Source organism: Sedimentitalea arenosa (genome assembly GCF_016428585.1).
Lineage (GTDB): Bacteria > Pseudomonadota > Alphaproteobacteria > Rhodobacterales > Rhodobacteraceae > Sedimentitalea > Sedimentitalea arenosa.
In genome coordinates, this window is record NZ_JAELVR010000013.1 from 114,114 (window position 1) to 171,585 (window position 57,472).

The 57,472-nt window shown below is 62.3% G+C and carries 47 protein-coding genes and 4 pseudogenes (1 of these 51 running past the window's edge); 29 read left to right on the plus strand and 22 right to left on the minus strand.

The window, feature by feature from the left end:
* Positions 1–717: the 3' portion of a helix-turn-helix transcriptional regulator gene (locus JF290_RS18000; protein ID WP_233155524.1), read on the plus strand. The gene continues 186 nt to the left of window position 1, outside the view; only the last 717 of its 903 coding nucleotides appear in the window; the start codon falls outside the window, past its left edge; its stop codon occupies positions 715–717.
* Between the two features lie 43 nt (positions 718–760).
* Here the strand turns inward: JF290_RS18000 and JF290_RS18005 are convergent, their stop codons facing one another.
* From JF290_RS18005 to JF290_RS18020, 4 genes are all read right to left on the minus strand, one after another.
* Complete coding sequence (locus JF290_RS18005; protein WP_328701291.1) at positions 761–1,519, minus strand: ABC transporter substrate-binding protein; 759 nt, start codon at positions 1,517–1,519, stop codon at positions 761–763.
* Between the two features lie 86 nt (positions 1,520–1,605).
* Positions 1,606–2,379: an ATP-binding cassette domain-containing protein gene (locus JF290_RS18010; protein WP_199026292.1), complete on the minus strand. Its 774-nt coding sequence runs from the start codon at positions 2,377–2,379 to the stop codon at positions 1,606–1,608.
* A 13-nt stretch (positions 2,380–2,392) separates the two neighbouring features.
* Positions 2,393–3,100, minus strand: a complete 708-nt coding sequence (locus JF290_RS18015; RefSeq protein WP_199026293.1) for an ABC transporter permease — start codon at positions 3,098–3,100, stop codon at positions 2,393–2,395.
* Positions 3,076–3,279 carry a hypothetical protein gene (locus tag JF290_RS18020; RefSeq protein ID WP_199026294.1) on the minus strand — a complete coding sequence of 68 codons (204 nt, stop codon included), beginning with the start codon at positions 3,277–3,279 and terminating at the stop codon, positions 3,076–3,078. Before JF290_RS18020 ends, JF290_RS18015 begins: the two co-directional genes overlap by 25 nt.
* A 273-nt stretch (positions 3,280–3,552) precedes the next feature.
* On the opposite strand from JF290_RS18020, the gene JF290_RS18025 reads away from it, so the two are divergent.
* Entirely contained in the window at positions 3,553–4,053 is a 501-nt protein-coding gene (locus JF290_RS18025; protein WP_199026295.1) for a twin-arginine translocation pathway signal, read from the plus strand.
* Positions 4,054–4,055: 2 nt separating this feature from the next.
* Positions 4,056–4,670 (plus strand): ferric reductase-like transmembrane domain-containing protein, encoded by a 615-nt coding sequence (locus tag JF290_RS18030; protein ID WP_233155528.1) that lies wholly within the window; start codon positions 4,056–4,058, stop codon positions 4,668–4,670.
* Positions 4,671–4,903: 233 nt separating this feature from the next.
* Here JF290_RS18030 and JF290_RS18035 read toward each other — a convergent pair whose 3' ends face one another.
* Together JF290_RS18035 and JF290_RS19755 are read right to left on the minus strand one after the other, a co-directional pair.
* The gene (locus JF290_RS18035) at positions 4,904–6,430 is read right to left on the minus strand and encodes a phospholipase D family protein (protein ID WP_199026296.1); all 1,527 of its coding nucleotides are present in this window, start codon (positions 6,428–6,430) and stop codon (positions 4,904–4,906) included.
* A 63-nt stretch (positions 6,431–6,493) separates the two neighbouring features.
* Complete coding sequence (locus JF290_RS19755; protein WP_255625702.1) at positions 6,494–6,619, minus strand: hypothetical protein; 126 nt, start codon at positions 6,617–6,619, stop codon at positions 6,494–6,496.
* Between the two features lie 26 nt (positions 6,620–6,645).
* On the opposite strand from JF290_RS19755, the gene JF290_RS18040 reads away from it, so the two are divergent.
* The 4 genes from JF290_RS18040 to JF290_RS18055 all read left to right on the plus strand — a co-directional run bounded on the left by JF290_RS18040 (position 6,646) and on the right by JF290_RS18055 (position 9,380).
* Positions 6,646–6,987, plus strand: coding sequence for a TraR/DksA family transcriptional regulator (locus tag JF290_RS18040; RefSeq protein ID WP_199026297.1), 342 nt, complete (start codon positions 6,646–6,648; stop codon positions 6,985–6,987).
* 8 nt (positions 6,988–6,995) lie between these two features.
* A complete protein-coding gene (locus tag JF290_RS18045) occupies positions 6,996–7,475 on the plus strand; it encodes a flavodoxin family protein (protein ID WP_199026298.1) in 480 nt (159 codons plus the stop codon).
* Positions 7,476–7,519: 44 nt separating this feature from the next.
* Positions 7,520–8,296: a transglutaminase-like domain-containing protein gene (locus JF290_RS18050; RefSeq protein ID WP_199026299.1), complete on the plus strand. Its 777-nt coding sequence runs from the start codon at positions 7,520–7,522 to the stop codon at positions 8,294–8,296.
* Between the two features lie 97 nt (positions 8,297–8,393).
* Positions 8,394–9,380: a serine hydrolase domain-containing protein gene (locus tag JF290_RS18055; RefSeq protein WP_199026300.1), complete on the plus strand. Its 987-nt coding sequence runs from the start codon at positions 8,394–8,396 to the stop codon at positions 9,378–9,380.
* A 33-nt stretch (positions 9,381–9,413) separates the two neighbouring features.
* Here the strand turns inward: JF290_RS18055 and JF290_RS18060 are convergent, their stop codons facing one another.
* Together JF290_RS18060 and JF290_RS18065 are read right to left on the minus strand one after the other, a co-directional pair.
* Positions 9,414–12,527, minus strand: coding sequence for an efflux RND transporter permease subunit (locus JF290_RS18060; protein WP_199026301.1), 3,114 nt, complete (start codon positions 12,525–12,527; stop codon positions 9,414–9,416).
* A 22-nt stretch (positions 12,528–12,549) separates the two neighbouring features.
* On the minus strand, positions 12,550–13,659 hold the full coding sequence (locus tag JF290_RS18065) for an efflux RND transporter periplasmic adaptor subunit (protein WP_199026341.1): 1,110 nt from the start codon (positions 13,657–13,659) through the stop codon (positions 12,550–12,552).
* A gap of 165 nt (positions 13,660–13,824) precedes the next feature.
* Between JF290_RS18065 and JF290_RS18070 the strand changes: the two genes are divergently transcribed.
* A complete protein-coding gene (locus JF290_RS18070) occupies positions 13,825–14,520 on the plus strand; it encodes a TetR/AcrR family transcriptional regulator (RefSeq protein ID WP_199026302.1) in 696 nt (231 codons plus the stop codon).
* A 142-nt stretch (positions 14,521–14,662) separates the two neighbouring features.
* Here the strand turns inward: JF290_RS18070 and JF290_RS18075 are convergent, their stop codons facing one another.
* Positions 14,663–15,379 (minus strand): response regulator transcription factor, encoded by a 717-nt coding sequence (locus JF290_RS18075; RefSeq protein ID WP_199026303.1) that lies wholly within the window; start codon positions 15,377–15,379, stop codon positions 14,663–14,665.
* The gene (locus JF290_RS18080; RefSeq protein ID WP_199026304.1) at positions 15,376–16,554 is read right to left on the minus strand and encodes a sensor histidine kinase; all 1,179 of its coding nucleotides are present in this window, start codon (positions 16,552–16,554) and stop codon (positions 15,376–15,378) included. Before JF290_RS18080 ends, JF290_RS18075 begins: the two co-directional genes overlap by 4 nt.
* Before the next feature lie 215 nt (positions 16,555–16,769).
* On the opposite strand from JF290_RS18080, the gene JF290_RS18085 reads away from it, so the two are divergent.
* The 14 genes from JF290_RS18085 to JF290_RS18150 all read left to right on the plus strand — a co-directional run bounded on the left by JF290_RS18085 (position 16,770) and on the right by JF290_RS18150 (position 36,330).
* Complete coding sequence (locus tag JF290_RS18085) at positions 16,770–17,795, plus strand: ABC transporter substrate-binding protein (protein WP_199026305.1); 1,026 nt, start codon at positions 16,770–16,772, stop codon at positions 17,793–17,795.
* 75 nt (positions 17,796–17,870) lie between these two features.
* Positions 17,871–19,295, plus strand: a complete 1,425-nt coding sequence (locus JF290_RS18090; protein WP_199026306.1) for a sugar ABC transporter ATP-binding protein — start codon at positions 17,871–17,873, stop codon at positions 19,293–19,295.
* Entirely contained in the window at positions 19,292–20,221 is a 930-nt protein-coding gene (locus JF290_RS18095) for an ABC transporter permease (protein WP_199026307.1), read from the plus strand. The genes JF290_RS18090 and JF290_RS18095 overlap by 4 nt, the downstream gene beginning before the upstream one ends.
* The gene (locus tag JF290_RS18100) at positions 20,218–21,153 is read left to right on the plus strand and encodes an ABC transporter permease (RefSeq protein ID WP_199026308.1); all 936 of its coding nucleotides are present in this window, start codon (positions 20,218–20,220) and stop codon (positions 21,151–21,153) included. The genes JF290_RS18095 and JF290_RS18100 overlap by 4 nt, the downstream gene beginning before the upstream one ends.
* Positions 21,150–22,136, plus strand: coding sequence for an SMP-30/gluconolactonase/LRE family protein (locus JF290_RS18105; RefSeq protein ID WP_199026309.1), 987 nt, complete (start codon positions 21,150–21,152; stop codon positions 22,134–22,136). Before JF290_RS18100 ends, JF290_RS18105 begins: the two co-directional genes overlap by 4 nt.
* Before the next feature lie 137 nt (positions 22,137–22,273).
* The gene (locus tag JF290_RS18110) at positions 22,274–22,981 is read left to right on the plus strand and encodes an ABC transporter ATP-binding protein (protein ID WP_199026310.1); all 708 of its coding nucleotides are present in this window, start codon (positions 22,274–22,276) and stop codon (positions 22,979–22,981) included.
* On the plus strand, positions 22,978–25,341 hold the full coding sequence (locus JF290_RS18115) for an ABC transporter permease (RefSeq protein WP_199026311.1): 2,364 nt from the start codon (positions 22,978–22,980) through the stop codon (positions 25,339–25,341). The genes JF290_RS18110 and JF290_RS18115 overlap by 4 nt, the downstream gene beginning before the upstream one ends.
* 3 nt (positions 25,342–25,344) lie before the next feature.
* Entirely contained in the window at positions 25,345–26,580 is a 1,236-nt protein-coding gene (locus JF290_RS18120; RefSeq protein WP_199026312.1) for an efflux RND transporter periplasmic adaptor subunit, read from the plus strand.
* 173 nt (positions 26,581–26,753) lie between these two features.
* Positions 26,754–27,896, plus strand: a complete 1,143-nt coding sequence (locus JF290_RS18125) for a BamA/TamA family outer membrane protein (protein ID WP_199026313.1) — start codon at positions 26,754–26,756, stop codon at positions 27,894–27,896.
* Positions 27,897–28,276: 380 nt separating this feature from the next.
* On the plus strand, positions 28,277–29,401 hold the full coding sequence (locus JF290_RS18130) for an ABC transporter permease (RefSeq protein WP_199026314.1): 1,125 nt from the start codon (positions 28,277–28,279) through the stop codon (positions 29,399–29,401).
* The gene (locus JF290_RS18135) at positions 29,401–30,198 is read left to right on the plus strand and encodes an ABC transporter ATP-binding protein (protein WP_199026315.1); all 798 of its coding nucleotides are present in this window, start codon (positions 29,401–29,403) and stop codon (positions 30,196–30,198) included. Before JF290_RS18130 ends, JF290_RS18135 begins: the two co-directional genes overlap by 1 nt.
* Positions 30,198–31,913, plus strand: coding sequence for an MlaD family protein (locus JF290_RS18140; protein WP_199026316.1), 1,716 nt, complete (start codon positions 30,198–30,200; stop codon positions 31,911–31,913). The genes JF290_RS18135 and JF290_RS18140 overlap by 1 nt, the downstream gene beginning before the upstream one ends.
* A 4-nt stretch (positions 31,914–31,917) precedes the next feature.
* Positions 31,918–32,529: an ABC-type transport auxiliary lipoprotein family protein gene (locus JF290_RS18145; protein WP_199026317.1), complete on the plus strand. Its 612-nt coding sequence runs from the start codon at positions 31,918–31,920 to the stop codon at positions 32,527–32,529.
* Positions 32,530–33,825: 1,296 nt separating this feature from the next.
* Entirely contained in the window at positions 33,826–36,330 is a 2,505-nt protein-coding gene (locus JF290_RS18150) for an arylsulfatase (RefSeq protein WP_199026318.1), read from the plus strand.
* A 384-nt stretch (positions 36,331–36,714) separates the two neighbouring features.
* Here JF290_RS18150 and JF290_RS18155 read toward each other — a convergent pair whose 3' ends face one another.
* Together JF290_RS18155 and JF290_RS18160 are read right to left on the minus strand one after the other, a co-directional pair.
* Entirely contained in the window at positions 36,715–38,139 is a 1,425-nt protein-coding gene (locus tag JF290_RS18155) for an inorganic phosphate transporter (protein ID WP_199026319.1), read from the minus strand.
* A gap of 186 nt (positions 38,140–38,325) precedes the next feature.
* Positions 38,326–39,252, minus strand: a complete 927-nt coding sequence (locus tag JF290_RS18160) for a hypothetical protein (RefSeq protein WP_199026320.1) — start codon at positions 39,250–39,252, stop codon at positions 38,326–38,328.
* 450 nt (positions 39,253–39,702) lie between these two features.
* On the opposite strand from JF290_RS18160, the gene JF290_RS18165 reads away from it, so the two are divergent.
* Positions 39,703–40,785 (plus strand): AI-2E family transporter, encoded by a 1,083-nt coding sequence (locus JF290_RS18165; protein ID WP_268912035.1) that lies wholly within the window; start codon positions 39,703–39,705, stop codon positions 40,783–40,785.
* A 233-nt stretch (positions 40,786–41,018) separates the two neighbouring features.
* The gene (locus tag JF290_RS18170) at positions 41,019–41,642 is read left to right on the plus strand and encodes a hypothetical protein (RefSeq protein WP_199026322.1); all 624 of its coding nucleotides are present in this window, start codon (positions 41,019–41,021) and stop codon (positions 41,640–41,642) included.
* 69 nt (positions 41,643–41,711) lie between these two features.
* Here the strand turns inward: JF290_RS18170 and JF290_RS18175 are convergent, their stop codons facing one another.
* The 4 genes from JF290_RS18175 to JF290_RS18190 all read right to left on the minus strand — a co-directional run bounded on the left by JF290_RS18175 (position 41,712) and on the right by JF290_RS18190 (position 47,924).
* Entirely contained in the window at positions 41,712–44,846 is a 3,135-nt protein-coding gene (locus JF290_RS18175; RefSeq protein WP_199026323.1) for an efflux RND transporter permease subunit, read from the minus strand.
* A 23-nt stretch (positions 44,847–44,869) separates the two neighbouring features.
* A complete protein-coding gene (locus JF290_RS18180; protein ID WP_199026324.1) occupies positions 44,870–46,009 on the minus strand; it encodes an efflux RND transporter periplasmic adaptor subunit in 1,140 nt (379 codons plus the stop codon).
* Positions 46,010–46,547: 538 nt separating this feature from the next.
* Positions 46,548–47,678 (minus strand): mechanosensitive ion channel family protein, encoded by a 1,131-nt coding sequence (locus JF290_RS18185; RefSeq protein ID WP_199026325.1) that lies wholly within the window; start codon positions 47,676–47,678, stop codon positions 46,548–46,550.
* Between the two features lie 57 nt (positions 47,679–47,735).
* Positions 47,736–47,924, minus strand: a complete 189-nt coding sequence (locus JF290_RS18190) for a hypothetical protein (RefSeq protein ID WP_199026326.1) — start codon at positions 47,922–47,924, stop codon at positions 47,736–47,738.
* A 397-nt stretch (positions 47,925–48,321) separates the two neighbouring features.
* Between JF290_RS18190 and JF290_RS18195 the strand changes: the two genes are divergently transcribed.
* Positions 48,322–50,472 (plus strand): DUF3141 domain-containing protein, encoded by a 2,151-nt coding sequence (locus JF290_RS18195; RefSeq protein ID WP_199026327.1) that lies wholly within the window; start codon positions 48,322–48,324, stop codon positions 50,470–50,472.
* Between the two features lie 37 nt (positions 50,473–50,509).
* On the opposite strand, the pseudogene JF290_RS19630 reads toward JF290_RS18195, so the two are convergent.
* A pseudogene (locus JF290_RS19630) lies at positions 50,510–50,772 on the minus strand (DDE-type integrase/transposase/recombinase); the annotation flags it as partial.
* Between JF290_RS19630 and JF290_RS18200 the strand changes: the two are divergent.
* A pseudogene (locus JF290_RS18200) lies at positions 50,768–51,003 on the plus strand (integrase core domain-containing protein); the annotation flags it as partial. The pseudogenes JF290_RS19630 and JF290_RS18200 overlap by 5 nt on opposite strands.
* Before the next feature lie 37 nt (positions 51,004–51,040).
* Here the strand turns inward: JF290_RS18200 and JF290_RS19635 are convergent.
* From JF290_RS19635 to JF290_RS18215, 4 genes and pseudogenes are all read right to left on the minus strand, one after another.
* Positions 51,041–51,170: pseudogene (locus JF290_RS19635) on the minus strand (IS6 family transposase); the annotation flags it as partial.
* A 141-nt stretch (positions 51,171–51,311) separates the two neighbouring features.
* A complete protein-coding gene (locus JF290_RS18205) occupies positions 51,312–52,295 on the minus strand; it encodes a SphA family protein (protein WP_199026328.1) in 984 nt (327 codons plus the stop codon).
* Between the two features lie 12 nt (positions 52,296–52,307).
* The gene (locus tag JF290_RS18210) at positions 52,308–54,095 is read right to left on the minus strand and encodes a DUF3604 domain-containing protein (protein WP_199026329.1); all 1,788 of its coding nucleotides are present in this window, start codon (positions 54,093–54,095) and stop codon (positions 52,308–52,310) included.
* Positions 54,096–54,100: 5 nt separating this feature from the next.
* The gene (locus JF290_RS18215) at positions 54,101–55,945 is read right to left on the minus strand and encodes a DUF3604 domain-containing protein (RefSeq protein ID WP_199026330.1); all 1,845 of its coding nucleotides are present in this window, start codon (positions 55,943–55,945) and stop codon (positions 54,101–54,103) included.
* On the opposite strand from JF290_RS18215, the gene JF290_RS18220 reads away from it, so the two are divergent.
* The 3 genes from JF290_RS18220 (at position 55,944) to JF290_RS19850 (ending at position 57,193) form a co-directional block, all read left to right on the plus strand.
* A complete protein-coding gene (locus JF290_RS18220) occupies positions 55,944–56,270 on the plus strand; it encodes a hypothetical protein (RefSeq protein WP_199026331.1) in 327 nt (108 codons plus the stop codon). The genes JF290_RS18215 and JF290_RS18220 overlap by 2 nt on opposite strands.
* An 84-nt stretch (positions 56,271–56,354) precedes the next feature.
* On the plus strand, positions 56,355–57,032 hold the full coding sequence (locus tag JF290_RS18225; protein ID WP_199026332.1) for a Crp/Fnr family transcriptional regulator: 678 nt from the start codon (positions 56,355–56,357) through the stop codon (positions 57,030–57,032).
* A 38-nt stretch (positions 57,033–57,070) separates the two neighbouring features.
* A complete protein-coding gene (locus JF290_RS19850; protein WP_425503970.1) occupies positions 57,071–57,193 on the plus strand; it encodes a YgjP-like metallopeptidase domain-containing protein in 123 nt (40 codons plus the stop codon).
* Positions 57,194–57,370: 177 nt separating this feature from the next.
* Here the strand turns inward: JF290_RS19850 and JF290_RS18235 are convergent.
* A pseudogene (locus tag JF290_RS18235) lies at positions 57,371–57,472 on the minus strand (IS5/IS1182 family transposase); the annotation flags it as partial.

Below are 57,472 nucleotides of genomic sequence, written 5' to 3' on the forward strand. Positions count from 1 at the left end.
GCCTGGATCGAGGGCAACAGCGACGCGGCAACCGGCGAGCGCCCCGCGGTGCTGACCGGCTCGCACGACCCGCTTCTGGATTGGGCGATCCGCGAGTCGGGCGCAGGGCTCGCGACGCTTTGGAACGGGAGCATCGACGGGTTGAACGTCTATGCCGAAGGTCGAGCCGCGCTCACCGGGCTGCACTTGCCGGAAGAGGACGGCTGGAACCTGCGCACCGTCGCGTCACGGGCGCTTCGGGACTGCGTCCTGATCGGCTGGTCCAAGCGGGCGCGCGGCTTGATCGTCGCGCCCGAACTGGATGGGAAAATTTCGACGTTCGCCGACACCAGTGGGCGACGACTGGTCCGACGCCAACCCGGCGCGGGGGCTGCGGCGCTTCTCGATCGGTTGATGACGGATGCCGGTATGACCGAAGCCGATCTCGCTCCGGTCGCGGGCTTCGCGCGCACCGAAACGGAAGCCGCCGCCGCGATTTCGGCGGGCGATGCGGACGCCGCGCTCGGCATCGAGGCGATGGCGCAGCAATTCCACCTTGGTTTCGTGCACCTGTGCGAGGAACGCTTCGACCTCCTGATCGACCGGCGAAGCTACTTCACCGAGCCCGTACAGCAGTTGCTGAGTTTCTCCCGGTCAAAGGCGTTCCACGACAAGGCCGCGGCAATGGGAGGCTATGATGTGGAAGATTGCGGCGCCGTCCGCTGGCTCTCACCCTAGGACGTGCGCGGGCGCATCATGCGCCCGCCTTTTTGGGCGACGATCAGTCGCCCGCGTTCGGGAAAAACAACTGCTGCCCGTCGATCTTGTAGGATGCGATGGCCGCCTGCCCTTCTTCCGAGATGATCCAGTCCACGAATTGCTGGCCAAGCTCGGCCTTGACGTTCGGATGCTTCTCCTGGCTCACGAGGATCACACCGTACTGATTGAACATCTTGGGGTCTCCCTCGACCGCGACCGTGTAGTCGCCCTTGTTGCCGAAAGAGATCCACGTGGCCCTGTCCGTCATGACGTACGCCCCCATCGCCGTGCCGGTGTTCAGCGTCGCGCCCATGCCGGAACCGGTCTCGCGATACCAGTTGCCCGATGCCGCGGCGACGTCCACTCCAGTCTGCTCCCAGAGGCGGAGTTCCGCCTTGTGCGTGCCGCTGTCATCCCCGCGCGAAGCGAAAGGCGCTTCCGTGTCGGCAATCTTGGCCAGAGCCGTAACCACGTCGCTCGTGCCCGCGACCCCGGCCGGATCGCTCGCCGGACCGACGATCACGAAGTCGTTGTACATCACGTCGAAACGCGCAACTCCGTGGCCATCCGCGACGAACTTCTCCTCGGACGGTTTCGCGTGGACCAGCAGCACATCCCCGTCGCCGTTGGCCGCGTTCTTGATCGCTTGCCCGGTGCCGACGGCAACCACGCGGACCTCGATCCCGCTCTGTTCCTCGAACATCGGCAGGATGTGTTCGAAGAGTCCCGAGTTCTGCGTCGAGGTGGTGGACTGGACGACGATGAAGTCGTCCTGTGCCATCGCCGGTCCCGACAGGCCAAGCGCCAATCCGAGAGCGGCGGACCACCCGAGAAAATTCCGTCTTTCCAAATTCGTGCTCCTTGTCTTCATTTTGTCTCTGACGCCCCCGGTTCAAAATGGAGCCGTCCTTCCAGCCAGGCCCGCGCCACTTCGGATTGCGGGTTCTGAAGAACTTTTTCTACCGGCCCCGTTTCGGCGATCCGTCCGCCGGCCATGAAGATCACGTCGTCGCCCAGCCGCAAAGCCTGCGCGCGATCATGCGTGACCAAGACAGTGGTGACTCCCGCAGCATGGGCGTCGCCAATCAGCATCTCGACCGCGTGAGTGGAGGCCGGGTCGAGGCTGACGGTCGGCTCGTCCAGGAACAACAGGTCCGGTGCGCAGGCCAGTGCACGCGCGATGGCCAGACGCTGCTGTTCCCCCCCGGAGAGCGTGCGGGCCGGTGACGCCGCCAGATCCTCGAGCCGCGCCATCGCCAGGGCGGCGCGTTCGCGATCCCTTCGGGCAGGGCCATGGACGCCGTGGACTCGCAGGGCGAAATCGAGATTGGCCAGAACAGAGCGCCGCAGCATGACCGGCCGCTGGAATACCATCGCTTGCCTGCGGCGGGCCGCCTTGTCCAGCGGGCGACCATTCCACAGGATCTCGCCCGAACTGGGGGCGATGAGGCCGTGCAACAGGCGCAGCAACAGGCTCTTGCCCGCGCCATTGGACCCCATGATGACGGTGCGGCGCCCCGCTTTTATGTCGAGATCGACGTCCCTGATCAGAACGCGCCCCTCCACGGCGAAGCCCAGCCCCCGCGCGGATATGACCGATGGCGCGACTTTTTCGGCCACATCGGCCCTGAAGGTTTTCATCAATGAAGCGGAATCAAGCATATGCGGCCCTCACGGCAGAGGCACGGACGGCCATCACCGCCGCGTTCACGAACAATGCAATGGCAAGAAGGACGACCCCAAGCGCCAAGGCGAGTTCCAGATTTCCCTTGGATGTTTCCAGTGCGATGGTCGTGGTCATGACGCGGGTCACGTGATTGATGTTGCCCCCGACGATGATCACGGCACCGACCTCGGCCACCGCCCGGCCGAAGCCCGCCAGCGCGACGGTCAAAAGGCTGTAGCGCGCGTCCCACAACAGCGCACCAACGCGGTCAAGCGGCCCCACGCCAAGCGACGCGAACTGTTCGACATACTCGCGGTGCAGATCCTCGACGACCTGTTTGGTCAGCGCCGCGATGATGGGCGTGACCAGAATGGTCTGGGCTATGATCATGGCCATCGGGGTGTAAAGCAGCTGTAGCGGACCGAGCGGGCCCGAGGCCGAGAGCATGAGGTACACCATCAGTCCTACCACGACCGGCGGCAGGCCCATCAACGCGTTCAACACCACGGCCACGATGGTTCTACCCGGAAAGCGGAAAGCGCCGACCGCAGCGCCAAGGGGCAAGCCGATCACGCAGGCGACGATCACCGCCGTCAGGGTCACTCGCAGCGACAGCCCGATAATCTCTATGAGATCGGGATCCCAGATCAAGATCAGGCCGAACGCCTCGGTCAGAATGCTGCCAAAACTGTCCAAACGTGTGGTTCCCCCTCCGTCACGGGAAATAAAACATGAAAACGCAGGGCAATCCAGCCCTCAACCGAAGGTTTTGGCACCGGATGCAAAGCTGCGCGCACGACAGCCGGGACTTCGATCACCGTGATGCTTCCGGCTGAAAGCAGTGATACGCGGACTGCGTCGAAGGTTAGGCTCATGACACACCAGTCCCTTAGCGTGATGTTCTTGCAGGTGTTGCCGACTTCGCCATTGCCCCGGCGATCAGCAACGGACCAAGCCGCAAGTCCACTTCAAGGCGCGCACCGACCATGGAGCACCTACGGAGGTCACGAACGTGTGCGCTGCATTTCAAGTGTCCACCCTTGATCGAACACGCGGCCGAACGAGATACTGCATAGGTCAGCGAAAATGAGCCAAAACCCCTTGTGCCGCCGAGCTTCGGCGGAGCGAGACCGAAAGGAGAGATCGAAATGCCTCCATTCCAAGCCAATCGTCGCAAACTGATCATCGCAGGCACTGCTGTCGCGGGAACCGCCCTGGCAACAGGCGTGTCGGGCCTGTTCACCCCCGCAAGCGCGCAAGACCTTGCTCCGACGCGCTCGATGCGCGGCGGCAGCAACAACTACCTGCCCGGCGCGCCGATCGTCGATCGCATCGGCGGCGGCGGCTTCTGGATGACCGGCACCGTTCGCCGTGCGGGCGATGGAGTTCCGCTGCAAGGTGTCCGAATTCAGATCTGGGCTCACACAACCGAGGGCCACGAGCGTGATCCGCAAAGCCACGGCGCCACCCTCACCGGGGCCGATGGCACCTTTCGCCTAGAAATGCCGCAGATCGTGCCCGCCTTCGGCCAGCCACACGGGCATCTCGCCTATGACAGCGGCGATTTCCAGACGGTGTTCCTGCGGCCCGTGATGTCGAGCGCGGAGGACAAAACGCTGACCGCGGATTTCGTTCTGCAGCCGGCCTGACCTTGGCATATTCTCTGCGCGCGATAGTGGTCTGGAGCGTTCTCGCGGGAACCATTGCCATTCCCCTCGCCATCGCGGCGGCAAGCCCCCTGCTTGCCTGGCGGCAGCCGGTCTACATAGCGGCCGGATTTGCCGGGATCGTTGGCATGGCGCTGCTGCTGCTCCAGCCGCTGTTGGCCGGCGGCTACCTCCCCGGTTTGGGCAGGCGGACGGGGCGGCGGGTTCACGCATGGAGCGGCCTGCTGCTGCTTGCCTGCATCGTGTTGCATGTCGCGGGCCTCTGGCTGACCAGCCCGCCCGACGTGATCGACGCGCTACTCTTCAGATCGCCCACCCCCTTCTCGGCTTGGGGCGTCATCGCGATGTGGGCGCTGTTCGCGGCTGCGGCTCTGGTCGGGCTGCGCCAGCGATTTCGCGTTCCGCCCCCATATTGGCGGCTCGGCCATACCGCGCTGGTGAGCGTCGCCGTTGCCGGCAGCGTCGTTCACGCGCTGCTGATCGAGGGCACGATGGGGGTGGTGTCCAAGACCGCGCTCTGTGCGCTCGCCATCGCGGCGACCGTGAAAGCGGTGACCGACCTGCGCTCCTATGCGGTTCTCACGCGCCGGCAGCCCTGATCGAACGTCAGCCGCGAAATTGCCAAGACCGCTTTGCGGACATCCGCAGGTCCTTTGATGCGGCTGCTTCTGAAAATCCAGGCGATGGTGGTCGTTTCAACAGCGCCCCGGCGCGCTTTGAACGATGGCTTGCCTGACCACGGATCACGCCGCACCGCAGCGGATCGGGTTGCGGCGGTCAGGCCGACCAACACACATCTCCTAAACTTTAACTCCCTGGTTGGAACATCCTTCTAAAGCTGCGATCCGATCGGCAGGATCGCGAGAAGCCCGGCCTTGATATGGCCCCAGAAACTGCCGGTCGGCTCGTTGCGATAAACCACCGTCACGCCATCGTCCCCTTGGGCGCGCCACGTGAGGCGGTCGTCTTCCAGCCGGACGGCATAGGTGTTCTCTAGCAGGAAACCGTCCAGCACGTCGACCGCCCTCTTGGTGATCAGTGGAGAGTCGACGAGAATGCCCATCTCGGTGTTGATATGCACCGACCTCGGATCCCAGTTGAACGAGCCCACGAACAGGTAGCGGTTGTCTACCGTGAAGGCTTTTGTATGCAGGCCTGAGCGCGACTCCCCCCAGTTCACACCGCGGCGGTGCACCCTGTGGGCGTCCGGGCGCAACTCGTGCAACTCGACACCACTTTCCAGAAGCGGGCGCCGTTGCAGCGCGTAGTGTGCATAAACCGGCGCCACGTCGTTTGAGGCCAGCGAGTTCGTTGTCACGGTGACATCGACTCCCCGGCCCTCCAGTTCGCTCAGCCATTTCACGCCGCTCCGGCGCGGGACGAAATAGGCCGATACGACGTTGACCGACTCCTCGGCATTCTGGAAATAGGGTACGAGTTTCGAGGCAAGGATCGGCACGCCGTTAGCTGCACCGGCGGCTTTCGTCGGTGGGTCGGAGTAAAGCTTGGCCGGCACCCAATCGAGCTTCAACGCAGACCGCTTGAAGTGTGCCTCTGCGGATCGACGCAAGGCGGCGGCATATGGTGTCTGCTGGGCTTCGGCTACCAGCGCGTTCAGGCGCACCCGCGCATCCTGCAGGCCGAACTGCTCCGGTTCTCCGATGACCGCGCGTGCGGGCACGGCAAAGGCGCTGTTCCAGTAGTCGTCGAAATTGTCGGAAACTTCCTTCACCACCGGACCGGCCACCATGATATCGAGATCGGCATAGTTCATTTCTTCCTTTGCGAGGAAGTATTCGGCCCCGATGTTTCTGCCGCCCACGATGGATATCGTGTTGTCCGCGGTCAGCGATTTGTTGTGCATTCGCCTGTTGATGCGCTTGAAGTCGGTGAGCCCCGCCACGAAGAGACTCTGGTCCCTTCGGAACGGGTTGAACAGCCGGATTTCGATGTTCTCATGCGAGTCCAGCGCCGCGGTCATCGCGTCATAGCCCGAGGTATCCATGTCATCGAGAAGAAGCCTGACCCGCACGCCGCGATCGGCGGCATTCAGAAGGCTCGACGCGAAGATATGCCCGGTCGGGTCGTCGTGCAGAAGATAGTACTGGGCATCCAGCGTCACGTCGGCGCGCGCCGCCAGAAGCAGGCGTGCGGCCAGCGCATACTCACCATTCGCGATCAGATTGACACCCGAGCGTCCGTCGCCCGGATTGCCCAGACCGCGCACATCAGCCGCAAGTCGCGTATTTGCCGGAGGCACAGGCGCAAAGGATTGCGATCTCGGGTATTCCGGCAACGCCGACGAACAGGCGGCCAGAACCACCAGCATCAGCCCGAGTGAAGGTATTACGCGAAGCATGTGTCCGGCCCCTTGTGTTTTCGCTTTCGAAACGCCACCATTTTCCTTTGCTGACAAATCCCATCAATCGTGGCCGAACATCAAGCCCTGCATGCAGCGGCCCGCCAATCCCACGCTACCCATTGGTGGATCGTCCAGCGTCGCGATGCAGGCCAATGCCTCTGGCGCCACCAGACTTTCTTTTCGCATTCAGCTCTAACAGATAAGCTGGTCGCATGGCCTCCACCGAATCCTCGAACGCTTTCTATCTTCAGCGCTTGCTCGCCGAACGCGAAGAGCTTGACGCCGACTCCAAGCGCACCGCGTCGAACCGGCGCCCCGTGGAGCTCGACCAGCAGAAGGAAGGTCGATTGTCGCGCATGGATGCCTTGCAGAACCAGGCGATGGCGAAGGGCACCGAAACCCGCCGGGCGCAACGTCAGGCGGCGGTGAAGGCCGCGATCGAACGCCTGCAATCGGGCGAGTTCGGATATTGCTGCGATTGCGGCGAGCCGATCGGTCAGCGACGGCTCGATCTCGATCCGACCGCGGCCCGCTGCCTCTCCTGCGCACAATAGGCAACCCCATGCTTCTCATCGTCTATCATTCGCGAACCGACGGCAGCCGCCAGATGGCAACAGCGGCGGCGGACGCTGCCCGCGACGAGACGAGGACCGTTTTGAAACCGGCGCAGGACACGGGCCCCGATGATCTTCTGGCGGCTGGTGGCTACATATTCGCGGCGCCCGAAAATCTCGCGGCACTGTCGGGAGTCATGAAGGATTTTTTCGACCGCTGCTACTACCCGGTTCTCGGCCGGATCGAGGGACGCGCCTATGCGCAGATGGTCTGTGCCGGCTCGGACGGTCAGAACGCGGCCCGTCAAACCGCCCGCATCGCCAAGGGGTGGCGGCTGAAGGAAGTGCAGCAGCCTCTGATCGTCTGCACCCATGCCCAGACGCCCGAGGAGATCCTCGCCGAAAAGACGATCCCCGAGGAACAGCTCGCCCTCTGTCGCGATCTTGGCGCCGCGATGGGAGCCGGTCTGCAGATGGGCGCTTTCTGATGACCCGTACCCAGCGGTGACGGCACCCTAGAGGAGAAGCGCTGATGAAGCTCGCGATCGACGTGTCCCTGACCTATGCGCTCGGCGCGCAAAGAACGGCCCTGCTCGCGCTGGAGGCGGCCAGAACAGCGGGCCAGACCGTGCTGGAGGACCGGCTGGAGATCGAAGGGGCGGAACTGTCGCAAATTGAGGGCGAATGGGGGATCGGACACCGCAACTGGGTCCGCATTGACGGTGACGCCCTGCGCCTTCTCTACACCGCCGTGGTTGACGTGGCGCGTGAAGCGGTCAACCTGGAGGGCCTTGCCGCCTCGCCGCTGCATGACCTGACCGAACAGCAGATTCCATTTCTGCGCCCCTCGCGCTTTTGCCAGTCCGACCAGTTCGAAAGCTTTGTCGCCGACCAGTTCAGGCATCGGACTGACGGTGCGAGAATAGCCGCGATCCTGGACTGGATCGACTCCGTGATGGAGTACGGCCCTGACCATTCGCACAGTGAAACAACTCTGCTCGACACATTTTCCACACGAAAGGGTGTGTGCCGGGACTACGTCCACCTCTTCTGTGGCCTGGCCCGCGCCTCGCATATCCCGGCGCGGTATGTGTCGGCCTATGGCGTCAATGTCGATCCGCCGGATTTTCATGCCGTCGCGCAGGTCTGGCTGGACGAGACATGGCACATGGTCGATCCGACCGGCATGTGCACGGCGAACGAACTCGCCTTGATCGCGGTCGGGCGGGACGCCGGCGACGTACCTTTCATGGAAACCCCAGATGAGGCCCGGTTCGTCGAACAGCAGGTGCGCGTGACGGCGGTGTGATCCAAGTTGAACGGTGGGCAGAAACGCTCCGGCACAGATACGAAATCGTGATGTGGTCCCGCTTGGAGTGGGCTCGATTGCGGGCGATCCTGCCGCCATGACATCACGCCGTTCCTTCCTCGCCGGCACCGCGGGTGTGCTGGCTCTTCCCATGATTTGCTCTTCCGCTGCACGAGCTGACGGGGGGCTTGCCGATGCCGTCGATCGGCTCGATCAGTTGCACACGATACAGGTCATGCGGGGCCAGGAAATGCTGTTCGCATCGGCGCCAAGGGGCGGAGGACTCGACCGGCTCGCCAACATCAAATCCTGCTCCAAGAGCATCGTCGCCCTGTTGCTGGGCATCGCCATCTCGCGGCAGGAAATCCCAGGCGTGGGCGCGCGATTGGGCGAGGTCGCGCCATCGATCATTCCGGCGAACGCCACCGTCGGTGTACCGGAATTGACCTTGCAGAACCTCGTGACCCTGCGCGCCGGTCTCGAACGGACTTCCGGCGCGAATTACGGCAGCTGGATCAATTCGCCCAACTGGATCGCGGATGCCCTGCAGCGCCCGATGGTCGCCGCGCCGGGGAGCCGGATGCTCTATTCGACCGGCACGACCCACGTTCTGGGCGCCGCGTTGGTTCAAGCGACCGGAGAAAGCCTGCTGACACAGGCCCGCGCACGTCTGGGGGCACCCATGTCGATCGAAGTGCCGCCCTGGGTGCGCGACCCGCAAGGATACTACCTTGGCGGCAACGAGATGGCACTGACGCCCAAGGCAATGCTGAAGATCGCCGCTATGATCCGCGATGGCGGAGTATTCCAGGGGCGGCAGGTGGTGCCAGCGGATTGGGTGCGCAAATCGCTCACCCCGCGCACGCGCTCGCCGTTTTCCGGGCTGAGCTATGGCTACGGCTGGTTCCTGTCCCCCTCGGGCTACGCCATCGCGCGGGGTTACGGCGGGCAGATCATCGCGGCGCATGCCTCCCGCGGCCTTGCCGTCGCGATCACCTCCGATCCGACGCGGCCCGCCCGGTCCGGCGGCTATTTCGGCGACCTGATGCAGCTTCTGGACGGACCGATCCTGTCCATGGCGTGATCCCGTGCCCGACGGAGCACCACCACTGAACGTTCAGGTCGCCGGCTCGGCCTGCTGTCGTTTGAACAGCCGCGCCACGACGACGAAGAACAGCGGAACGAAGATCACGCCCAGAACGGTTCCGGTGATCGTGCCACCCAGCACCGCCGAACCGACCGCCGTGCGCCCCCCGGCCCCCGCGCCGGTCGACAGGGCCAGCGGCAAGACCCCCAGCGAGAAGGCAAGAGAGGTCATGATGATCGGGCGGAAGCGCTGCCGGGCAGCCTCTTTCACCGCTGTGTAGAGGTTTTCGCCCGACTCAAACCTGTCGCGCGCGAATTCCACGATAAGGATCGCGTTCTTGCCGGTCAGGCCGATCACGGTCAGCAAGCCGACCTGGAAGAAAACGCCGTTCTCGAAATCCAGCCAATAGGCCGCCCCCATCGTGCCGAGCACCCCGATCGGCATCGCCAGCATGACCGAGAATGGAATCGCCCAGCTTTCATAAAGGGCCGCGAGGCAGAGGAAGATCGCCGCCAGCGACAGGGCATAGAGCAACGGGGCCGAGCCGCCGGAGTCGAGTTCTTCGAGCGACAAACCGGTCCAGGCGGCGCTGTAGCCCGGTGGAAGCTGCGCAACCAGGCGTTCGATCTCGGCGATGGCCTCGCCGGTGGTGACACCTGCTGCGGGCGAGCCCTGGATCTGCATCGCCGGGACGCCGTTGTAGCGGCTCAGGCCTTGGGGGCCGTACTCCCAGCTCTCGCTGGTGAAGTTGGCAAACGGGACGAGATCGCCGCCTGCGTTGCGCACGCGCCATTTCTGCAGGTCGGACGGTGTCGCCCGGCTGTCGGGCTCGCCTTGCACGTAGACCCGCTTGATACGCCCATTGTCGATGAAATCGTTCACGTAGGTGCCGGCCCAGGCAATGTTCAGCGTCGTGCCCACATTGGCCGGCGTCACCCCCATCGCCCCGGCCGCGCGCCAATCGATATCAAGCCGATACTGCGCGGCGTCTTCGAGTCCCGAGGGTCGAGCGGACGCGATGAGAGGGCTTTGCGCTGCAAGGCCCAACAGCTGGTTGCGCGCGGTCAATAGCTGTTCATGGGTCTGACCCGCCTGCGCCTGCAGGAAAAAATCAAAGCCAGATACGTTTCCGAGTTCGATGACAGAGGGCGGAACGATCGGGAAGACCATCGCATCGCGAATGCCGGAAAACGCACCGAAGGCCCGCCCCGCCACCGCCTGCACGGATTGACCGGGCGACGGCCGTTCGTCCCAATCCTTCATCCGGACGAAGGCCAGACCCATGTTCTGCCCCTGCCCCGCGAAGCTGAACCCCACGACGCCGAAGGTCGATTGCACGTTGTCGCCCTCGGCTCCAGCGAAATGCGACTCGACCTGTTTGACCACCTCGAGCGTACGTTCGGCCGTAGCGCCGGTCGGCGCCTGGATCAACGTCAGCAGAATGCCTTGGTCCTCGTCCGGCAGGAACCCGGTCGGCGTGTTGTTGAACAGGAAGACCATGCCATAGACTAGCGCGGCATAGACCACGAGCGCCCGCAGCGTCCTGCGGGTCACGAAGCCGACCGTGGCGGCATATCCGCTCGTCACCTTGTCAAAGCCCGTGTTGAACCATCCCAACGGCCCCTTGCGGGTGTGATGCGCATCCTTGGGCTTGAGGAGTGTCGCGCAGAGCGCGGGTGTCAGCGTCAGGGCCACCAGAACCGACAACAACATCGCCGAGACGATCGTGATCGAGAACTGGCGGTAGATCACCCCGGTCGAGCCGCCGAAAAAGGCCATCGGAACAAAAACGGCGGACAGCACCAGCGCGATGCCGATCAGCGCCCCGGTGATCTGGTCCATGGACTTCCGCGTGGCCTCGCGCGGGGACAGCCCCTCTTCCTCCATGATCCGTTCGACGTTCTCGACCACCACGATGGCGTCGTCCACAAGCAGGCCGATGGCGAGAACCATCGCAAGCATGGTCAGCGTGTTGATGGTGAAGCCCGCCAAAGCCAGGATCGCGAACGTGCCGAGGATGACGACCGGCACCGCCAGCGTCGGGATCAGCGTGGCGCGGAAGTTCTGCAGGAACAGGAACATCACCAGGAACACCAGGCCGATCGCTTCGAACAGGGTCTTCTGCACTTCGTGGATCGATATCTCGATGAACGGCGTGGTGTCGTATGGGATCACGTAGGACACGCCTTCGGGAAAATACTGCTTGTAGGCCTCGATCCGCTCCTTGACGCGTTCGGCCGTGTCCAGCGCGTTGGCTCCTGCGGCGAGGTTCAAGGCCATGCCAGCCGCCGGCCGGCCGTTGAACCTTGCGATCGTGGCATAGTTTTCAGCCCCGATTTCGACCCTTGCCACATCCTGCAGCAGCACCAGTCCGCCATCGGTTTCCGACCGCAGAACGATATCGCGGAAATCGGCGGGCGTCCGCAGCAGGGATTGGGCCGTGATGGTCGCGTTCAACTGCTGACCTTCCGGTGCTGGCAGCGAGCCGAAGGCCCCGGCGGAGATCTGCGCGTTCTGCGCCGCCACTGCGCTGACCACATCGGACGGCGTCATTTCGAACGCCGCCAGCTTTGACGGGTCGAGCCAGATCCGCATGGCATATTGCGCGCCGAAGACCTGCGCGCCGCCGACGCCCTCGATGCGGCTGAACTCGTCCACCAGGTTCGAACTCAGGTAATCCGACAGATCCGCCTGCTCGAGCCGGCCATCGTCCGAAATCAGGGCGATCACCATGAAGAAGGACGAGGACGCCTTCTGCACGCGCACGCCCAGCCTCTGCACGGTTTCCGGCAAGAGCGGCGTCGCCTGCGCCAGCTTGTTCTGCACCTGGACCTGCGCCACGTCGGCGTCCGTGCCCGCCTCGAAGGTCAGGGTGATCGTCGCGGTGCCCGCCGAAGTCGACGATGACGACAGGTAACGCATCCCATCGAGCCCGGTCATCTGCTGCTCGATGATCTGGGTGACCGTGTTGGCCACGGTTTCGGCCGATGCACCGGGATACTGCGCCGTGACGCGCACCGAGGGCGGCGCGATCTGCGGGTATTGCGCGACCGGAAGTGTGACGATCGACAGCAGTCCGACCCCCATGATGAGGATCGAAATCACCCAGGCGAAGACGGGCCGATCGATGAAGAAACGGGCCATGCCGCGCGCTCCCTACCCGAGCTCAGTTGTCGCCCGGGACCTCTGATGAGGCCTCGCGCTCTTCGGGGGCCGCACTCATCCCGGGTGACACCTTCTGCAGGCCTGCCACGATTATCCGGTCGCCTGGTGCAAGACCGCTTGTGACGACCCAGGTGTTGCCATGGTCCTGCTGCACGGTCAGTTCGCGTATTTCGACCTTGTTCTCGTCGTTGACCACCATCGCCACCGGACGGCCGCGCCGATCACGGGTCACGCCCTCCTGCGGCGCGAGTATCGCATCGCGGATCATGCCCTGGGGCATCACCACCTGAACATACATGCCGGGCAGCAGGAACCCGTCGGGATTGGGGAACTCCATGCGCAATACGATCACGCCGGTCTGTTCGTTGACATAGGGCTCGGCGGCGGCGAGCACGCCCTTGTATTCGTATTCCGCTCCATCGGCGAGCCGCAGGGAGACGGTCGTGTTGTCCTCTTCGGCCACCTGCTGACCGGAACGGCGCCACCGCAGCATCTCGGCGGCGGATTGCGTCACGTCCACATTGACCGGGTCGAGTTTGCGGATCACCGCCAATGCATTGGTCTGTCCTGCAGTCACCAGCGCGCCCTGGCTGGTCTGGCTGAGTCCGACCGTGCCGGAAATCGGTGCCCGAATCGTGGCGCGGTCGAGGTCGATGGTCGCAGACTGTACCTGAGCCCGTGCGACCTTCACCGCGGCCTCGGCCACGTCGCGAGCCGAGATCGCATCATCGAGACTCTGCTGGCTCGCAACGTTGCGCTCGCGCAGTTCGTTCTGTCTCCGCTCCTCGCGCTGCGCCGCGCGCAACTGCGCCTCGGCCTGCGCAAGGCCCGCCTCCGCCGCGGCCTTGGCTGCTTCGTACGTGGCCGGGTCGATCCGGTAGAGCGCATCGCCCTTCTCCACCGGTTTGCCCTCCTCGAAGGTCCGCTCGATCACGATACCGCTGACCTGCGGGCGCACCTCGGCGACACCGGAGGCCGCGACCCGTCCCGGCAGCGTCGAGGTCAGGACCACGTCCTGTGCCTCGAGCGTCACCACTGTGACCGGCATGGGCGGCGCCTCTCCCCCGCCCTGCTGCTGGGCAAACGCGCCGGGTGCGACCATCGCAACCATCAGCGCGACGACGTGGTAAATCGGAACAGGACGAAAGGACGGCACGACGACCTCCGGGCAGGTTGCATCCGCTTGACCGGCGGACGGATTATCGACCCCATTAAGGAAACTGGCCAGTTTTGTAAAGTTCGGATAGTATACCGCCGATAACCGGGAAAGACTGACATGACGAGAGTGCATACCTCGCAGGGCCAGGCCGCAGACTGCGATGGAGAAGTGACGCGCCGGCGCGGCCGGCCGGTGCAGATGGAAGCGGCCGAACGCGAGGCGCTGGTGCTGGACAGCGCGATCGAGCTGTTGTCCCGGCATGGTCCCGACGACGTGACCATGGCCGACATCGCCCGGCACGCGGGCATGTCAAAGCGCACGCTCTATGCGCTGTACGGGAACCGCGAAGAACTGCTCGGCGCAGGACTGAAGCGTATGAGCCAAACGCTTTTTCGCCCGCTGCAGCCCGAGGAACACGGGGCGTCACTGGAGGAACGTCTGCGGATCCTGCTGACCCTGAACCCCACGATGGAAAACCCCGCTGTCCCGCTCGAAATGCTGCGGATCGTCATTGCCGAAGCGCGCAAGCGTCCCGAGATGGCCCGAAGCCTCAGCCGCAAGGGGCCCGGCCATGTGGTCGAGATGCTGAGCAGCGAGTTGTCGCGCGGCGTTCAATCCGGCGAGATCGCGATTCCCGAAGACGATGTACCCGCCGCTGCCGAGTTGCTGGTCGACATGGTCGTGGGCAACACCATTGCCGACCTGCTCGACCCCGATAGGGTGCTACGCCGCCCCGAGGAACGCGCCGCGCGCAGGGATCAGGCGATCCACATTTTCCTGAACGGCGTGCGCCCCCGCCGCGACGGGGAGTGAGCCGGGAGCAAAAAGCAAAGCCGGGCTGCGCCCGAAGTATCGTGGCCCCCGTTCGCAGGAAACGCCGGAAGTCGATCTAGCCGCTCCAGTTCCATGCCTTGGGGGCCTGGCGCTGCATAGGGTACCGAAGGCAACGGGCGTTTCACATGCGTCCGGCGAGCCAGGCCTCGAGATCCCGTTGAGCCGCGTCGAGTGTTTCGATATTCAGCGTCCGCGTTGCCAGCGCGCGGTTCAGGGTGCGCACCCGCTTGTTCAACGTCAGCCGTTCATCCAGATCGGAATGCACTTCGAGCTTCTCGTAGAGCGACAGCAGACGGTTCTGCACCGTCCTCAGCGACATCCCGCGACGCTCGGCGATCAGCCGGTCCTGCAAACCCAGCGCCAGGTCCAACAGCACCGCGAATTCACTGTCGTCCAGCCGCGTGCGCGGCGCGGTGCCGCGTTTCTGAAGCCGGTGGATCTCGCGATCGACCATGATCTGCCCCTCGACCAGCACCGCGCGCAACGCCAGCTTCAACCGGTCGCGCGAGGCGGTCTTGAGAATGTAGCCATAGGCGCTGTCATCGGGCACAATTGCCGCGATGCCACGCAGATAGGCCTCGTCGGCATAGTTCGACCAGAACAGGATGCGGCTCTGCGGACGTTCCGCCCAGATCGTGCGCGCCGCTTCGATCCCGTTGCGACGATCCATCTGCAAATCCATGACGATGGCCTCGATCCCGCTTTGGCGCGCCTCTTCTTCACCGGCCGCCCCGTCCGCCGCATGAAAGATCTCGGTCACGTCCGGCAGGGCCTCGGCCAAGGCATCCTGCAGGAAGCTGGCGTGAAACTGGTCGTCCTCGACAAGCAGCACCTTCATGCCGCGCCCTCAAGCATCACGCACACGGTGCAGCCACCTTCGTTGCGTATATCGAGCTCGGCCGAGATCAGCCGCGCGCGGGTCCTCATATGTGCGAGCCCCGAGGTGCGTTGCGGGTCGGACGGCAAACCACGGCCGTCATCCCGGACCGTCATCATCAGTCCCGTCTTTGCCCAAGCGGTGACCCGCACCGTGATCCGGCGGGCGCCGGAATGGCGCGCGGCATTGTTGATGGCTTCCTGCGCGATGCGGAACAGGGCCGTCCGCTCCGTGGCGGCAAGCCGGTCCGGCGCGCCATCCGTTTCGTCGACCACTTCGACCTGGATCGGCTGTGCGCCGACTGCACGTTCCAGATGCACCCGTATCGCGTGCGCGAAGCCGAACAGGTCGAGCAATGTCGGCAAGGCGGTGTCAATGATGCGGCGGAGATCGTCGATGATCTCGGTAATCCTGCCGGACAGGTCCACCCGCCCGGGTCCGGCCGGATCCGAGACCTCGCGCAGGAGGCGCGTCAGATCAGCCAGTGTCTGGTCGTGCAGGTCCATTCCTATGCGCTGGCGTTCCTGCTCCAAGGTCTGCGTCAGTTCGAGCGCGCCGCGGCGCAACCCTTCCTCGCGAGCTTGCGCTTCCTGTCGCACCTGCGTGGCACGCTGTGCCCGCTCGGCGGTGTGCAGCGCGTGGAAATATGGCGACAGGGCATCGGCAACGTGCTGCGCGCGCTGGACCGTGTCCAGATCATAGAGACCGGGCGTGGAATGCGAAATGTTGAGCGTGCCGATCGGGCGCCCCATCACCTTCATCAGCACATGCACGCGCGAACGCAACTTGTGATTGAAGATCGGCTCGGAACAGGCCCCCTTGAACGTCTGGCGCGGGTCCTGCATTGCGTCGCGGCACAACATGAAATCGCATGTCCCGGTGATCAGGTCGCGGATCGGCGAGACATCGACCCTTGTGCGCGCCCGAGACCAGCGCGTGCGGATGCCGACCTCGTAACTCGACAGCCAGCCCGCCCGATCCTTCAGGCACAGGTCGGCATGGGTGAAGGGGATGACCTCTGCAATCTCGTCCGCAACTGCCGCCAGAGCCGAGGCGATATCCGTGCGCTCGGCGAGATGCGCCGAGATCCGCAAGAAGGCGTCTTGGCTCACCGGGCTGGCAAGGGCGTCGGTCATGGTCTCCTCCCGTCGCGCACTGCGCGTCCCCGCAAGTGTTGCAAGCAAATCCGCCAAAGGAAACACCGCAAACCGCAAATCCGTTGCGGAAACTCGCAACAGCTCTGCGGATCGATGCCTTTACAGCTCCATGATGCAACCGCATCATTCCGCCATCCCCGTCCTTGCCGGACCGGGTCACAGCGCGGGCTATCCGCGCGAAAGGGAGGAACAACATGGCGATTTCCAAGATGCTGCTGGTGACGGCAGGACTTGTAATGGCCGGCGGGCTGGCGCAGGCCGAGTCCAAATTGGCCGACACTTCCGACAAGCGTATCGCGCTGTCCAACAACTATGCCGGAAATTCGTGGCGGCAGGCGATGCTGCAAACCTGGGAAGACGTGGCCGGTCAGGCCGTGGCGGATGGCGTGGTCGCGGCGGCCGATGCCTATACAACGTCCGAGAACCAGGCGACGGAACAGGCGGCGCAGATCCAGAACATGATCTTGCAGGGCTATGACGCGATCGTGCTGAACGCCGCCTCGCCCACCGCCCTGAATGGCGCGGTCAAGGAAGCCTGCGACGCCGGCCTGACTGTCGTCAGCTTCGACGGCATCGTGACCGAGCCGTGCGCCTGGCGGATCGCGGTCGACTTCGCCGCGATGGGCAAGGAGGAGGTCGACTACCTCGCCTCGCGCCTGCCGGAGGGCGGCAATCTTCTCGAGATCCGTGGCCTCGCCGGCGTCTTCGTAGATGACGAGATCTCGAAGGGCATCCACGCGGGTGTGGACGAACACGATCAGTTCACCATTGTGGGCTCTGTCCATGGCGACTGGGCGCAGGACGTGGCGCAGAAAGCGGTCGCGGGCATTCTGCCCTCATTGCCCGAGATCGTCGGTGTCGTGACGCAAGGTGGCGATGGCTATGGGGCGGCGCAAGCCTTCAAGGCTGCCGGGCGCGACACTCCTCTGATCGTGCTGGGCAACCGCCAGGACGAACTTCAATGGTGGGCCGAGCAGCGCGATGCCAACGGATATGAAACGCTGTCGCTGTCGATCGCACCGGGCGTCGCCTCGCTGGCCTTCTGGGTGGCGCAACAGGTGCTGGCGGGCGCGCAAGTGCCGAAGGACCTGACGGTGCCCTTCCTGAAGATCACACAGGACACGCTGGACGAGGCACTGGCCAGCACACCCGAAGGCTCGGTCGCCAACGTCACCTATGCGCTGGAAGACGCGCAACAGGTGATCGCGGACGCCAAGTGATCAGACTTGGGCGGGCTGCCGGTTGCGGCAGCCCGTGTCTTTCCTGTCCCTGAGTTGTTGCAAGATGGAACGCGCATGACGGACCATGACAGCGCGCCCCTCGTGGTGCTGACGGAGGCGGCGCGTCATTTCGGGCCCGTCCGCGCGCTCGACGGAGTCAGCCTTTCGGTCGCGCCGGGTGATTGCATCGGGCTGGTGGGCCACAATGGGGCCGGCAAGTCGACGCTGGTCAACTTGATCAATGGCAGCCTCGCCGCGTCATCCGGCGAGGTGCAGTTCGACCGTGGCGACGGCGCACATGCGGCGGGGGTGCGCTCGGTCTTTCAGGAATTGTCGCTCTGCCCCAACCTGACCGTGGCCGAGAACCTGCGCATTTCGCACCGCGCGTTGAAGACGACCGGCTGGCGACGCCAGGCACGGGTCGAGATCCGGGCCAGCCTCGACGCGATATTCCCGGGCCACGGTATCGACCCGGATGCGGAGGTCGACACGCTGTCGATCGCCGAACGGCAGATGGTCGAGATCGCCATCGGCTTTGCGCCGCGCGGCACCGAGGCGCGACTAGTCATCCTCGACGAGCCGACCTCTTCGCTGGATGCCGGCATCGCCGACCAGTTGCTGGCACATGTCCGCAGCTTTTGCGCGACGGGGGGCACGGTAATCTTCATCTCGCACATGCTGGGCGAAGTGTTCAAGGTCGCCACCCGCATCGTCGTTCTGAAAGACGGCAAGGTTGTGGCCGAACGACCCGCCGGCGGTTTCACCCGGCAAGGGCTGGTCGATGCGATGGGCCACGTTGCCGCCGAAACCACAGAAACCGGCGAGACCGCACGCGAATTCGGCTCAGAGGTTGTGCGCACGGAACAAGGGTTGAGCGCGCGCAGGGGCGAGATCGTCGGCCTGTCGGGCCTTGCGGGCCACGGCCAAGCCGCGGCGCTGGCCCGGCTCTACCTGGCGCGGTCGTCCTCGTGGCGGGCCGGGCGGCACCCCGAGGTGGTCTTCGTCGCGGGCGACCGGCAGCGCGACGGCGTGCTGCCGCTCTGGTCGATCCTCCGCAACATCACGGTGTCCATCCTTCCACAACGCTCGCGGCACGGGATCGTCAACCGCGCCGCCGAGGCCGACACCGCGCGGGAATGGAAGACACGCATCGGTATCCGCACAAAGGACGTGACCAACCCGGTCCTTTCGCTGTCCGGCGGAAACCAGCAGAAAGTGCTGTTCGCGCGGGCACTGGCCTCACCTGCACCGATCGTCATCATGGACGATCCGATGCGCGGAGTGGACGTGGGCACCAAGCAGGATGTCTACGCGATGATCCGCGCCGAAGCCGCGCGCGGACGCACGTTCCTGTGGTATTCTACCGAGACCGAGGAAGTCTGCCATTGCGACCGGGTCTTCGTGTTCCGCAACCACGCGATCGCCGCCGAACTGACCGGCGCCGAGATCACCGAGGAGAAGATCCTTGAGGCCTCCTTCGAAATGCAGGAGGCCTCATGAGCCTCCTCACCCGTCACAGGATCATTCTGCCCGTCGTGTCTCTGGCACTGCTGCTGGCCGCGACCTTCTACATGCAGCCCCGCGCGATGAGCTATTTTGGTCTGAACCTGCTGTTCAACCTCGCCGTGCCGATCGCGCTGGCGACGATCGCGCAGATGATGATCATCATGGTGAACGACATCGACCTGTCGCTGGGCGCTTTCGTGAGCCTCTCGGCCTGCGTCACGGCCACGTTTCTCAATGACACACCGGGGATCGGATTGCTGATCCTGCTGGCGCTGATCCTGTCCTATGCGCTGATGGGAGCGGTGATCCACGCACTCGACCTGCCCGCAATCGTGGTGACGCTGGGCATGTCCTTCGTCTGGGGCGGACTCGCCCTATTCATCCTGCCGTCTCCCGGCGGGGCTTCGCCCGGCTGGCTGCGTACCCTGATGACGGTCAAACCGCCCTTCGCGCCGATGGCCGTGGTGGCCGCCATCGTCATCGCCGCCGTCACGCACCTTTTGATCATGCGCTCGGGCATCGGTACGGTGCTGCGCGGCGTCGGCGGCAACGCGCGTTCGGTCGCGCGGGCGGGCTGGTCGGTGCTGAAACTCAAGGCGCTGGCCTACGGGCTGGCCGGCCTGTTCGGCGTGCTGGCAGGAATGGCGCTGGTCGGTCTGGCCACATCGGCCGACGCCAATATCGCGCTGCGCTACACGCTCTTGTCCATCGCCGGCGTGATCCTTGGCGGGGGCGAATTCACCGGCGGCAAGGTCAGCCCGACCGGCGCCGTGATCGGGGCGCTGACCCTGACGCTCGCTGCGAGTTTCCTGTCCTTCCTGCGCCTGTCACCGGATTGGCAGATCGGCGCACAAGGCGCGATCCTGATCCTCGTGCTGACCGCGCGTCTGGTCTTCCGCCAGAAGGGGGCCGAGGCATGACCCCGCTTGCCAGACCCTGGCTCTGGTCCTGGTTGGCTGCAGCGGCGGCGTTTTCCCTGACACTCGGGCTGACTTCAGGTCGCGGCGCTTCGGAACTGGCCTATGCCGCCCTCTCCTTCGGCGCCTTCGCTGCCATCGTCGGACTGGGCCAGATGCTGGTGATCACCTTGGGCCCCGGCAATGTCGATCTATCGATTCCCGCGACCATGACCCTGGCCGCGACGCTGGCCCTGAAAGGCATGAGCAGCGATCCCGGCACGGCGTTCATGGGCCTGGCCATCGCGCTCGCCGTGGGGGTCGGCGCGGGTGCGGCCAACTATGCGTTGATCTTCCTGTTGCGCCTGCCGCCGATCATCGCCACCCTCGCCGCCTCGCTGATCTATCAGAGCCTCGCGATCTGGTCGAACCGCGGGTTGCGCATCAAGCCCCCCGAAGGATTGGCCGATTTCGCAACCGGGCGGGTGCTTGGGCTGCCGAACGTGGCCTGGGTCGGGCTGCTGCTCGCCGTTGCCGTCTGGGTCGTGCTCGAACGCTCGATCTGGGGCCGCTGGCTTCTGGCGACAGGGCAGAACTTGCGCGTGGCGCGGCTGGCCGGAGTACCGGTCGAGCGTGTGCGCGCCACGACTTATGTCGCCGTCGCGGTTTTCGCCTCGCTGGCGGGCTACCTGCTGGCCAGCTTCTCGGGCGGAGCAGCGCTCAACATGGGCCAGGAATACCTGCTGATGTCGATTGCAGTGGTCGTCATCGGCGGCACTTCCATCGCCGGAGGCAATTCGAACGTTCCCGGCGTCTGGGGTGCGGCGCTGTTCATGTTCCTCGTCGTCTCCATGCTCAACAGTTATGGCGCGGGCGCCGGCGTGCGCAATGTGCTGACCGGAGCCATCATCATCTCGATCGTTATCGCCGCCAGCACGAGGAGGGCCCGAACATGATCACGTTGCCACCACACCTGGAAATCCACGATGACCGCTTCGCGGCGCTGGTCCACCCCATGGCACACCTCGAGCGCATCGCCGATGGCTTCACCTGGACCGAGGGGCCGGTTTGGTTCGGCGATCAAAACTGCCTGCTGTTTTCCGATATTCCCAGCCAGCGGATTATGCGCTGGTCCGAAACCGAGGGCGTGTCGATCTATCGCGCCGGATCGGATTTCAACAACGGCAACACCCGTGACCGTCAGGGGCGGCTGGTCGGTTGCCGCCATGGCAAGCGCGACGTGGTGCGCACCGAGATCGACGGAACGCTTACCGTGCTCGCCGACGCCTTTCAGGGAAAACGCCTGAATTCGCCCAATGACGTGGTGGTAAGCTCGGACGGCGCGGTCTGGTTCACCGATCCAACCTACGGCATCATCTCGAGTTTCGAAGGCCATCGCAGTACGCCCGAACAGGCGACACGCAACGTTTATCGCTTGTCTCCCCAAGGCGACCTCGCTGCCGTCATCACCGACTTCGCCCAACCGAACGGCCTGTGCTTCTCACCTGACGAGACGGCGCTGTATGTCGCGGAAAGCGGATCGAGCCATGATGCATCCGTTCTCTCGGTCATCCGTCGTTTCACGGTACTTGGTGATCAGGTGCAGGATGCGGGAATATTTTCGGAGATCGACGCAGGCCTGCCGGACGGGATACGATGCGACGTCGCGGGCAATCTCTGGTCTTCGGCGGCGGACGGCGTTCACTGCTTTGCACCGGATGGAACGCTTCTGGGCAAGATCCTCGTGCCGCAGGTCGTTTCGAACCTCTGCTTCGGCGGGCGCGACGGCCACCGGCTCTTCATCACCGCCACCACGTCAGTCTACCGCGTCTTCGTCGACATCAAGGGTGCGGAACCATGGACACACGGAACACGCCAGTCCGGAAGGACAGGATCGACGCCAACGAACGGCGTGGGGGCCTCCCGGCCGGGCCGCTGATGCACCAGATCGACAGCCATGCGACCGGCAGGAACGCCGAAATCCTCCACAGGGAATAAAAATGATGCCAACCTCATTGTGGTTGCGTGCGATCATGACCGTTGCAAGATGGCGCAATGCAAGGCATCCCGACAAACATGCAACTTCCGGCTTACGCGACGAAGGGCCTGACCAAGGTCTATGGCGAGGGCCGCTCGGCGGTTCACGCGCTGCGCGGCGTCGACCTTGAAATTCCTGCGGGCGAGATCGTCGTTCTTCTCGGGCCATCCGGCTCGGGAAAATCCACGCTTCTGAACATCATCGGCGGGCTGGATCGCGGCACGGCGGGTGAGGTTCTGTTTCGCGATCAACGCCTTCACGAGATGAGCGACGCGGAGCTGACCCGCTACCGGCGCGACCATGTCGGCTTCGTTTTCCAGTTCTACAACCTGATGCCCAGCCTCACCGCGCGCGAGAACGTCGAACTGGTAACCGAAATCGCCGCCGATCCTATGGACCCGGACGAAGCGCTGTCCCTGGTTGGACTGAAGGAGCGCACCGATCACTTTCCCGCCCAGTTGTCCGGCGGCGAGCAACAGCGTGTCGCCATCGCCCGCGCCATCGCCAAGCAACCCGATGTGCTGTTCTGCGACGAACCCACGGGGGCGCTGGACAGCGCGACGGGGCGGTCGGTGCTGAAGGTTCTGGCGGATGTGAACGCGCGGCTCGGCTCGACCGTCTTGATGGTCACGCATGCATCCAGTCAGGCACAGATGGCCGACCGGGTGATCCATTTCGCAGACGGCAACATCGGCGAGATCGTCGAGAACCGAAACAAGCTGACCCCGGAACAGATCGCCTGGTGAGCCCGCTGGATCATAAGCTGCTGCGCGACCTCTGGCGCGTGAAGGGACAGGCTGGCGCGATCGGCGCGGTGATCGCCGTCGGCGTGCTGATGCTGGTCATGATGACCGGTCTCGTCGCTTCGCTTTCGGAAACACGCAACGCGTACTATGACCGTTGCCGCCTTGCCGACATCTTCGCACCCGTCGCCCGCGCGCCGGAGCGATTGGCGAATCGTCTCGCCGAGATTCCCGGAGTGTCCTCGGCGCAGACCCGCGTTGTCGGGCGCGCGCTGATCGACGTGCCGGATCAGACCCTGCCGGTGCAGGCACAGGCGGTGTCGCTGCCCGATCGCGGGCGTCCCGCGCTGAACGACGTGTTCTTGACGGACGGCCGCCTGCCCGCGTCCGGGCGGTCGGACGAAATCCTTCTTCTGCAAAGCTTCGCCACGGCGCATGACCTGCGGCCGGGTGACAGCCTGCGCGCGACGATGAACGGCGCGCGCCGCAGCTTCGACATCGTCGGCCTCGCGCAATCGCCCGAATTCCTATACACCACCGCACCCGGTGAACTGGTGCCGGACGATGCGCGCTTTGGCGTGATCTGGATGGGCCGCTCTGGCCTCGCCGCCGCCTACGACATGGCTGGCGCGTTCAACGAGGTGCTGATCGGCCTCGCGCGGGACGCATCCGAGAATGCGGTGCTGGATGAGGTCGATCGCGTGCTTGCACCCTATGGCGGCTCGGGCGCCTATCCGTTGGCGGACCAGTTGTCGAACCGCTTCGTGTCCGAGGAAATCTCGGGGCTGGAAGCCGCGACCGTCGGCGTGCCGCCGATCTTCCTCGCGGTCGCGGCCTTCCTGCTCTACATCGTCATCGGCCGAATGGTGCAGTCCGAGCGCCAGGAGATCGGGCTGATGAAAGCGTTCGGATACACGAACGCCGAGGTCGGCGGGCATTACTTCAAACTGATCCTCGCCATAGCGACGGGCGGGGCCCTTGCCGGATGCCTTGGCGGGATCGCGGCGGGGCGGGCGCTGATTTCGGTTTATACGGACTACTACAAGTTTCCTTTCCTCGTCTTTCAACTCGATCCGGCGTCATTCGCGACAGGAGTGGCGGTCAGCATCCTGTCCGCCTCCGCGGGGGGCCTTCTGGTCCTGCGCCGCGTCTTTGCCTTGACGCCTGCGACCGCGATGTCCCCACCGACCCCGCCCAATTTCACCCGAACGGGCCGTATCGGCCTCAGCCTCAACCGCTTTCTCGACCAGCCGTCCCGCATGGTGCTGCGCCGCCTGACGCGCCAGCCCGTGCGCATGGCCGGATCTGTCATCGGGATCGCCTCGGGCATGGCGTTGTCGGTCGCCATGATCACGATCTATGCCGGTTTTGACCGGACGATCGATCTCACCTTCTCGGTCGTCGACCGCAGCGATGTCAGCGTCAGTTTCACGCATCCGATCAGCGACAAGACGCTCTTTGAACTGGTGCGTCTGTCGGGCGTGCAACGCGCGGAACCGGTCCGCAACGTCGGCGTCGTGCTGCGCCATGGCCTGAAAAGCCATCGCGGCGTACTGATCGGGCTGCCGGCTGCGCCGGAGCTCAACCGGGCGCTTGACGCCGATCTCGTGCCGATCCCCCTGCCCGCCCACGGCGTCGTTCTGTCCGATGTGCTGGCCGACATGCTCGGGGTCTCGCCCGGCGACACGCTGGAGGTGGACGTGCGCGAAGGACGCCAGCCGCTGCTCGAACTTCCCGTGGCCGGAACAGCGCGGACACTTCTCGGGTCGCCCGCCTACATGGACATGGAGGCGCTGAACCGTGCCTTGCGCGAGCCGAGGCGCATTTCCGGCGCCTACCTGAACATCGACGCGGCCCAGTCCGACAGGATCTATGCAGCACTCCAGAACATGCCGACGGTTGCGGGCGTCAGCGTCAAATCGCAAGCGCGCGACGCCTTCGTCGCGCTGATGAACCAGGGCGCAGGCGCGATCCGCTACGTGATGGGTGCCATCGCCTTCGTCATCACCTTCGGCATCGTCTACAATGCCGCCCGCATCGCGCTAGCCGAACGCTCCCGCGATCTGGCCAGCCTGCGCGTGATCGGCTTCAGCCGGGCCGAGGCCGCCTTCGTCCTGCTCGGCGAACTTGCCGTGGTGACCGTGATCGCGCTGCCGGTGGGCGCGCTTCTGGGCTATTATCTGTCCTTCGGCATCGCCGCGGGCTTCTCAACCGATCTATACCAGATTCCGGCCATTTTCGACCCAGTCAGTTATGGTCAGGCCACGCTTGTCGTTGTTTGCGCGGCCCTCATCTCCGGATGGCTGGTCAAACGCGACCTCGACAGGGCCGATCTGGTCGAAGCCCTCAAGGCACGGGAATAGGACATGGCAAAAGCAAGAAAACGGTCTCGTCTGATCCTCACCGCCGTCGTTGTCCTTGTGCTCGGGAGTATCTTGGCGGCGGCGTTCTGGCCCCGCCCCGTGATGGTCGACCTCGGCGCGGTGACACGCGGTTCGATGATGGTCACCATCGACGAGGAAGGCCGCACCCGGGTGGCCGAAGCCTATGTTGTTTCGACCCCGGTCGCCGGACGCCTGCAGCGCGTTCAGGTCGATCCCGGCGATCCGGTGGTGCGGGGTGAGACCGTCGTGGCGCATATGCTGCCCATCAACCCCGCGGCGCTGGACGTGCGCACGCGCGAGCAGGCGCAGGCGGTCGTGCGGGCTGCAGAGGCGGCCCTGCGGGTCGCCCGCGCCGATCTGAACGGTGCCATTGCAAACCGCGACCTGGCCGAGACCGAATTGACACGCGCGCGCCAGTTGAGAGAGCGACAGATCGCAAGCGAAGCGGCTTTTGATCGGGCCCAGCAGAATTTCCGGATCGCCGAGGCTGCGGTCGAGACAGCCGAGGCCGCGATTTCGGTGCGCGAGGCAGACCTTGCGAACGCGCGCGCCCAACTGATCGGCTTTGACGACCAGGGGCTTGCCGCGGCCATCGGAAACGCGGGAAGCGATGACATCCCGCTCTACGCCCCTGCCGACGGGCGAATCCTTCGGATCATCCAGCAGAGCGAGACAACACTGCCGGCCGGCGCACCTATCATGGAAATCGGCGATATAGACGGCTCGCTCGAGGTGGTTGTCGACCTGATTTCGTCGGACGCGGTGCAGGTCGAAGTGGGTGATCCGGTTGTCATCGAAGATTGGGGCGGACCGCAAGCGCTCGACGGGCAGGTGCGCCGGATCGATCCATTCGGCATCACCGAGTATTCCGCGCTCGGGGTCGAGGAACAACGCGTTCCCGTCACCATTGCGTTGACCGGACAGGCGGAGCAGCGGCGGGCCTTGGGCCATGGCTATCGCGTCGAGGCGCGCATCGTGATCTGGAGGAGCGAGGATGCCCTGCGCGTTCCGGCAAGCGCCCTCTTTCGAACCGGCAGTGATTGGTCTGTTTTCGTGGCGCAGAATGGGACTGCCGCCCTGCGCGTTGTCCGGATCGGCCGCAACAACGGCGTCGTCGCCGAAGTGCTCGAGGGTCTGTCGGAAGGCGAACGAGTGATCCTCTATCCCTCGGCCGCCATCGCAGACGGACTCGCAGTCGCCGAGCGCATTGTGCAATAGGTCATGGCGTCCGCCGGGCGCCTCGGTCAACGGACACTCCCCTGACGGATTGATGCCGGAGCGCGAAGAAGTCTATTGGCGCTAGAAGGTAAGCTGCTATCGTTGCGCTCAACCAATCGGGTGCCGGTGCAATGGGGCCAGCGGCACTCAACGGATCTGGAACCGCAACGCGAATGGCTGCAAAACCGAAATCACGCGCAACGCGCAGACCCGGACTCCCTGAACTTTCCGGTCCCGCGATCGTTCTGGGGCTGATCCTTCTGGCGTTTGCCGGGGAGGCGCAAGCCCAGGACGCTGCGACTGAAGACACTGGCGCGGCCGATCCACCGCAGGCCGAGAACAAAACCGGCTTTGGCGCGGGGTCCTTCGTGGCGGTCCCAATTCCCGTGAACAATCCCACCTTCGGTACCGGCGTCGTTCTGGGCGGCGGCTATCTCTTCAAGGCCGACGAAAAATCCGACACCAGCTTCATCGGCGGCGGAGTCTTCGGAGCCAACGAAGGAAGCCGCGCGGGTGCGCTTGGCGGCAGTTTTTCGTTTGCCGACAAACGCTACAACGGCTTCGGATTTCTCGCTGCAGCCGACCTCAGCTACGAACTCTTCATCCTTGGTCAGCCCGTGCGCATCGAACAGGACGGGGCGGCCGTCCAGGGCGAATTCCGGTACGGCTTCACGGAAACCCTGTCTGCCGGGCTTTCGCTCCGCTATGTCGAGAGCCGGCTTTCCGGCATCAATGGAACGGACCTTCCCGAGCAAATCCAGGATATTTCGGACTTGTCGATCGCAACTGTCGGGGTCGTGGGACAATGGGACACCCGCGACGATACCTTCTATCCGACGACAGGCGGTCTTCTTGATCTGGAACTGACCTATAACGAAACTTCCGGGGTTCAGAACCTGACCTACACGCGGTCGATCATCGGCTACGATCATTTCTGGTCGCTGGGCGAGCGGTCGGTGATTGGAGCCCGCCTGGCAGGATGTGCCGTGCAGGATCGGGCCCCCTTTTACGAAACATGCCTGCTGGGCTCCGAGATTCGCGGGTTTTCCCTGTTCGAGTTCTACGGCGACCAGATGGTCACCGCACAGGCAGAGTACCGTGGGCGCATCAACGAACGCTTCGGCTACGTCGCGTTTGCGGGGGTGGGCGATGTCCGGCGCAATTTCCTCTCGTTTGACAGCGGGACCCGCTATGCCGGGGGCATCGGCGGGCGCTATCGTGTGTCCAAGGAGTTCGACCTCGACGTCTCGCTCGATCTCACCCTCAATGACAAGAACGAAAGTTTTGTGTATTTCTACGTCGGTCAGTCTTTCTGAACGGCACGACGTGCCCCAGTCGGTTGGAACCGGCGTGTAGAGAGTAGAAACACGCAGGAGCATGGGGAACGTTTGATTTTGAACCCAGTCTCCAGAGAGAGGGCCGAACGCGCAGGCTCAAATGCCTCCCGTCTTGTCACCGGGAAACGTCGGAACAATCCTTCTGACGTGACACATCAGGGGCTTTCCCAATGGACGACACGCAGACCCCCGCCCGACTCGGGGTTTAGCGGGCAGATTGACGTGTCACGTTGCGTGTGGTCCTCAAAATCACGTTTGAAAGACCTGCGCAGAGGGTCGATACTCGAAATCCAGGGCCGCCGTGCGGTTTCGATGGGGCCAGGCGCACGCTTTGCCACTGGTTAGGAGACTTTGAATAGATGCAAGCTGGCCAAGACAAGGGTCGGACGGCCCCGCAGGCCAGCCTTCGCAGCCAGGATCAAGTGATCATCCTGTCCGGCGATCTGGTCATCGAGACGATCGAAACCCTCGATGGCGAGTTCGGTGATGCGACGGGAATTGATATCAGCGACGTTGCCCATCTCGATACCGCCGGCGCTTGGTATCTGCTGCAGCTCCGGCAGCAGGTGTCCGACACGTCGCATGAGATCGCGATCCGAGGAGCCAGTGCGCCGCAACGACAACTCTTGGAGACCGTTCGTCAGAACATGCCGCCGGAAGAGGCGCTCGACGAACGTCCGGTGACGCTGTTCGACCGGCTCGAGGAGATCGGACGCACGGTCGTCGGCGGCCTGCACATCGCCATCGAGATGATCGGATTTCTCGGGCAGGTCATCGCCACTATCGCGAGCCTCGTCTTTCATCCCCGCCGCCTGCGAATGACGTCACTTGTCCACCACATGCAGGAAGTCGGCCTCAAGGCTGTTCCGATCGTCGCGTTGATGGCGTTCCTGATCGGGATCGTGCTGGCATTTCAGGGCTCGGCGCAATTGCGCCAGTTCGGGGCCGAGGTTTTCGTGGTCGATCTGATCGCCATTTCGATCCTGCGCGAACTGGGCATTCTGTTGACTGCGATCATCGTGGCGGGGCGGTCGGGCTCTGCGTTCACCGCTGCTATCGGCTCGATGAAGATGCGCGAGGAGGTCGATGCGATGCGCACATTGGGGCTGGATCCGATCGAGATCCTTGTCGTGCCGCGCGTGCTTGCACTGGTGCTGATACTGCCTGTGCTGGGCTTCATCGCCGATCTGACCGGGTTGATCGGCGGGGCCTTGATGTCGTGGATCGAACTTGGCGTATCGCCCGCGGTGTTCCAGTCGCGGCTGGTCGCCAACACCGATGTCTGGCACTTTGCCGTCGGAATGATCAAGGCGCCGTTCTTTGCGCTGATCATCGGGATCATCGGCTGCTACGAAGGGCTCAAGGTGGGTGGCGACGCGGAATCCCTGGGGCGGCTGACTTCGACCTCGGTGGTGCTGGCGATTTTCATGGTGATCGTGGTCGATGCGGTATTTTCCGTTTTCTTTGCGCTGGTGGGGGTGTGATGTCCGAACAGACGGGCTCAGAAGACACGGTCATCAGGGTGCGAGGGCTGAACAAGCGCTTCAAGGACCACGTGGTTCACGAAGGCCTCGATCTGGACGTGCGACGCGGCGAGATCATCGGCATCGTCGGCGGCTCGGGCACCGGGAAATCCGTGCTCTTGCAGCAGATCGTTGGCTTGCTGAAACCGGACGCGGGCCAGATCGAAGTGCTTGGCCAGAGCGTGCGCGACACCTCCGATGCCGAATACCGCGCCTTGCGCCGCCGCTGGGGCGTGATGTTTCAGGATGGCGCCCTGTTTTCATCGCTGACCGTGCGCCAGAACGTCGAAGCCCCGATGCGCGAACAACTGGAGATATCGGACGCGTTGCGCGAAACGATGGCGGGGATCAAGGTGCGTATGGTCGGACTGCCCGAGAACGCGCACGGCAAGTATCCTTCCGAATTGTCCGGCGGCATGCGCAAGAGAGCCGGGTTTGCGCGCTCCATAGCACTTGACCCTGAAATCGTGTTCCTTGATGAGCCGACCGCGGGTCTCGATCCGATCGGCGCAGCCGCATTCGATACCTTGATCCGCCAATTGCAGACCGCGTTGGGCCTGACCGTTTTTCTTGTCACCCATGACCTCGACTCTCTGCACGCGATCTGCGATCGCGTTGCCGTGCTGGCCGAGAAGAAGGTTCTTGCGGTCGGCACGATGGAGGAGATGCTGGAAATCGATCACCCATGGGTTAAAGAGTACTTTCAGGGTCCTCGCGCACGTGCAGCTGTCGGGGCAGCAGCAAGCGGATTGGCGTGATGGAAACGCGGGCAAACTTCATTCTGATCGGGGCATTCACGCTGCTGGGGATCATCGGATCGCTGATCTTCCTGATCTGGCTGTCCAGCGTCCAGCTTGACCGGCAATATGCGTCCTACGGCATCCTGTTTGACGACGTGACGGGCCTTGCCGCCTCGGGTGATGTCGTCTTCAACGGCATCAACGTGGGGCGGGTCATCGAGTTGCGGATATCCGAAACGAACCCGTCCAAGGTGTATGTCGGCATAGAAGTCGATGCCAGCACGCCGGTGCGAACGGACACGGTGGCGCAGCTCAGCTCATCCGGCGTGACCGGAGTCTCCTTCATCTCTTTGTCGAATACCCGGTCTGACGCCCCGCCGCTAACGACGGAAGACGGCAGTCCTCCGATCATTCGGTCGCGCAGATCCACCGTGCAGCAACTTGTCGAGGACGCGCCCGACCTGCTCACCGAAGTGACCGAACTGATCAAACAGTTCCAGGCCCTGACCGGGCCGGACAACCAGGCCTTTGTAGGCAGTATCCTGAAGAACCTCGATGCGGCCTCGGGCGACCTGCAGCAGGCACTGGCGGATTTCTCTCAGATCACGGGGACAGTGGGAACCGCGACCGAACAGATCACGTTGTTCACGTCGCGACTGGACAGCATCAGCGCACAGCTCGAGACGACCTTGGGCAATGCCGACAAAACACTTGCGTCCGCGACCGGTGCGTTCGATACGGTGTCGGAAACCGTCAGCAACTCCGGCACGGCGATCCAGAGTGCGCAGGGCGCCTTTGCCCAGGCCGAAAGCCTGATGCGCGACGAAATTCCGGACATCGTCGCGCGCATTTCCGACACGGTCGACTCGCTGAACCTGGCGGTCACATCCCTGTCCAGCCGCGGCGACGACACCCTGGCGGGCTTTGACCAGATGGCCGATCTGGCGAACGCGCGTCTGACCGAACTCGAGACCACTCTCAACGAAGCCGACACCGCATTTGTCGCCGTCACAGAGGCGGCCGACAGCTTTTACGCGTTGGTGGATGGCGACGGCACCCTGCTGGTGTCGGAGGCGCGCACTGTTCTGGCAAGCGCAGGACGAGCGTTGACAAACGTCGAAACCGTGATCGAAACCGATGTGCCCGCTCTGGTATCCGATATTCGCGGCGCAACGGCCACGGCATCGCAGGCGGTCGATCGTGTCGCCGCGGACCTGACCGGCCTGACCGCGCGCCTCGATCCGTTGGCGGCAGATGCGCAGGGCGCCCTGACCACGGCGACACGGGTTCTGGAGAGGGCCGGCAGCACGCTGGACGGTCTTGACGAGACCCTCGCCGCAGCCGACGGTGCGCTGTCTGCGGCAGAAATGGCCTTTGACGCTGCATCCGGGGTACTGGCGACCGATCTCGGCCCGACGCTGGAGGATATCCGCTCGGCAGCCGCGCGGATCAACGAAGCGACCGCCCGTGTGTCCGATGACATTCCCGCCGTCACAAGCGACCTGCGCGACCTGATCGCGCGGGCAGATGCCGTCGTCGCAGAGGTGCAGACGACGGTTGGACAGGCGGCTCCGGGCATCCGTACATTCACAGGCACCGGCCTGAGCGAACTGTCCAGGCTGGGCACGGAGGCACGCAGTCTAGTGCGGTCCCTTGAACAACTGGTCAGACGGATCGAAAGAGACCCTGCCCGGTTCTTCCTGGAAGACCGCGTGCCCGAATACCGGAGGTAGAAGAATGGATGTGGTGAAACTCTCCCGACGCAGCCTTTTGGCCGGGGTAGCCGCAAGCCTTTCGGGATGTGGCGCTCTGGCGTCTCTGAACGCGGCTTCGGCGACCTTGGACACATATGACCTGACACCCGTTCCAGGTTCCACCGCCGGCAGACGGACCCGACGCACGCTTGTGGTGGCGCGTCCGTCGGGCCCGGCAGGCATCCTGACCGACCGCATCATGGTCAAGCCGACGCCATCGGCAATCACGTTCCTGCCTGACGCGCGCTGGCCGGACGAATTGCCGGCCGTGCTGCAATCGTTGCTGATCCGCTCGATTTCCGGGACCGGGCGTTTGGGCTATGTCGGGACTGCCGAGGGTGGACCTGTGCCGGATCTGGCCCTGCTGACCCGAATCGACGCATTTCAAGTAGAGATCGAAGGGGAGACGCTTGTCGCCCGGATGGCAATGCAACTGACCCTTCTGCGTGACAACGATCAACGCGTGCTCGCCAACCGGTCCTTCACGACATCCGTCCCTTCGCCCGGTGATGCGCCGGCCGAAATCGTTGGGGCCTTCCAGGCTGGTCTGAACGTCCTTCTACCGCAGATGGCGGACTGGGTCGCGTCCGTCTGAACGAGGTGGAGGTCCGTACCTCAGACACGGTCGCGACACCATTCTTTGAGCCACACCAAACGGACATGCCTCGACGCTAGCGTCGATTGCAACGCAGTCATCCACCGCCGGGTCGTATCCGGGCTCGCAACGCCATCCCGGCCCAGACACGCTTCTGTTAAGAGAGCAATTCTAGGGGACCGAGATCGCATCGATAGTCCAGGTCGAAAGATCGCAGGGACCCATTGTCGCGCGGGGTTATCGCTGCGCAGGTCTCATCTCCGACCGCGTCGTATCCACGACGGCAGGTCCAGCCCTGAGCACCTGACCAGCCCCCGCCAAGAGCGGGAAAGCGAGAGATGCGGCGACGCCGGCCGCGACAGCCCAGCCTGGTGCTCAAGCCCCTTCAGGGTGTGCCGATCCATCTTGCGCCTCCTCCTTCTTTTCACGGTTGCACCTGTGTCCTACCGTGCCATGTCTTGCCGACCCAACCGAAGCTAGCGCCGCAGCCCGGGCCGCGGAAGCTTCACGGAAATTGGTAGCGGGCAAACCTTCGGTCTCTGCCGCCTGACCCAGGAAAGTCTCCGGGATTATCGGACGCGCGGACTGGGTCACTGCGAGGACAGTGTCAGCAAATCCGAACGATTTCCCCATGCGTTGGTCGACAAGGCCCAGAACAAATACGACCTGTCGTTTCCAGTTCTCATGATTGGCGCCTCGGGGTCGGGCCGATAATCGGTGCCACGCAAACCGGAAAGGCATCGGACCATGCGGCGCACGGTACCCGGAAGCTACCGCCGGACGAACAGCGCGTTCTCTGTCATATAGAGGAGCACTTCTGGACCAGCGACGCGGACGACGCCCGGACATCGGTGTCCTGGGAGCTACGGCTATTCTCGAGATGTCATTCTGAACGTTTCCAAGACGTTAGCCGCTTCGCCAAGCCCTCCGTCGGCAAATGCCAGTTTTCAAGGGCAAGTGCACGCCAACCTATCCAAACCGGATGGCATTTTCCGCATCTCAGAGATGCCTGCAATTGACGTCTTGTGCCTCCGCCAGACAACGCGTCAAACCGCACTCAAACGACTTTATTTCTTTTGCAAGATCGCCAATTTCAGCCGTTTGATTGATCCAGATCAAGTCATCCCCGAATGATCAAGCTCATCGTCCGATCTGATGGTCACGTCTGTGGACGACCCGCAGGTTGCGCCTGTGAAGCCGGGCTCCGCGTTCCTTCTCGGACGCGAACCGAATAGCGCGACTTGTTCGTTCAGGGATGTTGAAGGCCATTTCCAATTGCCTGGGGGAGCGACAACGATGTCCGCACACAAGTTACCATTTCTGATCGCCACGGGGCTGCTTCTAGCTCTGCCGGCCTTGTCCCCCGCGTTCGCCCAGGCGCCCGCGGGCGCGCCGAATGCGACGACGACGATCGACGGACGGCAACTGCCCAATCCGCCGATGCCGTTCGGCGGCACGATCGAGAACGACGCACTCAGCTCAACACCTTGGTGGGCACCGCAGATCGCCCCGCCCGAAGACGCTCCGAACATCCTTCTCATCATCACCGACGATTCGGGCTTCGCCGTCCCCAGCACCTTCGGTGGCGTCATCCCGACCGACACGATGGACGCGCTCGCGGCCGAGGGCCTGAGCTATACAAGCATCCATTCGACGGCGCTGTGTTCGCCGACCCGCGCGGCGCTGATCACCGGACGCAACCATCATTCGGCAGGCTTTGGCGTGATCGCCGAACAGTCGACCGGCTTCCCCGGCTACAACAGCATCATCGCGGAGGACAAGGCAACCATCGGGCGGATCCTGCTCGACAACGGCTATGCCACGTCCTGGTTCGGCAAGGACCACAACACGCCCGCCTTCCAGGCCAGCCAGGCCGGCCCGTTCGACCAATGGCCGACCGGCATGGGCTTTGAGTATTTCTACGGCTTCGTCGGTGGCGACGCCAACCAGTGGCAACCCAACCTGTTCCGCAACACCACCCAGATCTATCCGTTCGACGAGACCGATGCGGAATGGAACCTGGTCACGGCGATGGCCGATGACGCGATCGCGCACATCACGAACCTGCACCAGATCGCCCCTGACAAACCGTTCTTCGTGAAATACGCACCGGGCGCGACCCACGCTCCGCACCACCCCACGAAGGAATGGGTGGAAAAGATCGAGGCGATGAACCTCTTTGACGACGGGTACGAAGCACTCCGGCAAACGATCTTCGAGAACCAGAAGAAGCTGGGTCTTGTTCCAGAGGATGCGACGATGACCCCCTGGCCGGCGGAAATGCTCAAGCCGTGGGACAAGTTGACCGATATCGAGAAGAAGTTGTTCATACGGCAGGTCGAGGTTTTCGCCGCCTATGCCGCCTATTCCGATCACGAGATCGGACGGGTGATCAAGGCCATCGAGGACATCGGCGAGATCGACAACACTCTGATCATCTACATCAACGGCGACAACGGAACGAGCGCCGAGGGCGGCCCCCTCGGGACGCCGAACGAGGTCGCTTTCTTCAACGGCCTGAACGAGATCCCGGCCGAGACCCAGATGAAGTGGTACGATGTCTGGGGCACCGAAGAGACCTACAACCACATGTCCGCCGGCTGGTCCTGGGCGTTTGACACACCTTTCGACTGGTTCAAGCAGAACGCCTCCCGCCTGGGCGGCATCCGGCAGAACATGGTCGTATCCTGGCCCGCGAAGATCACCGACAAGGGCGGGCGCCGCGACCAGTTCATGCATGTGATCGACGTGGTGCCGACGATCCTCGAAATCACCGGGATCCAGGCCCCGCTGGAAGTGGACGGCGTGTTGCAATCGCCGATCGAGGGAACGAGTTTCGCCTACACCTTCGACAAGGCGAATGCCGATGCGCCGAGCCGGCACACCACCCAGTATTTCGAGATGATGGGCCAGTGGGCGCTCTATCACGAGGGCTGGCTGCTGAGCACCAAGGTCAATCGCGCGCCATGGGAGGCCTTCGGGCCGGCGAACGCGGACCCTCTGAACAACCAGGTGTTCCAGCTTTATGACCTGACGAAGGACATGAACCAGACCAACGACATCGCCGCGGACAACCCTGAAAAGGTCAAGGAGCTTCGGGCGCTCTTCCTCGAGGAAGCCAAGAAGTATCAGGTCCTTCCGCTCGATGCCTCGGTCGCGGCCCGCATCGTCGCGCCGCGTCCCAACATCACGGCTGGCCGGACGGAGTTCGTCTATACGAGACCGATGATCGGCCTGCCGCAGGGCGACTCTCCGTTGCTGCTCAACACCTCCTATACGATCACGGCAGAAATCGACGTGCCCGAAGGCACACCGGCACAAGGCATGATCCTTACCTCTGGCGGGCGGTTCGGCGGCTATGGCTTCTACCTCAAGGATGGAAAGCCCGTGTTCCTGTGGAACATGGTTGATCTGAACCGGATCAAGTGGGAGGGAACCGAAGCCCTGAGCCCGGGCAAACATGTCGTCGAGTTCGACTTCAAATATGACGGGATGGGCGCGGGAACGCTCGCCTACAACGACTTCGGCGGGGTCGGAAAAGGCGGCACCGGAACCCTGCGGGTCGACGGCAAGGACGTCCAGACACAGCAGATGAAACAGACGCTGCCGATGATCCTGCAGTGGGACGAAAGCTTCGACATCGGGTCCGACACGCTGACCGGCGTGAACGACGCCGACTACAAGCCGCCGTTCCCGCTGACGGCGACGCTCGAGAAGCTGACGATCAAGGTGGACCGTCCCGAACTGAGCGAGGCCGACAAGGCCAAGCTCCAGGCGGCGATGAAGGCAGCGAGCGACTAACGCGTTCGACTGACAGCCTGTCGCCAATGGTCTGGAAGGGAGACGCCCTCGTGGCATCTCCCTTTCTTGCTTGCCACCGTGCGCAGGCTTCTGCCGTGTTCGCGGGACGAAAACCGGCCAAGTCCCGACAACGACATTGACCGCAGACAAAGGCGTGTAACATGGTCATCGCGGCCCAAACTTCCTGCGTCAAACAACGAACTTGAGGCAGAGAAAGCGTTCCTGACCTTTAGACCCGCGCAAGTCTTGCGGGATTGTTCTAAGTAGTGAGCACCGGATCCGCGGTGGGAAAATCAGTTTCACAACCGCGGACCCGATGAAACGCGACACAATCCGTCAAACGCCAAGCCTGCACGACCGCCCTGCCCGCGAACGATGTCGGCTTCAGGCAAAAATCCCGTGCGATACGAGCCCCAGAACGAATGACAAGAGCACCGTTCCGGGCAAGGTCGTGACCCATGTGATCAGGATCCGCCGGATCATCACCCACTGGATCCGGTCCCCGGCCGATTGCACGGATCCGGCCACGCCGGCGGTCAGAACATGCGTGGTCGAGACCGGAACGCCGCCCCCATCCGCAGCCGCGATGGCCGCGATCGCTGCCATCTGGGTCGACAGGCCCTGCGCCGGGCTCATCGGCTTGTCGCCCATCTTTTCGCCCAAGGTCCTGGTGATCCTTCGATAGCCGATCATGGTCCCCGTGCCCAATGCCACGGCCGACACCACGATCAGCCAGAAGGGAACATCCTCTATCAGACGTGTGGTCTCCCGGTGGGCGTGCCTGAGCTTGCGGCGCTCCTCCCCGTCAAAGACGTCGAGTTTCCGGGACGAGTCGATGACCCTTCCCAAGGCCTCGTGAACGTCCAGGATTTCCTTTCGAAACCGGATTTTCTCTTCGGCGCTGATCGGCCGTTCCTGCCAGTCCCGGTGTGCCACGTCTTTCAGATGTTCGATCTCGCGCAGGAAAACCGCGGCGTTGGGAAGTCTCGGATCATTGGCATGGGCGGCAACGCTGTCCTCGATCTCCTCGATCACTTCGAGTGTCAGTCGATAGCTGGCCTGGTCCTTCACCGGATCGACCGCATACAGGCCCGGTGCCAGCCCCATCAATGTCATCAGCATCAGCCCGATGGACTTCTGTCCGTCATTGGAGCCATGCAGGAAGGAGACCCCGATCAGCCCTCCGATCAGCGGAGCGCGGATGGTGCCCGGCGGCACGACGCCTGTTTGGTGTGGTTCGAACATGCGCGTGTCGCGCGACCAGCGTTTGACGCCCTTGTAGAGGAGCCAGGCCAAGGCGAACCCGAAGATTGGCGAGATCAGCAGCGTGACGAGAATTTTCTCGCTCTGCGGCCAATTCATCGCCTCGATCATCGACGTGCCGGTCAGGGCCGCATGCGCCATCGAGACGCCAATGACCGAGCCGATATAGGTGTGAGTCGTGGAGTTCGGGATACCGAACCACCAGGTGGTGAGGTTCCAGGCGATCGCCGAGAGGACCAGCGCCAGCATCAGCGCAGCCTCGTTCGGAGTGTTGATACCGGCGACCATTTCCTTGGGCAACAGAAAGACAAGGCCGAAAGCCACAGCGGTGCCACCGAGCAGAACACCCAGAAAATTCAGGAAGGCCGACAGCCACACAGCCTGTGCTGGGCGCATGGCGTTCGAGTAAATGACGGTGGCGACCGCGTTCGCGGTGTCGTGAAAACCGTTCACCGCCTCCTGCAGGACGATCAGTGCAAACACGACCAGCAGCGTGACGGTCGCCACATTCGGCAAATTGCTGAGAATTTCCTCGGTGGCCGTCATCCGTTACTCCTGATCGTGGCCGAGCGCTTGTTCCGTACGCCTGCGATCATCGCCACCCTTCTTCCCGGGCATTGGTTGCCGATCAGCGCATCAAAGTCCACACGTCTGACACGCCGGCAGGCCGATGCGCGCGGTGCGATTGGCTGGGAGCGGATCGGGACAAGGCGAGCCTCCGCAAGGAAGTTTTCAGAACCGTTTCTGGATCGTTGCAACCACCCGTTCGCTGCCGCCGTTCTTGTTCCACTCGGCCTGAAGGGCGACCCCGTTCCTGAAATTGACGTTGAACCCCAGAACCCCGGACAGCTTGTCGGTGTTTTCGATACTGGCTTCGTAGTTGACGTTGATGCTGTCACCATTGGGAAAGAAGTTGCCCATCTGGGTTCGCCCCGACACCCGCGTTTCGATGTCCAGATAAGACACGCCGAAGTAGGGTGAAAACATGTGCCCACCGCCGAACACGAAGCGACGACCGAACCTTGCGCCGGCTGTCAACGACTTGATGTCGCTGGATTTCTCGCCCCGCGTCACCGTGAAAGCGGCGGTTGCGGTTCCAAACCAGCGACCACTGGCATAAACGCCCGTCGTCCCGAAGCTGAAACTTTGACGATTCACGCGCGTGACGAATGGCAGAACGACCGTCCCCGACAGGTTGTTGCCGACACAGATCGGAGGGCGCAGCGGTATCGGGTTTTCGACGCAAACCTCGCCGATATCTTCGAGGTTCACGTTCACCGTCAGGTCGACATCGCCCCGCACGCGCCCCACGCTGGCAAACACGTTGAGAAATGGCAGCACCCAGAGATCCAGTTTGACCTGCTCGCTGGTTGTCGTGCTCGCGGACAGGGCGTCCACGAACGGTATATCGATCAACGGCCTATCACTTGGTGGAAAGACGTTCCGTCCGAGCGCCACGGAGACGCTTTCGATGGTCTGGTTCTGCTGGTTGTGAACGCCGATCACTGACAGACCCCATGGAAGCGGCAAACCAAAGCCGCGCTCGATGGCCTCCTGCCCGCCGATCGGAAACTTCCGGTCGTAAACGACCGGTTCGGACGGGGGTTCGGGTTTCTCGGGATCACGAAGCAGAAGCTCGTCGGGAAATCTCAGGATCACGCCGATCTGTGGAATAATTCCGGGCGCAACTTCAGGGCGCGGCTCACTTTGCTCAGCGCGATCTGCCGCGACTGGCCCGGCGAGCGCGGCGCAAACGATGCCGGCAATCCACGGAAACGTCTGTCGAAATGCGTGTTTCACGGTCATACGATGGCACCGGTTGATGTGATGTGAAGCTTCTATCCGCGACGCGTGGTTCCTCCAGCGGAGTGTCGACGAACAGACATGGAATGCAACCCCAAGTCATGGCTGACTTTCCAACGCAGACGCGTGAGGCGGATCGCGCTGTTCTGAAGCGTTCGACATAATCGGACCGCTCCCAGAGGCGACGCATCATACGGACGCTTTGGACCCAGTCCGAGACATGTGAGCCACTTTCCATGATGGCTTGTAACCAACGGCTTCGACGCTACTAATGTGTTGGACGCGCAAGAGAACCGATGCTGCCGAATGACACATGAAGACCAGAACAGAAGATCGCTTCCGACATGGTTTTTTGCTCTGGGGACGCTGGCGCTTTCAATCGGTTTCTTGTGGTTCGCCAGTGATTTCCTGATACCGCTCACTATCGCAGGCCTGCTTTTCATCCTCTCGTCCGCGCTCGTGGACAAGATCCAGAGCACAAAAATTCTCGGATGGTCGCCGCCTGCCTTTCTGGCTCAAATCCTGGGCACAGCCTTGATCATCGGAACGGTTCTCGTTCTCGGCTCGATCGTGTCGTCGTCAGCCGACGAAATCCAGAACGCCCTGCCGATGTATCGAGAGCGCTTGCAAGACCTGTTGGAAAAACTGGAAAGCCTGATGGGGGCCAGAGTTCTGGATGCCGGCCGCAACGCGGTCCAGAACGTCGACCTTGGGGCCTGGATCGCGGCCATCGCGGGTCAATTCGGCGGCGCCCTTTCAATGCTCATCCTGGTGACGCTGTACCTGGTGTTCCTGGGGTCCGAACGGGCCGCCTGGGTCGAGAAGATGCCCCGGCTGTTCACGACGGATGAGGGAGCGCAGCGCGCCCGAAAGGTCCTGCAGAGGATTTCGCTCGGCGTGAAACAATACATGTGGGTCAACGCGGTGACGAGCGCCATGAGCGGTGTGGTCGCGTTCGCGATATTCACCTGGGTTGATCTCGACTTCGCATCGCTTCTGGCTCTGATCGTGTTCCTGGCCGGGTTCATTCCGAACATCGGGGCGTTCATTGGGATCGCGCTGCCGTCTTTGCTCGCCCTGATCCAGTTCGATAGCCTGACGCCCTTCCTCATCGTTCTGTTTGGCTATGGCGCCGCGGATCAGTTCATCTCCAACGTGGTGCAGCCGTCCATGCAGGGACGATCACTCAACCTCAGCACCTTCATGGTGATGGTTTCCTTGACCTTCTGGGCGACCCTCTGGGGCGGTATTGGAGCGTTTCTGGCGATCCCGATGATGGTCGTGACAATGGTCATTTGCGCCGAAATTCCCGCCATTCGCTGGATTGCAGTGTTGCTGTCCCGCGACGGGCGGTTGCCCGGCGAACAGACATCCGATGACCATGAATGAATAGTGATGCAAACTGGAGTTCGATAAGTTCGATCCTATTGTCCAGATGAAGGTTTGTGGGGTCGGATATGAGAGAACCGACGGACGTGCTGCCTTGCTGGGAAACCAACTGGAGGATTTTTCTCATGGAATTGACCCGAAGCAGAATTTCCGCGCGCTCCCCTGTGTTGGACAGGCGGCGGCAGAAACTAAGGGGCTGTGCGCTGGCCGGTCTCATGCTCGCACCTTGCGGCATGCAGGCTCAGGAGAAGGCCCCCGAAGACCCGACAAAGATCGCAACGAAGCTGGGCATCGGATACACCGATGAGGTTGCAATATCCGGTTCGCTGGCCTTTGGCCCGGTGACAAAGGTCAACGCCCGGATCAGCGAAAACGGACACTGGACCCTTGGCGCATCCTACCTGTTTCCGTTCGCCATCGTGACCTTCTCTGCCGCGAAAACCGAGTTTGACGACGACTCCGTACAAACCCGCTATTCCATTGGAGGCTTCGTTCCATTGACGCAAATGGGGGTGCAGACCGGCAAATGGCATTTGTTCGTGCCTTTCGGCTATTCGCATACCGAGTCCGAAAAATCCGGGTACGACCTGATCCTGAATGATACGATCGTGTTGGAGCAGAGCAGCCAGAGCGGCTATGTCGGCGTTTTCGGGTTCCGGCCGCTCAGCGAGACGCTGACACTCATGGGCAGCGGCGTCGTGTCCCGGGGAGGCGACGACTTTTCGGGCATGGCGATCTCCGGCGGTCTGTCCTACCACCTGACCGCCAAGGACACGGTCGCGGTGTTCGCCAACTACGTCGACAACAGCTTCGGCGAAAAGCGCCGACTGGGCATCTCCTATCGGCACGAGTTCTAGGGTCTGGACCCGTAGTCTACAGATCCCGGCTTTGGCACACGCTACGTCGGACGGAAATACACTTTGAGTTCACTCCACCGCGGGTGTGACGCCACCGTGGATACGTTCGCGCAGTCCTTGGAACATCTTGAAGAACACTGGTCCGAAAATCGAGCCGGCGATGGCCGAGGCGATCGAGCCGCCGAAGACCGCGACGCCCAGAGAGACTCGGCTGGCGGACCCTGCGCCGGTGGCGATGACAAGCGGATAGACCCCTACGGCGAAGGCCAGCACCGTCATCATCACCGGACGAAAGCGCAACCGCGCCGCCTGCATCGCCGCTTCGTGCAAGGCCAACCCGGCGTTTTCACGTTGCTGCTTGCCGAATTCGACAATCAGGATCGCCGTTTTTGCCGCGAGCGCGATCAGCATCAACAACCCGATTTGCCCGTAGAGACTGAGCGGTTCTCCGGCGATGCGAAGTGCGATCATTGCCCCGAGAATGGCAAAGGGCACGGTCATCAGCACCGCAACAGGGGTCAGGAAGCTCTCATACAGCGCGGCGAGGAACAGGAAGGTGAAGATCAGCGACAGGCCAAGCGCAATCGGGATGGCGTTGCCCGACTTGCGCTCTTCGAAGCTGGAGTCGGTCCAGTCATAGCGGTAGCCGGGGGCGAGGTTATCCTGCGCGACCTGCTCCATCCGGTCCATGGACGAGCCGCTGCTGAAACCGTCTGCGGTGTTCGGGATGCCAGTGATCGTGGCCGAATTGTAGGTGTTGTAGCGATAGAGCACATCCGGCCCGATCGTCGGTTCCGCCTCAACCATCGCCGACAAAGGCACAAGGTCACCCGAGGCATTGCGCACGAACAGCGTGTCCAGCGCCCGTTCGTTCTGGCGATAATCCGAGTCCGCCTGCAGCATCACCCTGTACGTCTTGCCGAACATGTTGAAGTCGTTGACGTAAAGCGCGCCAAGCTGGGTCTGTAGCGTCAGGAAGATGTCCGACACCTTGACGCCCAGCGTCTTGGCCCGCTCGCGGTCCACGTCCAGAAACATCTGCGGCGAATCCGCCTTGTAGGTCGAGAAGGCCCGCGCGATCTCGTCCGTTCCGTTGGTTTCGGCGAGAAGGGATTGCAGCGCCGCCGACATTTCCTGCGGCCCGCGCCCCTGCGTGTCTTCAAGCACGAAGGAGAAGCCCTCGACCGCGCCGAGGCCAGGGATCGCCGGTGCCCCGAAGATGATGGTCTGGGCTTCGGGCATCTGCGCGAAGATCTGCTGATACTTCTGCTGCAGGAAAAGCTGGTGCTGTTCGGCCCCGGGACGCTCTTCCCAGGGTTTCAGCTTGGCGATGATCATCCCGGCATTGGATTGCAGCGCCGTGTTCAGGATTGAATATCCGTTCACCGACAGCACGTTCTGGATATTCTCGTCCGCGCCGAGAGTCTCGGTCAACCGATCCATGACCTCTTCGGTCCGGTTCAGCGAGGCACCACCCGGAAGCTGAACGTCGACCATGAAAAACCCCTTGTCCTCGGTCGGAATGAAGCTCGTGGGCGTTGTCGTGAACAGAACGTAGAGCAGCGCCATCAGCCCCGCGACGCTGGCAAGGGCGACGACAAGGTAACGCGCAAGGAAATCCACCAGCGCAACATAGACCCGCGTGATCCAGTCAAAGCCCTTGTTGAACAGACGCACGACGAAATTCGGCTTCATGCCGGGTCTCATCAGGACCGTGGCCAGCGCAGGGCTGAGCGTCAGGGCGTTGACCATCGAGATCAATACCGCGATCGTCAGCGTTGCCCCGAACTGGCCGAACATCCGCCCGGTGATCCCCGGCAGCAGCAACGTCGGACCGAACACCGCGACCAGAACCATCGATGTGGCCACGATCGGTCCCGATACTTCCTTCATAGCTTGCCCCGTGGCCTCGGCGGGGCTGAGGTCGGGGCTTTCGTGCAGGATGCGTTCGACGTTCTCGACCACGATGATCGCGTCGTCGACGACCAGCGCAATGGCGAGGATCAGCGCGAAAAGGGTGACGGTGTTGATCGTCATCCCGGTCGCATAGAGCACACCGAGTGTGCCGATGATCGACACCGGCACGGCAATGGTCGGGATCAGCGTTGCGCGCACGGACCCGAGGAAGACGTAGGTCACCGCCACCACGAGAATGATGGTGAAGAACATGGTGATCACGGTCTCTTCCAGCGATGCCTCGATGAACAGTGTCGTGTCATGGCCGACCACATAATCGACGCCTTCGGGGAAGAATTCCTTGAGCTCGTCCATCTTGTCCCGAACCGCCTCGGCGACCTCGAGCGAGTTGGCTTCGCCCAGCTTGTAGATCGCCATCAGTACGCCGGGACCGTTGTTGAACTCGCCATAGCCCTTGTAGGCGAAGGCGCCGAGTTCGATGCGCGCGACATCGCTCAGCCGGATGATCGAGCCGGCGTCATCGGCGGCCAGCACGATGTTGCCGAAATCCTCGGCATTCTCGACCCGGCCCTTGGCGGTCAGCACGTACTGGAACTGCGTGTCCTCCGGCGCCGGGGCGGCGCCGAATTGGCCGACGGCGGCCTGCACGTTCTGTTCCTTGATCGCGGCGACCACATCGTTGACCGTCAGGTTGCGGTTGGCCAGCGCCACGGGATCCAACCAGGCGCGCAGACCGTAGTCGAGCGCGCCAATGATCTCGGCCTCTCCGACACCGGGCAGACGGCCCAGCTCGCCCTTGACGTTGATCGACGCGTAGTTGGACAGGAACACCCGGTCGAACCGGTCATCCGGCGAAACGATGTTGACCACCATCAGGATGTCGGGGTTTCGCTTGCGTACAGACACGCCGCGCTGGCGCACCTCTTCGGGGAGGCCAGGTTCTGCCAACGCAACGCGATTTTGCACATCCACTTGCGCCAGGTCCGGATCGACGCCGATCTCGAACGTGACGGTCAGCGTATAGCTTCCGTCGCTCGCCGATTTCGACGACATGTAGACCATGCCCTCGGCACCGTTGACCTGTTCCTCGATGGGCGAGGCGACCGCGTCGATCACGGTCTGGGCATCGGCGCCGGGGTAGTTGGCGCGCACCACGACCTTGGGGGCAGAGATATCCGGATACTGGTCGATGGGCATGACGAACATCGACAGCGCCCCGAACAGGGTGATGAGCATCGAGATGACGAAGGCGAACTTGGGCCGCCGGATGAAAAAGGATGGACCCACGATATTTCCCCTGCCCTGACGGTTCAGCTTTCGTATGGCGCGGCCTGCACCTTGATGCCGGGTCGCATCTTCTGCAGCCCCTCCACGACCACCCGGTCACCCGGGGTCAGACCGTCCAGCACTACCCAGTCTGCCCCGTTGCGGATCCCGAGGTCGATGTCCCGGCGCGCGACCGTGTCGTCCTCTTGGACGACCCAGACGTAATGCCCGATCTGGTCGAAGCTGACCGCCCGCTGCGGGATCAGCGGTGCCTCGATCGCCTCGATGACCTGGCCGCGCAGGATCACGTTTTCGCCCGGCAGCAGGATGCCGTCCGGATTGGGAAACAAGACGCGCGCAGCGATTGTGCCGGTGCCCGGCACCGCGGTGTTGTCCCAGTTCTCGAACGTGCCCGGAAGGGGATACTCAACCCCGCCCGGAAGAATGATGTGCACCGTCAGCGGCGGGATCGGAACGCCCTGTTCCTCGAGCTTGAGGCGACGGGACAGGAAGGTGAAGTAGTTGCTCTGATCGACCAGCCCCACGGCATAGATCGGATCCAGCGAAACGATCTCGGCGATCGGTGCCGGTCGTGTCGGATCCCCCGGTGTGTAGAGATCTCCGACCGAGTAGGCTGGCGCCGAGATGCGCCCGCCGAAGGGAGCATAGACCTTGGTGTCCTCCAGATCCTTGCGCGCCTGGTCGATCCGCGCCTTGGCGATCGCGACCTTGGCATGGGCGACTTCGGACTTGGCCTCGGCATATTCGACTTCTCTCTGGGAGACCGTGTTGCTTTGGGCCAGTTTCTGTGCCCGGTCCAGATCCAGATCGATCTGCAACGCCTCGGCCTGGGCTTGCTTGAGGTTCGCTTCGGCCTCGGCCAACGCGATCAGGTAGTCTGACTGGTCCATTTCGACCAGCAGATCGCCTTTTTCGACGATGTCGCCCGGCGTGATGTGAATGGCGTCGATTCGGGCTTTGACGATAGGTCGCACCGAGTGCGAACTGATCGCGTCGATGCGAGCCGGATGTTCGAAGGACGGGCGGATTTCCTGCACTTGAACCGTCGAGACAAGCGCGACAGGTCGGTTCTCTGCTCCCGCATTCTGAGCAGTCGCCGTCAACGGGAAGGCGAACAGGGCAAGGATGCCGCTCCACAACACCACCATCTTGAACGAGTTCATTCCCATCACCTTTCCGGTACCGTTGGACCAATGGTAAGTCTCACGCTCCCGGCGTCCATCAATCGACATCCGAACGACTGCAGTGAGCAGGGACGATTTGAAGTCCCTCTTTCATCAGCGAGATCATAGCTTCTTGTCACACCGCGATTGAGGCTGTTTTCGGCGGCGATGGCAACGTTTTTTTGAATCGGTCCGAGTCTCGCAAGCATTTGGTATCAAACTGAGCTTCATGAAATCACGTGATCTACCGCGGAACTGACAATGATGAAGCATGGCGCAGAGATGCGAGAGAACAGTCCGCAGTCTTGTGCTGGCTGGGGCGCGACCAACCGGAAAGGGTGGCGCCTCAGAAAGCCGCACTGCAAGTACCGTGGTTCTGCGGGAGCCGGATGGAACCCAAGACCGCCGCGAGAAGTCGGAAGCCGAATACGGTTCCGGCTAGCCGCTGCTATCGACGCAACTTCCGGGTGTGTCTCCTATCCGACCCCGCGGTCCCGTCAGACTGTTTCCTCAGGCCATAACCGCGATCGCGCATCAACTATTCCGAGCCGTTCTCCTCGCTTTCCTCCGGGGCTTGGCGGAGCTGGATCGTTTGTGTCGGATAGGCGAGCTTGGTGCCCGCCTCGGAAACCGCCGCACGAATGGCAGACACCAGTTGGCTGCACGTCTCGAGATACTGCGCATAGCCGTCGGACAAGGTGAATGCATAGATCATCACATCCACCGAGGTTTCCGAAAGAGCGCATGGCTTCACCAACAACATTAGGCTGCCATCGGTCACGAAATCGCCGCTGTCTTTCAGGTGGTCTTGCAGTGTTTCGCAGACAGATTTCAGCTGCGCCTCGGTCGTGTCCAGAACAAGCGGAACGGTCCAGTTGATCCGCCAGTGATCCATCCGCGTCTTGTTCATGACCACGGCATTGGCGAGATCGGCATTGGGAACAAAGCGCGGCACCCGGTCGAACCCCTGCACCATGGTCGAACGCACGTCGATCCGGCGGACAATGCCTTCGACCCCGTTTTCGACGCAAATCCAGTCGCCCACCTTGAACCGCCGTTCGCTCATGTTCGTCATGCCAGCGACGAGGTTGCGGACGAGATCCTGCGCAGCGATGGCCAAACCCGCCCCGAACACGCCAACGCCGGTGAGCGCGTTGGCGATGTCGATGTCCCATACGGCGAGGATCGAGGTGACCGCCAACACAACGACCACGACCTGACCCAGACGAACCAGCCAGCGGGTGTTGACCGCCACCGACATAAGCGAATTCTCGCTGTCGGCGAGTCGTACCATCGCCTCCATCAACCGGTACGCCATCGCGAAAACCGCAGCGACCAAAACCGAGATGAGCGTGCGCCGGAGGAGACCGCCGAAGAGCTCGGGCAAGGCCAGAGCGCCGTGCACCAGCAACAGCGCGACAACGACCACCATGACCTGAAGGGCTTTCTTGACTTCGTGATGGACATCATCGTTGAAGTCGATCTTCAAGGCACCGAGGATCCAACCGATCAGAGTGGTCAGGGTCGCAGCGATGGGCCGACGCAGAACGAAGATAATCGCCACGAAAACGGCGGCGATCAGCAGAGCTTCCTTGTCGACTGTTGTCGCCCAGGACCGAAACGGACCGATCAGACGATCCATCAGCGAATGTAGGCTCTCAGCGTTCATGTTGACCGGCACAAAGGTTCAAATGGCTCCGGTCATCGCGTGACTCGCTCGCATTGCTCATGTTTTCATCTGTCCCGGCAGGCTCACAAGGGTGGCGCGCACCGGCAGCGGATATTTGGTTTCAATCGGCTCAAGCCCCATCCCCTGCCCTGCGCACGCGAGGTCCATTGCATCACCCACCCCCTCGGGCAACCGCATCTCCAACGCGTGGCACGCCATATCGCGCACGTGGTCAGCCGTGTTCATTTCGTCTCGATTTCCGCCACTGATTCTGACATCGCCATCATTTCCACGTCTCCGTTGCCGATCTTTGCCTCGACGCCAGAGTCTGTGCATTCTCGCAGGCAAGGCAAGTCCTTGCGCCAAGTAACTTTCGAAAGGACGGCTAACGCCCATATCCGGCCCTGACCGATGCAAACCAATTGGGGCAAAGCGTGTCTGGCCCGTCGAGAGTGCACGCATGTCGTGTCTGGGCTTTCAACGCCGTCTGCCGCGCTTATCAACGAAGGGGCCACGCGGCGTTGGCAGATCTGGCCAAGGGTCAATTTCCCATGCGTCACGTTTCGGTCTTCGCCCCCGCGTCGCTTGCAAACGGGAAACCAACTATTAGCTTTTGCATCGACGATGGTCTTGCAGGTGCGTCATGAAACCGTTCTTCACTCCGACCTCCCAAATTGATTACGCATTCGATGCCTGGCAGCGGAGCGTCCTCTTCCTGGATGTGCTGCGGAACCGCGGCGATCAGTATCGCGAGCACATCGAGAGCAAGACGCCACATGTCCTGGTCTACGACTTCGAACTGATCAGCGACGGCGCCGGTTTTCCTCGGCCGGTGAACTACAAGCTGGTCCGCATCCTGCCGCCCGAAGGTGTCGAGATCGATCCCGCCAAACGGCCTTTCGTCGTGATCGACCCGCGCGCCGGGCACGGGCCTGGCATTGGCGGGTTCAAGGCCGACAGCGAGATCGGCGTCGCCCTGGAAGCCGGCCACCCGACCTATTTCATCGGCTTCACGCCCGAACCGGTGCCGGGGCAGACGATCGAGGATGTCGCCCGCGCCGAGGCGCGCTTCATCGAGATCGTGATCGAACGCCACCCCGACGCGGCCGAGAAACCCTGTGTCATCGGCAATTGCCAAGCGGGATGGGCGGTGCCGATGCTGGCCGCGGTCCGGCCCGAGTTGTTCGGGCCGATGATCCTGCCGGGCGCGCCGCTGTCCTACTGGGCTGGCGTGCGCGGCAAAAACCCGATGCGCTATTCCGGCGGGCTTCTGGGCGGAACCTGGCTCACCTCGCTGACCAGCGACTTGGGCGCCGGCATCTTCGACGGCGCCTGGCTGGTCTTCAACTTCGAGAACCAGAACCCGGCGAACACCTACTGGAAGAAGCAATACAACGTCTATGCCAACGTCGATACCGAGCCCGAACGCTATCTGGGGTTCGAACGCTGGTGGGGCGGGCATGTCCTGTTGGGCGGCGAAGAGATGCAGTGGATCACCGACAACCTTTTTGTCGGCAACAAGCTGTCGGCGGGAATGATCCGGACCTCGGACGGCGAAGCGGTCGATCTGCGCAACATCAAGTCACCGATCGTGATCTTCTGTTCCTGGGGTGACAATATTACCCCGCCGCAGCAGGCGCTGGACTGGATCCTCGATGCCTATGACGATGTCGCCGAAATCCGCGCCCGCGGGCAGACCATCGTCTACACCATCCATGACCAGACCGGGCACCTTGGGATTTTCGTGTCGGGATCGATCGCGCGCAAGCAGCATGCCGAGTTCGCCTCCAACATCGACATGATCGATATCCTTCCGCCCGGACTCTACGAGGCGGTGCTAACCACCAAGACCCCGGACATGGATGGCGCGGACATGGTCGGCGGCGATTGGCTGATGCGGTGCGAGCGGCGCGACCTCGACGATATTCGCGCCCTGGGCCACAACGATATTGAAGACGATAAACGCTTCGAGACCGTGGCACGGATGTCCGAGGTGAACCTCGCGCTCTACCGGACCTTTGCGCGCCCCTTCGTGCAGGCCATGAGCACGGCCCCCTGGGCGCAGGCCATGCGGCAGCTTCATCCCTCGCGAGTCGGATTCGAGGCGTTCTCGTCCGCGAATCCATTCCTGTGGTGGGTCGAGCCGCTGGCCGAGCAGGTGCGCCAGAACCGGCGCCCGGTCGCAAAAGACAACCCGTTCCTGGCCCTGCAGGAACGCGGATCGGACCAGATCGAACAGGCGCTCGACAACTGGCGTGTCGCTGTCGAACGGATGAGCGAGAAGACCTTCATGACAGTGTTCGGCAATCCGGCGCTTCAAAGCGCGTTTGGGGTCGACCCGAATGGAACGGCTCCCCCTCGCAAGGCGGCAAAAAGCGTGCTGTCCCGCGAACTGGTTGCGGCACATGAGGCCGATCTGCGTTCCCGGATGGCACAGGGCGGCGTGTTTGCCGCATTGATACGGGCACTGCTCTACATCCGGATACCGTCAGGCACAGCCGACGAGCGCGGATTTGCGATGATCCGCCGATTGCGCCGCCTGGTTCCAGAGGCAAAAGACTGCGACCTGCAGGACTTCAAGGCCGCACTGCGTGAGCAGTTCGAGATGCTGCACGTGGACGAAAGCGCGGCCATGGCGGCCTTCCCCGAGCTTCTGCCGGACGAACCTGAAACGAGAAGCCGGATGCTGGAACTGCTGCGAGAAGTTCTGGACGTGACCGGCGATCTCGATCCGGAAGGCGCGCGGCGGTTTGCCGAAATCTCCGACCATCTGGAGGAGGTGTCAGACCGATGAGAACTGGTCGTACAAAAGGCAGAATCGCTGTTCCGCACGCCGTACCAAGCTGACGCCACTCGGCGAGAGCGGCGCGGTTGAGCTTGAAATTCTGTCGGGAGCAATGGTGGCGTTCCTGGTGAAATGGTTTTGGACCGAGGCGTGAACGGAGACGAATTTCTGCAGACTTCGCACCCCCCGGAATCGCTGTATCGCCCGTTCTCGTAGTCGGAATGGCAGGTGAGAATTCTCCGCTCGATTGTTCAACCAACGACCGGTTTCCTGCCGGTCGACCGCGCCAACGACCTTTCAGGCAGCACCAGGCAAGCCGATGCAGAACGGTCTGGCAAAAAGCTTCAATGACAGCCTGCGGGATGAGTGCCTGAACGACCACCGGTTCCCAACCTTGCGCCATGCCCGCCATCTGATTGCGGCTTGGCGCGCCGACCACAACGATCACCGCCCGCTCTCGAGCCTCGACGGGCTCATCCTGCCGGAATATCATAAACGGCCAAGAGAGGACCAAAAAACCTGAACAGCGCGAACCTATAAACGCGGACTCCAAGGGGAGCAGGTCAGTGGCAGACCTCGATGCCATGCTCATGCGGCAGGTCCTCCACATTACGCAGCGAGAGCGGGAAGCGAACATGCATCATGCCCGCCAGGCGTATGATCTCGCGTCTGGTCGGAAAAAATTTGAACGAGTCTGTTTTCGTCACGGCGGAACGGTACGAGACCACCCTGCCCCGCTTAAACGGATCCCCTCTGACAACGCCCTTTCCTCAGCTTCCGATCGTCGCGGGACAGCCAACCCTCCAACTTGAACGGTGGCGTTTACACAGGTGGTGTATTTGGCACCCTTAAAACGTCAAAGACATGTTCACCCAGAGAATATCGCTTTCAAACCGTCGCTTTGACTCGAATTCCTTGAAGTACTTCAACTGGAAACTCGCGTCGTGGCCAAATACGGTTGCCCCAGAGTAGGTGACCATCGGACCAAGTCCGTAGACCCGGGCCTTCAGCGAATTGGCGCCGAGGGCGGTGCGGGTCGCGACGGCTCCTGACCCGCTGTCATCACCGATCTGCTGATAGGCATACCCGGATACACCAAGGGCCAAGCCTGATTTCATGTGCTGCAACACAGTGCCCTCAAGGTTCAAGGCCGGGGCGTTCTGGTAATCTGTGGCCTTGTTGCGTGTGCTGATCAGCAGGCTGGCTGCGCCGGAAAACTCGAGACCAGTCGCAGGATCAAAATGGGTGGCGGCAAAGACCGGTTGGAACGACCAGATGTTCTTGCCGGTGTTGAGCGCGTTGATCGTGCGGTTTGGGACGTCTATCGAAGCCGTGCTATAGCTGCCGGTCGGGGCGTAGATCGATAATGCGGCGCTGTAGTGCCAGTTTCCAGTGTGCCAGCCAACCAGCGGGGTCAGGGTGATGTCGCCGATTCCAGAGGTGGTATCTTCGATCGCGACATCAACCAGCGGCGGTGTGACTCCGACAAATGAAAGCCCGGCGTCAAATACAAACGGAATATTCAGGTTCAACGCCGGAGTGCCGCCCCAAAGCTGGGTGTCGAATACCTTGGTCAGGCTAAGCTTTGCGAAGGTGACATCAAGATTGGTGTCAGCCCGGATCGGAAGGCCGCCCATTGTCAGCCCTTCAACCGACCCGTCCATGGTGACAACATCCAACCCAAGATAAAACCCCGGCCCCGGAACGATGCCCGCAAAGGCGGCGCGCGATCCCAACAAATAGGCACCGGCACCCCCTTCAACCGCGCCGGACGCGGAGGGAAGCGACGCCAGCGCCAGCGATGCGGCGGCGGCAAGAAATGTGTTTTTCATGATGTTTTCCGCTCAGCTCGGTGAAAACCAGATTGGCGAGCCCCAGGCGCGCTCTTGGATGGTCGCAGGAACGTCGCTCAACAGCGGTAGATTGTTGGGCACCGCGTCATAGGTCGACCAGCGCGGCGTCGGAATTTCCAGCACGCGGGCATAATAAAAGGCCCCTTCTGCCGGGTCAAAATCCGGGTCGGTCCAGCTGCCACTGAGGATCGGTGCCCCGATTTCGTTGGTGTAAAGCGCGGTGGTCACATCGACCGTGTTGCCAACAGCGGGCAGTTTTCCATTCGCATCGAGGGTGCGGTCACCGGACCATGCGACGTCGATGATCCTTTCGTGGGTGTCCCCGTTCGCGTCGACCCACCCCTTGACGATCTGGATGCGGTCCAGGTTTGCGCCGTCCGGGTCTTTGGCCGCGTAGACCGTGAATGTTGGGGCAGTTGAACCTGACCCCAAAACGCCGCCCATCGGCACGCCTTTGGCATAGCCGTACTCGACCATCTTCGCGGGATCGGAGACATCCGCGTCCAGATCTGCGCCGCCGAACATACGCACCTTGATGCGGGGGCCGGATGTCGCATAGGTTTCGCGCCGCTTCATCGCGTCCCAGATGCTGGCGCGAGTGTTTTCCTCGGCCCAGACCCCCGACAGCGACCCGATCGACAGATCCACGCCGTCGATCCAGCCACCAACACCGGCGGTGCGGCGGCGTTCCACGCTGCCGTCCTCGGGGCCGTGGCCACCAATGAAATCGTCTTCGGCCACGTCGCCCGGCAACCCGTTGTGGTTGTCAGTCCCGCCGATGAACCCCACCTGAAACGGGTTGGTGCCCAGCGATTGTTCATAGGCCAACCCGATCTTCAACCCTTCGCGCACAAAGTCCCGTTTATGGAAATAGCGGTTGGAATTCTTCTGTATCGAATTGGCAATCTCGAAATCAGCAAATTCGTCAGCTTGCCAGAACGCCTCGTGAACTTCCGAGTTGCCCTTGATCTGCATCATCTCGATCAACGGTTCCCACTTGTTTCGCGCCTGCGCATAGGCGGCATCCAACGGATTTCCAAAGCTGTCGAGATCGGGGAACATCTGCAGCTTGGAGGCATTTGAATTGTGCGGGATGGCCAACGGGGTTGATCCGTCATTTTCGGCGCCTTGTAGCCAAGCCCACAGTTCTTCGACCTTGTTGGTATCGTAGCTGGACAGCGGCGTGTCAGGCACCACGCTGTCGCGGAAGATCACGTTGCGGTGCATGTTGCCGCCATTCGGGGCCGCCGACCATTCAAACGCGATGAAGGCGGTGAAATTGCCGGGGTCATTGTGTTGTTCTGCGGCGTCGATTTCGATCTGCCAGCCGGATTTGGTTGTTTCAGGCCCCTGATAGAAGGGGGGATGGCTGGGATTGTCGCCGCGATTGTTGGAGACGACATATTTGTAGAACCACGCCTGCTTGTCCTCAAGGGATTCCAGGGTGCGAAGCTGTTCCAGGTCATCCTGCCCGTGTCCCGGCGCGTCCGGGAATATGGTGGAGTACATCTCGCCCAAGTATTCGACATGGTCGCTGATCGCGACAAAATCCAGCGGGCGATCCAGTTGCTTGTGACGCCCGTTGACGATCACGGGCTGTCCCTTGGCAAAACGAATGGCATCCGAGGGCATCAGCCGCGCGCCGCCAATATACGCGTCCAGGGACAAGGCGGTGTGTATATGCGTTTCGCCGAAATAGGCATTCCGCACCGGGGTCGGGTCGGCATTTGCCGCCCCGCACAGTCCCAGAACACAGATCGCGGCGAGCAAGTTTTTCAAGACAGTCATCCTTTGGGGGCGTACCAGATCGGCGATGTATAAGCGCGTTCCTGCACGGTCATCGGGATATGGTCGGGAAGGTCGAGGTTGAATTTGACCGCGTCATAAGCTGTCCAGCGCGGTGTCGGGATCTCGATCACCCGGGCGTAATAGAACGCCTTCAGCGCCGGGTCGAAATCCGGATCTTCCCAGACGGTCCCCAGTTCGGATGCTCCGATGGTGTTGGTCCAGGCCGGGATCGACAGGTCCACCGTGTTGCCAACCGGGGGCAGCTTGCCATCGGCGCCTGCCACGCGACCATCCGACCATGCCACATCATAGACTTTCTCGCGCGGTGTTCCGTCGGCTTCGATCCAACCTTTCACCATCTGTATCCGGTCCAGATTGGCGCCCATCGGGTCGCGTAGGGCGTAGACCAGGAAGGATGGCGCGCCGGTTCCGGGCAACATGTCCGCCCCCATGGGAACGCCCTTGGTATAGCCGACAAGCGCCAGATCACGGTGCCCGGCATCTTCGCTGGTGAAATCCCAGCCGCCGAAAAGGCGCACTCGCATCCTTGAACTGGTTGTTGCATAAACCTCGCGCCGTTCCATCGCGTCAAAGATCGCGCCGCGGGTGTTGGATGTGGCCCAGACGGCAGTCAGGCCAGAAGTGATATAGCGCCAGGAGTGATATTCGATATCCAGATCTTCATTGCGCTTTGACAGGTGATTGGCGCGATCTTCGCTGGGCTCATAGGCGGTGAACTTGCCGAAGAAATTGTCGTTGTCGGGTGTGGACAGTCCGGTATGTGCGTCTCCGGCCCCGACCAGGCCGAACTTGTAGGGGTTCGTGCCCAATTCGGTTTCCAGTTGCAGACCGCGCTGCAACCCCGAGCGGACATATTCGCCCGCCAGCATATATTTGATCTTGGCTTGGGACATATCCAGATTGGCCCAATCCCAGGTCTCGAAATCAGCAAATTCATCATCCGGTGACAGGAACGGGTGCGCTTCGCCGTCGCCCTTGATCTGGGTGGCCTCGTAAAGACGCTCCCATTTGTTGCGCTGTTCGGCATAGTTCGCATCAAACGCGGCCCCATCGGCAAAATCATCCAGCAAGGCAAACATCATGCCGTTGGACAGGTTTCCGTTATGGGGGATTGCGGTGACATCGCCGCCAACGGTATCTTCGTAATTCTGCAACCACTCCCACAATTTCCGCGGGTCTCGGCTGCCTATGGGCGGTGTCGTGGTGTAGGGCACGATCTGCTTTGCCCGCTCGGCCCCATCACGGAAAATCACGTTGCGGTGCAGATTATTTCCCTTTTCCAGCGAAGTCCATTCATAGGCAATGAACGTCGTGAATACACCGGGGTCGTTGAACTCTTCGGCGGCGTCCACGATGTCTTCCCAAACCCGCTTATAGGCTGGATTGCCGGGTTGGTAATTCAGAGCTTCGGATACTTCGCCCTGCGAAAACTGCCTGGTCAGTTCAAATGCAGCATCCTGTGCCCGTTTTCCTCCGGCGTTGAATTCTTCATGGAACATCTTGCCGTCAGGATCGGCCATGACGTTGGGTGTACCGGCCAGGATATCGGTGATCGCCCCCATAGCGTCGGAATGGTCGGTGATCATGAAGAAATCAAATGGGGTGCGCAGCTTGACCGGCTGGCCGGTGTTCGATGTCACCTGTTCACCACGCGCGAACCGGTAGGCATCGCGGGGCATCAGGGTCGTGCCACCGCCACCGGCATCGCCGGACAACCCGGTGTGAACATGGGTATCGCCAAAATAGACATTCTCGGGAAAGGACCGATTGGCGTAGGGCGAATATGGGCGTTCGGCAAAAACAGGCTCAAGGCCGGTCATGTCAATCGAATCCTGTGCTGTCGCACCGGTCGCGGCAATCGCAGTCAGAACCAAAACAGACAATGTGATGTTCAATCGTTTGATTTTCAAATCTCCCAAAATCTTGGCTTTGTCCCGGGGCCTGGCAGTCGTCGAACCCTTGCCTTGTGCTTGGCAACGTCTTGGCCCTCGCTTTCACGGGCTGCGCGGGTTGTTCTGCCAGGAACTGTCGTTTCCGCACATGGACCAGTGCCAAAAATCGCCAACAGGCTCTCTGACCGGATCAAACCGCAGGGGGAGGGCCAGTGTCATCGGTTTTGAGTCATTCGATATTCAACCCGGCTGAAACCTTCAGGGCAGATTCAAAATAGCATTGTTCCAGTTCCAGCATTGTATAGTTTTGGACAATCCTTGGAGTTTTTGCGGTGCAATGAAAAATGTTGGAAAACTGAGCGCCGGTTGGCTTGGCGACCTTCCACAGGCGTTTGTTGAACGCCTGGTGGCGATCGGCAGGTGGGTCCGGAAGGATCAGGGCCAGATCATCTACGGGATCGGCTCAGATGATACAAACCTGTACGGTATCGCCTCGGGTACGGCGCGGATGCAAATGGCGTTAAACGAGCACGAGCAAAGACTGTCGCATGTCATTGGCCCCGGGTTCTGGTTTGGAGAAAACGAACTGGTGTCCGGCGAGGCTCGCATGCTGGAGTTTGCGGCCGCAACCGGCATGTCGCTTCTGCAAATCACCCGAACCGATTTTCAGAACCTTGCACGTGATGTCCCTGACGCCTGGAGATGGATAGCCCTGCTGGCCGGACAGCACCTGATTACCGCCATCGGGGCGGCTGATGATCTGATGCTGCCGTCCTCGGAAAAACGCCTGGCCGCCGTGTTGCTGCGCCTTTCGGGAAACCGGCTTGGGCATCCACGCTCTCCTTCGATTGCGGTTATCCCGGTCACGCAACAGGAATTGGCCATTGCAGCAAACCTGTCCCGGGCGTCGGCAGGGCGCATTCTGAGAAAGCTGGAAACCAGCGGCGAAATCTCTCTTGAGTACCGCGCAGTGATGATCCGGGATTTCAACGCCTTGAGCGCGCGAATTCTGTGAGACTGTTGGCCTTGGTGAAAAAGTCGGCCATTGAGGCGGTGGAATACGAGCTTTGCCACATCGCTGTGCCACACCACTGCACCGCTTTCTTTGATCTGCTTGACCGAGTGATGCCGGATCGAGAGCGCTGGAAGCAACGCCTAAAGAGGATCTTGGCCTGAGAAATTCCGACGCTAGTCACCGTTGAACCAAATGAAAACATCTGGCCCGCATTAAACAAAAATGTGCTAAGTATCATACACTTGCAGAACTTCTCCAAATCAGCGCAGTCAGTAGGTGTAGAGAATACCGGCCCGGAGAGAACGCTCTAGCCCCTCCTAGGCTCCAGACTCATTGATTTACAGCCAGAACAAGACAGTAGCCGCGAGCGCGATTGCCGAGAGGAATACCGTCGGGGATCTGTCGTAGCGGGTGGCAACGCGACGCCAATCCTTCAGTCG

Coding starts and splice junctions, on each gene's coding strand:
- JF290_RS18005 (WP_328701291.1), bottom strand. CDS start 1,519: ATGGCACAGGACGACTTCATCGTCGTCCAGTCCACCACCTCGACGCAG.
- JF290_RS18010 (WP_199026292.1), bottom strand. CDS start 2,379: ATGAAAACCTTCAGGGCCGATGTGGCCGAAAAAGTCGCGCCATCGGTC.
- JF290_RS18020 (WP_199026294.1), bottom strand. CDS start 3,279: ATGAGCCTAACCTTCGACGCAGTCCGCGTATCACTGCTTTCAGCCGGA.
- JF290_RS18025 (WP_199026295.1), top strand. CDS start 3,553: ATGCCTCCATTCCAAGCCAATCGTCGCAAACTGATCATCGCAGGCACT.
- JF290_RS18035 (WP_199026296.1), bottom strand. CDS start 6,430: ATGCTTCGCGTAATACCTTCACTCGGGCTGATGCTGGTGGTTCTGGCC.
- JF290_RS19755 (WP_255625702.1), bottom strand. CDS start 6,619: ATGCGAAAAGAAAGTCTGGTGGCGCCAGAGGCATTGGCCTGCATCGCG.
- JF290_RS18040 (WP_199026297.1), top strand. CDS start 6,646: ATGGCCTCCACCGAATCCTCGAACGCTTTCTATCTTCAGCGCTTGCTC.
- JF290_RS18045 (WP_199026298.1), top strand. CDS start 6,996: ATGCTTCTCATCGTCTATCATTCGCGAACCGACGGCAGCCGCCAGATG.
- JF290_RS18050 (WP_199026299.1), top strand. CDS start 7,520: ATGAAGCTCGCGATCGACGTGTCCCTGACCTATGCGCTCGGCGCGCAA.
- JF290_RS18055 (WP_199026300.1), top strand. CDS start 8,394: ATGACATCACGCCGTTCCTTCCTCGCCGGCACCGCGGGTGTGCTGGCT.
- JF290_RS18060 (WP_199026301.1), bottom strand. CDS start 12,527: ATGGCCCGTTTCTTCATCGATCGGCCCGTCTTCGCCTGGGTGATTTCG.
- JF290_RS18065 (WP_199026341.1), bottom strand. CDS start 13,659: ATGGTTGCGATGGTCGCACCCGGCGCGTTTGCCCAGCAGCAGGGCGGG.
- JF290_RS18070 (WP_199026302.1), top strand. CDS start 13,825: ATGACGAGAGTGCATACCTCGCAGGGCCAGGCCGCAGACTGCGATGGA.
- JF290_RS18075 (WP_199026303.1), bottom strand. CDS start 15,379: ATGAAGGTGCTGCTTGTCGAGGACGACCAGTTTCACGCCAGCTTCCTG.
- JF290_RS18080 (WP_199026304.1), bottom strand. CDS start 16,554: ATGACCGACGCCCTTGCCAGCCCGGTGAGCCAAGACGCCTTCTTGCGG.
- JF290_RS18085 (WP_199026305.1), top strand. CDS start 16,770: ATGGCGATTTCCAAGATGCTGCTGGTGACGGCAGGACTTGTAATGGCC.
- JF290_RS18090 (WP_199026306.1), top strand. CDS start 17,871: ATGACGGACCATGACAGCGCGCCCCTCGTGGTGCTGACGGAGGCGGCG.
- JF290_RS18095 (WP_199026307.1), top strand. CDS start 19,292: ATGAGCCTCCTCACCCGTCACAGGATCATTCTGCCCGTCGTGTCTCTG.
- JF290_RS18100 (WP_199026308.1), top strand. CDS start 20,218: ATGACCCCGCTTGCCAGACCCTGGCTCTGGTCCTGGTTGGCTGCAGCG.
- JF290_RS18105 (WP_199026309.1), top strand. CDS start 21,150: ATGATCACGTTGCCACCACACCTGGAAATCCACGATGACCGCTTCGCG.
- JF290_RS18110 (WP_199026310.1), top strand. CDS start 22,274: ATGCAACTTCCGGCTTACGCGACGAAGGGCCTGACCAAGGTCTATGGC.
- JF290_RS18120 (WP_199026312.1), top strand. CDS start 25,345: ATGGCAAAAGCAAGAAAACGGTCTCGTCTGATCCTCACCGCCGTCGTT.
- JF290_RS18125 (WP_199026313.1), top strand. CDS start 26,754: ATGGCTGCAAAACCGAAATCACGCGCAACGCGCAGACCCGGACTCCCT.
- JF290_RS18130 (WP_199026314.1), top strand. CDS start 28,277: ATGCAAGCTGGCCAAGACAAGGGTCGGACGGCCCCGCAGGCCAGCCTT.
- JF290_RS18135 (WP_199026315.1), top strand. CDS start 29,401: ATGTCCGAACAGACGGGCTCAGAAGACACGGTCATCAGGGTGCGAGGG.
- JF290_RS18140 (WP_199026316.1), top strand. CDS start 30,198: ATGGAAACGCGGGCAAACTTCATTCTGATCGGGGCATTCACGCTGCTG.
- JF290_RS18145 (WP_199026317.1), top strand. CDS start 31,918: ATGGATGTGGTGAAACTCTCCCGACGCAGCCTTTTGGCCGGGGTAGCC.
- JF290_RS18150 (WP_199026318.1), top strand. CDS start 33,826: ATGTCCGCACACAAGTTACCATTTCTGATCGCCACGGGGCTGCTTCTA.
- JF290_RS18155 (WP_199026319.1), bottom strand. CDS start 38,139: ATGACGGCCACCGAGGAAATTCTCAGCAATTTGCCGAATGTGGCGACC.
- JF290_RS18165 (WP_268912035.1), top strand. CDS start 39,703: ATGACACATGAAGACCAGAACAGAAGATCGCTTCCGACATGGTTTTTT.
- JF290_RS18170 (WP_199026322.1), top strand. CDS start 41,019: ATGCAGGCTCAGGAGAAGGCCCCCGAAGACCCGACAAAGATCGCAACG.
- JF290_RS18180 (WP_199026324.1), bottom strand. CDS start 46,009: ATGAACTCGTTCAAGATGGTGGTGTTGTGGAGCGGCATCCTTGCCCTG.
- JF290_RS18185 (WP_199026325.1), bottom strand. CDS start 47,678: ATGAACGCTGAGAGCCTACATTCGCTGATGGATCGTCTGATCGGTCCG.
- JF290_RS18190 (WP_199026326.1), bottom strand. CDS start 47,924: ATGAACACGGCTGACCACGTGCGCGATATGGCGTGCCACGCGTTGGAG.
- JF290_RS18195 (WP_199026327.1), top strand. CDS start 48,322: ATGAAACCGTTCTTCACTCCGACCTCCCAAATTGATTACGCATTCGAT.
- JF290_RS18205 (WP_199026328.1), bottom strand. CDS start 52,295: ATGAAAAACACATTTCTTGCCGCCGCCGCATCGCTGGCGCTGGCGTCG.
- JF290_RS18220 (WP_199026331.1), top strand. CDS start 55,944: ATGTCAATCGAATCCTGTGCTGTCGCACCGGTCGCGGCAATCGCAGTC.
- JF290_RS18215 (WP_199026330.1), bottom strand. CDS start 55,945: ATGACCGGCCTTGAGCCTGTTTTTGCCGAACGCCCATATTCGCCCTAC.
- JF290_RS18225 (WP_199026332.1), top strand. CDS start 56,355: ATGAAAAATGTTGGAAAACTGAGCGCCGGTTGGCTTGGCGACCTTCCA.